The 56,401-nt window shown below is 69.7% G+C and carries 53 protein-coding genes (1 of these 53 cut by a window edge); 35 read left to right on the top strand and 18 right to left on the bottom strand.

Annotated elements, in window-relative coordinates; genetic code table 11:
- Nucleotides 1-640, bottom strand: partial view of an oxidoreductase gene (locus ACSIH6_RS26165; RefSeq protein ID WP_435110979.1) — the 5' portion only. Its footprint begins 191 nt before the window's first position; 640 of the gene's 831 nt are visible here — the first part of the coding sequence; it begins with the start codon at nt 638-640; the stop codon falls past the left edge of the window.
- A gap of 48 nt (nt 641-688) precedes the next feature.
- On the bottom strand, nt 689-2,146 hold the full coding sequence (locus tag ACSIH6_RS26160) for an MFS transporter (RefSeq protein WP_435110978.1): 1,458 nt from the start codon (nt 2,144-2,146) through the stop codon (nt 689-691).
- A 295-nt stretch (nt 2,147-2,441) separates the two neighbouring features.
- On the opposite strand from ACSIH6_RS26160, the gene ACSIH6_RS26155 reads away from it, so the two are divergent.
- A complete protein-coding gene (locus tag ACSIH6_RS26155) occupies nt 2,442-3,479 on the top strand; it encodes a zinc-binding dehydrogenase (RefSeq protein WP_435110977.1) in 1,038 nt (345 codons plus the stop codon).
- A gap of 240 nt (nt 3,480-3,719) precedes the next feature.
- Here the strand turns inward: ACSIH6_RS26155 and ACSIH6_RS26150 are convergent, their stop codons facing one another.
- Both ACSIH6_RS26150 and ACSIH6_RS26145 read right to left on the bottom strand, forming a co-directional pair.
- Nucleotides 3,720-4,049 (bottom strand): carboxymuconolactone decarboxylase family protein, encoded by a 330-nt coding sequence (locus ACSIH6_RS26150; RefSeq protein WP_435110976.1) that lies wholly within the window; start codon nt 4,047-4,049, stop codon nt 3,720-3,722.
- A gap of 272 nt (nt 4,050-4,321) precedes the next feature.
- Nucleotides 4,322-5,350 carry an aldo/keto reductase gene (locus ACSIH6_RS26145; RefSeq protein ID WP_435110975.1) on the bottom strand — a complete coding sequence of 343 codons (1,029 nt, stop codon included), beginning with the start codon at nt 5,348-5,350 and terminating at the stop codon, nt 4,322-4,324.
- 662 nt (nt 5,351-6,012) lie between these two features.
- Here ACSIH6_RS26145 and ACSIH6_RS26140 point away from each other — a divergent pair.
- Nucleotides 6,013-6,420 carry an MmyB family transcriptional regulator gene (locus ACSIH6_RS26140; RefSeq protein WP_435110984.1) on the top strand — a complete coding sequence of 136 codons (408 nt, stop codon included), beginning with the start codon at nt 6,013-6,015 and terminating at the stop codon, nt 6,418-6,420.
- A gap of 142 nt (nt 6,421-6,562) precedes the next feature.
- Here ACSIH6_RS26140 and ACSIH6_RS26135 read toward each other — a convergent pair whose 3' ends face one another.
- Nucleotides 6,563-7,465, bottom strand: coding sequence for a helix-turn-helix domain-containing protein (locus ACSIH6_RS26135; protein WP_435110973.1), 903 nt, complete (start codon nt 7,463-7,465; stop codon nt 6,563-6,565).
- Between the two features lie 149 nt (nt 7,466-7,614).
- Between ACSIH6_RS26135 and ACSIH6_RS26130 the strand changes: the two genes are divergently transcribed.
- From ACSIH6_RS26130 to ACSIH6_RS26075, 12 genes are all read left to right on the top strand, one after another.
- Nucleotides 7,615-8,664 carry an NAD(P)-dependent alcohol dehydrogenase gene (locus ACSIH6_RS26130; protein WP_435110972.1) on the top strand — a complete coding sequence of 350 codons (1,050 nt, stop codon included), beginning with the start codon at nt 7,615-7,617 and terminating at the stop codon, nt 8,662-8,664.
- 44 nt (nt 8,665-8,708) lie between these two features.
- Nucleotides 8,709-9,605, top strand: a complete 897-nt coding sequence (locus ACSIH6_RS26125; protein ID WP_435110970.1) for an aldo/keto reductase — start codon at nt 8,709-8,711, stop codon at nt 9,603-9,605.
- A 105-nt stretch (nt 9,606-9,710) separates the two neighbouring features.
- Nucleotides 9,711-10,769, top strand: a complete 1,059-nt coding sequence (locus ACSIH6_RS26120) for a zinc-binding dehydrogenase (RefSeq protein WP_435110969.1) — start codon at nt 9,711-9,713, stop codon at nt 10,767-10,769.
- A gap of 673 nt (nt 10,770-11,442) precedes the next feature.
- Nucleotides 11,443-11,904 carry a TRAP transporter small permease gene (locus ACSIH6_RS26115; protein ID WP_435110968.1) on the top strand — a complete coding sequence of 154 codons (462 nt, stop codon included), beginning with the start codon at nt 11,443-11,445 and terminating at the stop codon, nt 11,902-11,904.
- On the top strand, nt 11,897-13,186 hold the full coding sequence (locus ACSIH6_RS26110; RefSeq protein ID WP_435110967.1) for a TRAP transporter large permease: 1,290 nt from the start codon (nt 11,897-11,899) through the stop codon (nt 13,184-13,186). The genes ACSIH6_RS26115 and ACSIH6_RS26110 overlap by 8 nt, the downstream gene beginning before the upstream one ends.
- A 70-nt stretch (nt 13,187-13,256) precedes the next feature.
- The gene (dctP, locus tag ACSIH6_RS26105) at nt 13,257-14,321 is read left to right on the top strand and encodes a TRAP transporter substrate-binding protein DctP (protein ID WP_435110966.1); all 1,065 of its coding nucleotides are present in this window, start codon (nt 13,257-13,259) and stop codon (nt 14,319-14,321) included.
- Nucleotides 14,322-14,394: 73 nt separating this feature from the next.
- Nucleotides 14,395-15,531, top strand: a complete 1,137-nt coding sequence (locus tag ACSIH6_RS26100; protein WP_435110965.1) for a zinc-binding dehydrogenase — start codon at nt 14,395-14,397, stop codon at nt 15,529-15,531.
- Nucleotides 15,532-15,610: 79 nt separating this feature from the next.
- Nucleotides 15,611-17,023 (top strand): aldehyde dehydrogenase family protein, encoded by a 1,413-nt coding sequence (locus ACSIH6_RS26095; protein WP_435110964.1) that lies wholly within the window; start codon nt 15,611-15,613, stop codon nt 17,021-17,023.
- A 204-nt stretch (nt 17,024-17,227) separates the two neighbouring features.
- Nucleotides 17,228-17,638 (top strand): cupin domain-containing protein, encoded by a 411-nt coding sequence (locus tag ACSIH6_RS26090; protein WP_435110963.1) that lies wholly within the window; start codon nt 17,228-17,230, stop codon nt 17,636-17,638.
- Nucleotides 17,635-19,212 carry a class I adenylate-forming enzyme family protein gene (locus ACSIH6_RS26085; RefSeq protein ID WP_435110962.1) on the top strand — a complete coding sequence of 526 codons (1,578 nt, stop codon included), beginning with the start codon at nt 17,635-17,637 and terminating at the stop codon, nt 19,210-19,212. Before ACSIH6_RS26090 ends, ACSIH6_RS26085 begins: the two co-directional genes overlap by 4 nt.
- A gap of 197 nt (nt 19,213-19,409) precedes the next feature.
- Nucleotides 19,410-19,805 carry a cupin domain-containing protein gene (locus ACSIH6_RS26080; protein ID WP_435110961.1) on the top strand — a complete coding sequence of 132 codons (396 nt, stop codon included), beginning with the start codon at nt 19,410-19,412 and terminating at the stop codon, nt 19,803-19,805.
- 59 nt (nt 19,806-19,864) lie between these two features.
- On the top strand, nt 19,865-20,794 hold the full coding sequence (locus ACSIH6_RS26075) for an NAD(P)-dependent oxidoreductase (protein WP_435110960.1): 930 nt from the start codon (nt 19,865-19,867) through the stop codon (nt 20,792-20,794).
- Between the two features lie 165 nt (nt 20,795-20,959).
- Here the strand turns inward: ACSIH6_RS26075 and ACSIH6_RS26070 are convergent, their stop codons facing one another.
- A complete protein-coding gene (locus ACSIH6_RS26070) occupies nt 20,960-21,712 on the bottom strand; it encodes a dienelactone hydrolase family protein (protein WP_435110958.1) in 753 nt (250 codons plus the stop codon).
- Between the two features lie 188 nt (nt 21,713-21,900).
- On the opposite strand from ACSIH6_RS26070, the gene ACSIH6_RS26065 reads away from it, so the two are divergent.
- Nucleotides 21,901-23,088 (top strand): CaiB/BaiF CoA transferase family protein, encoded by a 1,188-nt coding sequence (locus ACSIH6_RS26065; protein ID WP_435110957.1) that lies wholly within the window; start codon nt 21,901-21,903, stop codon nt 23,086-23,088.
- Between the two features lie 15 nt (nt 23,089-23,103).
- On the opposite strand, the gene ACSIH6_RS26060 is transcribed toward ACSIH6_RS26065, so the two are convergent.
- Nucleotides 23,104-23,850, bottom strand: a complete 747-nt coding sequence (locus ACSIH6_RS26060; RefSeq protein ID WP_435110955.1) for a nitroreductase — start codon at nt 23,848-23,850, stop codon at nt 23,104-23,106.
- 115 nt (nt 23,851-23,965) lie between these two features.
- On the opposite strand from ACSIH6_RS26060, the gene ACSIH6_RS26055 reads away from it, so the two are divergent.
- On the top strand, nt 23,966-24,643 hold the full coding sequence (locus tag ACSIH6_RS26055) for a GntR family transcriptional regulator (RefSeq protein WP_435110954.1): 678 nt from the start codon (nt 23,966-23,968) through the stop codon (nt 24,641-24,643).
- 68 nt (nt 24,644-24,711) lie between these two features.
- Here ACSIH6_RS26055 and ACSIH6_RS26050 read toward each other — a convergent pair whose 3' ends face one another.
- Nucleotides 24,712-25,107 (bottom strand): cupin domain-containing protein, encoded by a 396-nt coding sequence (locus ACSIH6_RS26050; RefSeq protein WP_435110953.1) that lies wholly within the window; start codon nt 25,105-25,107, stop codon nt 24,712-24,714.
- Nucleotides 25,108-25,223: 116 nt separating this feature from the next.
- On the opposite strand from ACSIH6_RS26050, the gene ACSIH6_RS26045 reads away from it, so the two are divergent.
- From ACSIH6_RS26045 to ACSIH6_RS26005, 9 genes are all read left to right on the top strand, one after another.
- Nucleotides 25,224-25,703, top strand: coding sequence for a MarR family winged helix-turn-helix transcriptional regulator (locus ACSIH6_RS26045; RefSeq protein ID WP_435110952.1), 480 nt, complete (start codon nt 25,224-25,226; stop codon nt 25,701-25,703).
- Nucleotides 25,696-26,991: an MFS transporter gene (locus tag ACSIH6_RS26040; RefSeq protein WP_435110951.1), complete on the top strand. Its 1,296-nt coding sequence runs from the start codon at nt 25,696-25,698 to the stop codon at nt 26,989-26,991. The genes ACSIH6_RS26045 and ACSIH6_RS26040 overlap by 8 nt, the downstream gene beginning before the upstream one ends.
- A gap of 685 nt (nt 26,992-27,676) precedes the next feature.
- Nucleotides 27,677-28,978, top strand: a complete 1,302-nt coding sequence (locus tag ACSIH6_RS26035) for an MFS transporter (protein ID WP_435110950.1) — start codon at nt 27,677-27,679, stop codon at nt 28,976-28,978.
- A gap of 76 nt (nt 28,979-29,054) precedes the next feature.
- Nucleotides 29,055-30,701, top strand: coding sequence for an ABC transporter substrate-binding protein (locus ACSIH6_RS26030; protein ID WP_435110949.1), 1,647 nt, complete (start codon nt 29,055-29,057; stop codon nt 30,699-30,701).
- Between the two features lie 23 nt (nt 30,702-30,724).
- Complete coding sequence (locus ACSIH6_RS26025) at nt 30,725-32,137, top strand: MmgE/PrpD family protein (RefSeq protein ID WP_435110948.1); 1,413 nt, start codon at nt 30,725-30,727, stop codon at nt 32,135-32,137.
- Nucleotides 32,134-33,321: an ABC transporter ATP-binding protein gene (locus ACSIH6_RS26020; protein WP_435110947.1), complete on the top strand. Its 1,188-nt coding sequence runs from the start codon at nt 32,134-32,136 to the stop codon at nt 33,319-33,321. Before ACSIH6_RS26025 ends, ACSIH6_RS26020 begins: the two co-directional genes overlap by 4 nt.
- Nucleotides 33,294-34,220, top strand: coding sequence for an ABC transporter permease (locus ACSIH6_RS26015; protein ID WP_435110946.1), 927 nt, complete (start codon nt 33,294-33,296; stop codon nt 34,218-34,220). The genes ACSIH6_RS26020 and ACSIH6_RS26015 overlap by 28 nt, the downstream gene beginning before the upstream one ends.
- Before the next feature lies 1 nt (nt 34,221).
- Nucleotides 34,222-35,100: an ABC transporter permease gene (locus tag ACSIH6_RS26010; RefSeq protein WP_435110945.1), complete on the top strand. Its 879-nt coding sequence runs from the start codon at nt 34,222-34,224 to the stop codon at nt 35,098-35,100.
- 85 nt (nt 35,101-35,185) lie between these two features.
- Entirely contained in the window at nt 35,186-36,250 is a 1,065-nt protein-coding gene (locus ACSIH6_RS26005) for an ABC transporter ATP-binding protein (protein WP_435110944.1), read from the top strand.
- Nucleotides 36,251-36,596: 346 nt separating this feature from the next.
- Here ACSIH6_RS26005 and ACSIH6_RS26000 read toward each other — a convergent pair whose 3' ends face one another.
- Nucleotides 36,597-36,917, bottom strand: a complete 321-nt coding sequence (locus ACSIH6_RS26000) for a cupin domain-containing protein (protein ID WP_435110943.1) — start codon at nt 36,915-36,917, stop codon at nt 36,597-36,599.
- Between the two features lie 531 nt (nt 36,918-37,448).
- Here ACSIH6_RS26000 and ACSIH6_RS25995 point away from each other — a divergent pair.
- Both ACSIH6_RS25995 and ACSIH6_RS25990 read left to right on the top strand, forming a co-directional pair.
- On the top strand, nt 37,449-37,847 hold the full coding sequence (locus ACSIH6_RS25995; protein WP_435110942.1) for a (R)-mandelonitrile lyase: 399 nt from the start codon (nt 37,449-37,451) through the stop codon (nt 37,845-37,847).
- Entirely contained in the window at nt 37,844-38,221 is a 378-nt protein-coding gene (locus tag ACSIH6_RS25990) for a nuclear transport factor 2 family protein (protein ID WP_435110941.1), read from the top strand. The genes ACSIH6_RS25995 and ACSIH6_RS25990 overlap by 4 nt, the downstream gene beginning before the upstream one ends.
- A gap of 144 nt (nt 38,222-38,365) precedes the next feature.
- On the opposite strand, the gene ACSIH6_RS25985 is transcribed toward ACSIH6_RS25990, so the two are convergent.
- A complete protein-coding gene (locus ACSIH6_RS25985; RefSeq protein WP_435110940.1) occupies nt 38,366-39,355 on the bottom strand; it encodes an aldo/keto reductase in 990 nt (329 codons plus the stop codon).
- Between the two features lie 483 nt (nt 39,356-39,838).
- Here ACSIH6_RS25985 and ACSIH6_RS25980 point away from each other — a divergent pair, with 483 nt between their 5' ends.
- Complete coding sequence (locus tag ACSIH6_RS25980) at nt 39,839-40,723, top strand: helix-turn-helix transcriptional regulator (protein ID WP_435110982.1); 885 nt, start codon at nt 39,839-39,841, stop codon at nt 40,721-40,723.
- 84 nt (nt 40,724-40,807) lie between these two features.
- Here the strand turns inward: ACSIH6_RS25980 and ACSIH6_RS25975 are convergent, their stop codons facing one another.
- The 4 genes from ACSIH6_RS25975 to ACSIH6_RS25960 form a co-directional block, all read right to left on the bottom strand.
- Nucleotides 40,808-41,746, bottom strand: a complete 939-nt coding sequence (locus tag ACSIH6_RS25975; RefSeq protein WP_435110939.1) for an alpha/beta hydrolase — start codon at nt 41,744-41,746, stop codon at nt 40,808-40,810.
- A 130-nt stretch (nt 41,747-41,876) separates the two neighbouring features.
- Entirely contained in the window at nt 41,877-42,842 is a 966-nt protein-coding gene (locus ACSIH6_RS25970) for an alpha/beta hydrolase (RefSeq protein ID WP_435110938.1), read from the bottom strand.
- A 223-nt stretch (nt 42,843-43,065) separates the two neighbouring features.
- Nucleotides 43,066-44,106 carry an NAD(P)-dependent alcohol dehydrogenase gene (locus tag ACSIH6_RS25965; RefSeq protein ID WP_435110937.1) on the bottom strand — a complete coding sequence of 347 codons (1,041 nt, stop codon included), beginning with the start codon at nt 44,104-44,106 and terminating at the stop codon, nt 43,066-43,068.
- Nucleotides 44,107-44,147: 41 nt separating this feature from the next.
- Entirely contained in the window at nt 44,148-44,567 is a 420-nt protein-coding gene (locus ACSIH6_RS25960) for a DUF2255 family protein (RefSeq protein WP_435110936.1), read from the bottom strand.
- Between the two features lie 245 nt (nt 44,568-44,812).
- Between ACSIH6_RS25960 and ACSIH6_RS25955 the strand changes: the two genes are divergently transcribed.
- The gene (locus tag ACSIH6_RS25955; protein ID WP_435110935.1) at nt 44,813-45,724 is read left to right on the top strand and encodes a helix-turn-helix transcriptional regulator; all 912 of its coding nucleotides are present in this window, start codon (nt 44,813-44,815) and stop codon (nt 45,722-45,724) included.
- Nucleotides 45,725-45,843: 119 nt separating this feature from the next.
- On the top strand, nt 45,844-46,608 hold the full coding sequence (locus ACSIH6_RS25950) for an SDR family oxidoreductase (RefSeq protein WP_435110934.1): 765 nt from the start codon (nt 45,844-45,846) through the stop codon (nt 46,606-46,608).
- A 148-nt stretch (nt 46,609-46,756) separates the two neighbouring features.
- Here ACSIH6_RS25950 and ACSIH6_RS25945 read toward each other — a convergent pair whose 3' ends face one another.
- From ACSIH6_RS25945 to ACSIH6_RS25935, 3 genes are all read right to left on the bottom strand, one after another.
- Nucleotides 46,757-47,686, bottom strand: a complete 930-nt coding sequence (locus tag ACSIH6_RS25945; RefSeq protein WP_435110933.1) for an alpha/beta hydrolase — start codon at nt 47,684-47,686, stop codon at nt 46,757-46,759.
- An 82-nt stretch (nt 47,687-47,768) separates the two neighbouring features.
- Complete coding sequence (locus ACSIH6_RS25940; RefSeq protein WP_435110932.1) at nt 47,769-48,992, bottom strand: cytochrome P450; 1,224 nt, start codon at nt 48,990-48,992, stop codon at nt 47,769-47,771.
- Between the two features lie 118 nt (nt 48,993-49,110).
- Complete coding sequence (locus tag ACSIH6_RS25935) at nt 49,111-50,550, bottom strand: MFS transporter (RefSeq protein ID WP_435110930.1); 1,440 nt, start codon at nt 50,548-50,550, stop codon at nt 49,111-49,113.
- 212 nt (nt 50,551-50,762) lie between these two features.
- On the opposite strand from ACSIH6_RS25935, the gene ACSIH6_RS25930 reads away from it, so the two are divergent.
- Together ACSIH6_RS25930 and ACSIH6_RS25925 are read left to right on the top strand one after the other, a co-directional pair.
- Nucleotides 50,763-51,413 carry a TetR/AcrR family transcriptional regulator gene (locus ACSIH6_RS25930; protein WP_435110928.1) on the top strand — a complete coding sequence of 217 codons (651 nt, stop codon included), beginning with the start codon at nt 50,763-50,765 and terminating at the stop codon, nt 51,411-51,413.
- Between the two features lie 88 nt (nt 51,414-51,501).
- Complete coding sequence (locus ACSIH6_RS25925; RefSeq protein ID WP_435110927.1) at nt 51,502-52,704, top strand: cytochrome P450; 1,203 nt, start codon at nt 51,502-51,504, stop codon at nt 52,702-52,704.
- Between the two features lie 81 nt (nt 52,705-52,785).
- Here ACSIH6_RS25925 and ACSIH6_RS25920 read toward each other — a convergent pair whose 3' ends face one another.
- On the bottom strand, nt 52,786-53,403 hold the full coding sequence (locus ACSIH6_RS25920; protein ID WP_435110926.1) for a TetR/AcrR family transcriptional regulator: 618 nt from the start codon (nt 53,401-53,403) through the stop codon (nt 52,786-52,788).
- Nucleotides 53,404-53,618: 215 nt separating this feature from the next.
- Here ACSIH6_RS25920 and ACSIH6_RS25915 point away from each other — a divergent pair, with 215 nt between their 5' ends.
- The 3 genes from ACSIH6_RS25915 (at nt 53,619) to ACSIH6_RS25905 (ending at nt 56,376) form a co-directional block, all read left to right on the top strand.
- Nucleotides 53,619-53,816: a ferredoxin gene (locus ACSIH6_RS25915; protein ID WP_435110925.1), complete on the top strand. Its 198-nt coding sequence runs from the start codon at nt 53,619-53,621 to the stop codon at nt 53,814-53,816.
- Complete coding sequence (locus ACSIH6_RS25910; protein ID WP_435110924.1) at nt 53,813-55,015, top strand: NAD(P)/FAD-dependent oxidoreductase; 1,203 nt, start codon at nt 53,813-53,815, stop codon at nt 55,013-55,015. The genes ACSIH6_RS25915 and ACSIH6_RS25910 overlap by 4 nt, the downstream gene beginning before the upstream one ends.
- Nucleotides 55,016-55,149: 134 nt before the next feature.
- Entirely contained in the window at nt 55,150-56,376 is a 1,227-nt protein-coding gene (locus ACSIH6_RS25905; RefSeq protein WP_435110923.1) for a cytochrome P450, read from the top strand.
- The last annotated feature ends 25 nt before the right edge of the window (nt 56,377-56,401 follow it).

The following is a 56,401-nucleotide window of genomic DNA, read 5'->3' as shown; positions in this document are numbered from 1 at the left end:
GGGTGGTGTCGTTCTCGCGGCGCCGCCTGCCCGCCGTCGCGGCGTAGTCGGGGATCACCCGGGCCGACTGGGCAAGGGAGCGGCCGGCGAAATCGGTGCGGAAGGCGCCTGGCTCCACGATCATCGTCGTGATCCCCAGCGGGGCGACCTCCTCGCGCAGCGCACCCGACAACGCCTCCAGCGCGGCCTTGGTGGCCGCGTAGTACCCGGATCCGGGCGGCGTCATCCGGGCGCCGATGGAGGAGACGTTGACGATCGTCCCCCGACGGCGTTCCCGCATACCGGGCAGCACCGCCCTGATGAGCTCGACGGGGCCGAAGACGTTGGTGGCGAACAGCCGGGCGACGTCGCCCGGATCGCCCTCCTCCACGGCAGCCCTGTAGCCGTAACCGGCGTTGTTGACGAGCACGTCGACGGCGCCGAACCTGCGCTCGGCGGCCGACACCACCTCGGCGACGCGCCCTGCGTCGGTCACGTCGAGGTCGAGGGTGAGGACGGTGTCCGGGTGGGCGGCGATGAGGGGAGCGAGCGTACTCGCGTCCCGGGCCGTCGCGACGACGCTGTCGCCGCGGCCAAGGACGGCTTCGGCGAGGGCGCGGCCCAGGCCGCTGGAACAGCCGGTGATCAGCCAGGTGGTCATGAGTACTCCTTGTGTGGCATCGGACGGTCGGGGTCGGATTGGTTCGGTTCACCGGGCGGGACGCTCCCCGCCCGTGCGGTCCGCTGCGTGCCCGTACTCCCCGTCGTCCCCACCGGCCGCCAGCGGACGATCAGCGCCACTGAAGCGGCCAGGGAGAGGGCCAGGAGCACGGCGCCGGTGGCCAGCCCCCGCGAGGCCTCCACGGCGAGGTCGGCGGATGAGGCGCCGGTCGTGCCCCCGGCGGCGACGGCGACCATGACGCTCACTCCCAGCGCGCCCCCCCAGTTGGTGGGCGACGTTGACCAGCCCTGAGGCCGCACCGGCGTCCCGGGCGCGGACGTCGACGATCCCGGCCGCCGTCAGCGGGGCGAACGCCAGGCCCTGGCCCACGCCCAGCAGGACCATCGGCCCCGCGACCGCGCTCCAGTAGACACTGTCGTCCCCGATCCGGCTCAGCCACGCCATACCGGCCAGGGCGACGGCCAGGCCCGTCAGGACCAGGGCGGTGTTGCCGAACCGGCGCGTCAGCCCGGGCACGGCCAGCGCGAAACCGAAGTGCACCGCGGTCATCGGAAGGAACGCCGCTCCCGCCTGCAAGGGGGTGAAACCGAGGGTTGCCTGCATGTACTGGCTTGCGTAGAAGAAGTAGCCGAACATCGCACCGGCGAACAGCAGCCTCGCGGCGAACGCCCCGCCCCGGACCCGGTGGGCGAAGACCCGCAGCGGCAGGATCGGCTGCTCGGCCCGCCGTTCGACGAGGACGAACACCGCGAGCACCGTCACGCCGACGGCCGTCGCGGCCAGCGAGACCGGGTTCGCCCAACCGTGGTCGGCGGTACGGGTGATCCCGTAGACGAGCGAGGCCATGCCGAGGGTGGAGGTGACGGCGCCCGCGATGTCGAACCGGCCGCGGACGCGGTCTGCCTCCCCGACGAAACGCAGTGTGACGAGGGCCAAGGCGATGCCGATCGGCACGTTGATCAGGAACCCGACGCGCCAGGAGACCAGGTCCGCGACCAGGCCTCCCACCACCAGGCCCAGGCTCGCGCCGACACCGGCGGTGGAACCGTAGGCGGCGACCGCGCGCGTCCTCTCGGGGCCCTCGGGGAAGTTCGCGGTCAGCAGGGCGAGCGAGGCGGGGGCCAGGATCGCCGATCCCGCACCCTGGAGCGCCCGGGCTGCGAGCATCCATTCGGCCGTGGGGGCCAGACCGATCAGCAGGGAGGCGAAGGAGAAGACCGCCAGTCCGACCAGGAACATCCGCCGTCTGCCCAGGACGTCCCCTGCCCTGGCGCCCAGGAGCAGGAGCCCGCCGAAGACCAGCGCGTAGGCGTTCTGCACCCAGGAGAGCCCGGCCGTGGTGAAACCGAGGTCCTCGCGTATACGCGCCAGACCGGTGAAGACGATCGAGTTGTCCAGCACGATCATGAAGTAGCCGACCAGGACGACGGCCAGGATCGCGCCCTTGCGCGTCGGCCCGGTGGCCGCGGTGGTGTGGCGTCTCATGCCCCCAGTCCACACCCCGAACCCTCGGGCAGGGAGTCACCACCTTTCGGGGTACCACCGGTGCCCCCTTGGACCGGTCGGGCGAACGGTGCGGGCGCTGCGTCCGTGGCCCAGCGTGTCGACAGAGCAGACGCCCGCTTCCCGCCGACGGGCCCGTGCGGTGTGAAGGGGGATCTGCCAGTACCTGGAACGACAAGCACTCCCGCTGGGCTCGGTAAACGGGTTGTCTGGAGTGGTGGGGGAGTGCCCGAGTGATGGGTGCTCATCCCGTTCGGACAACAATCGTGGAGAACTGATGAGAGCAACGTTCATGTACGGCGCGGGCGACGTGCGGGTGGAGGACGTGCCTGACCCGACCATCCAGGAGCCCACCGACGCGATCGTGCGCGTGGTGCGCGCCTGCGTCTGCGGCTCGGACCTGCACCCCTACCACGGGATGCCCGCCTCCGGGGAGGGCGCTCCGATGGGCCACGAGTTCCTCGGTGTGGTCGAGGACCCCGGCGCTGACGTGACCAACGTCAGGAAGGGCGACTTCGTCATCGGCACCTTCGCCTTCCAGGACAACACCTGCCAGTTCTGCCGCGAGGGGTTCCAGACCTCCTGCGTCAACGGCGGCTGGTACGGCGCCGGCGGTGTGGGGGGCGCACAGGCCGAGGCCCTCCGCGTGCCCCAGGCCGACGGCAGCCTCGTCAAGGTGCCCGTCTCGGTCGACTCCGACCTGCTGCCGTCGCTGCTGACCCTGTCCGACGTCTACCTCACCGGTTACCACGCGGCCCACATGGCCCGTGTCTCGGCGGGGCAGACGGTCACGGTGGTCGGTGACGGAGCCGTGGGGCTCTCGGCCGTGCTCGCGGCCAGGCAGATGGGCGCGGAGCGGATCATCCTCATGGGCCGCCACAAGGCCCGCACCGACCTGGGCCGCGAGTGGGGGGCCACCGACGTGGTCGCCGAGCGGGGCGAGGAGGGCCTGGCCAGGGTCATGGAGTTGACCGGCGGACAGGGCTCGCACGTGGTCCTGGAGGCGGTCGGCCACATGCCCGCCTACGAGACGGCCTACGGCGTGCTGCGGCCCGGAGGCGTCATCTCCCGTGTGGGAGTCCCACAGTACGAGGAGGCCCCGGTCGGCTTCGGGTCACTGTTCGGCAAGAACGCCACGCTCAACGGCGGTCCGGCACCGGTACGGGCCTACATCGACAGGGTCCTGCCCGACGTGCTGGAGGGGCGCATCGACCCGGGCCGGGTCTTCGACCTGACCGTTGACCTGGACCACGTCGCCGACGGCTACCGGGCCATGGACTCCCGCGAGGCTCTCAAGGTCCTCGTGGCTCCCTGAGCACGGTCCGCGTTCGTACGGTCAGGGTGAGGAGACGGTGCCGCCGCTGAGACGCGGCTGAGGTCCTTGTAGGGAAGGCACCGGTGAAGGCAAGGGCGGGTGCGGGAAGTTTCCACTTCCGGCACCCGCTCCTCGTCTTGACACCGGGCGCCACACTGAGGACGGCGCGGTGGTCTCGGCACGCCACACGCACCATGCCGTGGCGGCTTACCGTCTTCGGCTCGCTGCGTGCCGTGTCGGTCACGTGTCCTGTTCGAGGATCTTCCGGAGCGCGTTCATGGCGGTCATGGCGTTGGGCCAGCCGGCGTAGAAGGCCAGATGGGTGATGGCCTGCTTGAGTTCTTCGGCGCTCAGCCCGTTGTCCATGGCGGTCTTGAGGTGGAAGGGCAGCTCGTTGGACCGGTAGAGCGCGACCAGCGTCGCGACGGTGACGAGGCTGCGGTCGCGCGGGGACAGAGCCGGGTTGGGCCACACCTCGCCGAACAGGATGTCGTCGGTGAAGCGGACCAGGTCGGGGGCGAAGTCACCGAGCATGGCCTGGGCGGCCGTGGGCTGGTCGTTTTCGGGCATGGGCTCTCTCCTCGGATGCAGTGGCGTTCTCCCGTGTCGGGGAACGGCGTCGAGTGCGGCAGGGTTCAGGGCACGGTGAGGGTGAGCCCGCCGCGAGCCAGGTGGAAGCTCAGGCGCTCGGCGGTCTGCCTCGTGTGCGGTGCGCGGACGGCCGGTGTCAGGCGTGGGCCCTCCGTCGCCCGGGGCACGGTGGGCCTCGGCCTGGTCGACCGGCTCCTGTCCCACCAGGCCCACGAGCGAGGATCCGCTGGCCTCCCCGGCCAGAGCGGAGGTCAGCGCCGCCGGGCGGACACCGCCAGTTCGGCGGCACCGTAGCTGTTGTCGGCGGGGTTGATGGTGGTGCCGGGCGCGACGAGCGCGTCGATGCGGTCGAGTACCTCGGTGGTGAGTGTGACGTCGGCGGCGGGCAGCTGGGAGTCGAGCTGTTCCATCGTGCGCGGGCCGATGATCGCCGAGGTGACGGCGGGATGGTTGACGACGAAGGCGATCGCCAACTCGATCAGGCTCATCCCGGCCTCGTCGGCGAGCTGGGCGAGCGACTCCGCCACCGCCAGCTTGCGCTGGTTCTCCGGCAGGGACATGTCGAACCGTTCGGCGAGCCGTCGCCGCGCGGGCGACACCGGCTCCGGGGTGTCACGGTCCTTCCGCCAGCGTCCGGACAGCCAGCCGCCCGCGAGTGGGCTGTAGGTGAGGATGCCCATGCCGTGGCGCAGCGCCGTCGGGAGGACGTCCTCCTCGATACCGCGGACGAGGATGGAGTAGGGCGGCTGCTCGGTGACGAACCGCCGCAGATGACGTTCCCTGGCCACCCACTGCGCCTCGACGATCTGGCTGGCGGAGTAGGACGAGGACCCGACGTAGCGCACCTTGCCCTGGTGCACCAGGTCCGAGAGCGCTCCGAGCGTCTCCTCCACGTCGGTGTCCGGGCTCGGCCGGTGGACCTGGTACAGGTCGATGTGGTCGGTCTTGAGACGGCGGAGCGAGTTCTCCACCTCGCGCATGATCCACCGGCGTGATCCGCCGCGCTCGTTGGGATCCCCACCCATGGGAACGAAGAACTTCGTGGCGAGGACGACGTTGTCGCGTCGGCCTCCGGCGAGTGCCTCACCGACGATCTCCTCGGACTCGCCCTCGGAGTAGACGTCCGCGGTGTCGACGAAGTTGACGCCGGCGTCCAGGGCACGGTGGATGATGCGGATCGACTCCTGTTTGTCCGCGTTCCCCCAAGTGCCGAACATCATCGCCCCGAGGCACAGCGGGCTGACCGACACGCCTGTCCGTCCCAGCAACCGGTAGTCCATCGGTGTTCGATCCCTCTCTCTCGGTCGGACACACGGTTCGTCCGAGCGCCCGATGCTGCGTGATGCGCGCCGCCGAAGCGGCACGGCGGCCGATGCCACCGCCACCTGGTGTGAGAGCCCGGCTGCGAAGAGCCCTGGCAGTTCCCCGTCGCCGGTACCCATTCAGACATGTGGCACCGCGTGTTCGGCGCAGACACGAGGACGACGGAGCAGACGGCTCGGACCGATGCGTCGGCAGCGTCGTAGGTGCGGAAAGCTCACATGGGTTCAGCCAACCTGGAGTGCACCGGCACAGGGAGACCCTGGTGTTCGGGGTACTGGCATTGCCTCCCTCGTTTGATCCCGCCACCCGACCTGAGAACCAGCATGGTCACCAGTACGGCCGCCGGTGTGAGGGCCATGGATGGTCCTTACGAAGATGGTGGGGAGAACAGGGACGGTCGAATCGCCTCCGTGGAAGCGTTTCCGGACCGGGAGGCGACCCGACCGCCGGATACGGCCGGCGGGGTCAGGGCCGGACCAGGACCTGGAGAGCGTCGCGGTCGTAGGCCGCCCCCAGGTACCTCCTCGAAGTCGACGGCGCGGCCGAGGACGTTCTCCAGAGAACCGCATCGGCCTCTGGTGAGGGAGTTCCTGTTGTTCCAGGCACTGGCAGAACCCCCCTGACCCGTGAGGGTGCCGATGACTGGGACAGCGTCGCGGACGCCAGTGTGGCGATCCTCCGCGGCTGTGCCGGGCGCAACCCGCACGACCGCGCCCTCACCGACCTCGTCGAGGAGCTACGGATCCACAGTGCGGCCTTCCGCGCCCGGTGGGAGGCCCACGACGTGTGCTTCCACCGCACGGGTCTGAAGAGGAGCCGCCATCCGGCGGTCGGGGATCTGGAGTTGGCCTACGAGGCGATGGAGCTCCCGGCCGACCCCGGCCTGACGGTGTTCGCTTACAGTGCCGAACCGGGTTCGACGTCTGAGGAGCGTCTGAGGCTGTTAGCCGACTGGGCAGGAGGCCCCGTGTGGGCGGATGCGGACGGAAACGGGCACGGTCGGCCCGCTGCGAGCGGTCGCCCATAGGAACCGGTCGACGCCTCGCATAGCCGGCTGGGCACTGACTACGCGGACCTGCAACCGATCCTCCGTCGCGATTCCGGCAGGCCGGTGAAGGAGGTGACGGTGGTCCGCACGGCGGGGCGGGAGATTCGAGCCGCTCGCCGTGTCAACGCTCCGGAGTCCGGTTCGGAGCCGAATCCGCGGCCGGGTGGCCGGGCCGTGTTGTCACGGCCCAGCTGGCGAGTAGTGCCAGCGTTTCGGCGGACGGGGAGTCGGGTGCCGCGCTGTAGGTCACGAAGGTCAACCCCTCGTCCTGGGTCAGCGCCATCGAGTCGAAGTCCAGCACCAGCTCGCCCACGACCGGGTGCATCAGACGTTTCGCACCGGAGCGGTGCAGGGTGACGTCGTACGTGGCCCACAGTTGGCGGAACTCGTGGCTGCGTGTGGAGAGCTCACCGATCAGGTCGGTCAACGCCCTGTCGTGCGGGTTCTTCCCCGCGTGTGCGCGCAGCGCTGCGACACCGTCGTGCGCGACCCCGTCCCAGTCGGCGTAGAACTCCCGCGCCGTGGGGTCCAGGAACGCGTATCGGGCGGTGTTGGGGAGCCTCCCCGGAGTCGCGGCGGCCTGCGCGAACACGGGCGCCAGAAGCGCCTGCCCCAACGGGTTGGCCGCCACGATGTCGAGCCGGTCGTTGCGCACGAGTGCCGGGGTGCCCGTCAGTGTGTCGAGCAGACGCTGGACCGACGGGCGGATGCGCGGTGCCGGCGCCCGCCGGGGCCGGCGGGGGCCGGAGGCCGCGCGTGCCAGGTTGAACAGGTGCAGCTGTTCCACCTCGTCCAGCCGCAACGCCCGGCTCAGCGCGTCCAGGACGCTGTCGGAGACCCCGGTCAGGTTGCCCCGTTCGAGTTGGGCGTAGTACTCGCTGGAGACACCGGCGAGTATCGCCACCTCCTCACGACGCAGCCCGGGCACGCGTCGGCGCCCGACGTCGGGCAGTCCGACGTCGGGCGGAGTGAGCCGTGCGCGGCGTGACATGAGGAACGCGCGGACCTCATCACGGTTGTCCATGCCTCGACTGTAGGGCAGCTCCGGCCACCGTGACGTGGGCTGTTGGTACACGGATCAGCAGGAACTGGTTCATGCCGAGACCAGCGGTTTGTATGGAGGGGTCGGCCCGGACGGGCCGACGGAGCGTTCACTTCCGTCTGGAGAAGACCTTGTCCACCACCGTCAACGCGTACGGCGCGCCGAAGGCCGGCGCCCCGCTGGAGCCCGTGACGATCGAGCGCCGTGACGTCGGCCCACACGACGTGAAGCTCGACATCCTGTACTGCGGCATCTGCCACTCCGACCTGCACTTCGCCGGCGGCGACTTCGGCCCGCTGCCGGTCGAGCCGCTCGTCCCCGGCCACGAGATCGTCGGTGTGGTCACCGAGGTGGGCGACCAGGTCACCAAACACCGGATCGGCGACAGGGTCGGGATCGGCTGCATGGTCGACTCCTGCCGCGAGTGCGAGAACTGCCTTCGGGGCGACGAGCAGTACTGCCTCAACGGCCACACCCTGGTGTTCGGTGCCGCGGACCGGGACGGCTCGTTCACCCAGGGCGGCTACTCGCAGGCCGTCGTCGCGAACGAGGACTTCGTCCTGCGCGTCCCCGAGTCCCTCACCCCGGCGTCCGCGGCCCCGCTGCTGTGCGCCGGCATCACGGTGTACGCGCCACTGAAGAAGTGGGGTGCCGCCCCCGGCAAGCGTGTGGCTGTCGTCGGTCTCGGCGGACTCGGCCACATGGGGGTCAAGCTGGCCAAGGCCATGGGTGCCGAGGTGACCGTCCTGTCACGTTCGGAGGACAAGCGTGAGGCCGCACTCGCTCTCGGGGCCGATGCCTACCACGCCACGGGTGACGGGCAGGCGTTCGAGAAGCTCGCGAACACCTTCGACATCATCCTCAACACCGTCAGCGCGCCGATCGACCTGAACGCCCACCTGGGCATCCTGCGTATCGACGGCACCCTCGTCAGTGTCGGAGTGTCCACCGAGCCGCTGCCGCTGGACGTGTTCGCCCTGATGACCAACGGTCGCAACATCTCCGGCTCACAGTTCGCCGGGATCCGCGAGACACAGGAGATGCTCGACTTCTGTGCCGAGCACGGCGTGACCGCCGACATCGAACTGGTCCGCGCGGACCAGATCAACGAGGCGTACGAGCGGATGCTCGCCTCCGACGTGCGCTACCGCTTCGTCATCGACAACGCGACCCTGGCCTGACACCGGCATCGCCCGGCAGGCCCCGTACGAGGAGAGGATCCACGATGACCGCACAACCCGTACTGACCCTGAACAACGGCGTCGAGATGCCCGCGCTCGGCCTCGGCGTCTACCAGAGTTCGCCCGAGGACACGGTCAGCGCCGTCGAGACCGCCCTCGCGGACGGCTACCGGCTGATCGACACCGCGGCGGCCTACGGCAACGAGCGCGAGGTCGGCGAGGGCATCCGCCGCTCCGGTGTGGAGCGCTCGGAGGTGTTCGTCACCACCAAGCTGTGGATCAGTGACTACGGCTACGACGCCGCGCTCACCGGCTTCGACGCCAGCCTGCGCCGACTCGGCCTGGACTACGTCGACCTCTACCTGCTGCACTGGCCGATGCCCACAGAGCACGAGGCCACGGTCGCCGCCTACAAGGCCGCCGAAAAGGTGCTCGACGAGGGCCGCGCCCGCGCGATCGGCGTCTGCAACCACAGCCCGGAACACCTCCGCGCGCTCATCGACCGCACCGACGTCGTACCCGGCGTCAACCAGGTCGAGCTGCATCCGTACTTCACGCAGGTGCCGCTGCGGCGAGCGCACTCCGATCTGGGCATCGTCACCCAGGCGTGGTCCCCGATCGGCGGCGTCAACGTCTACCAGAGCGACGACCCGGCGCAGCAGAAGAACGTCCTGCTCGATCCGGTCGTCACCGAGATCGCCGAACGGCACGGTAAGACGGCCGCCCAGGTGGTGCTGCGCTGGCAGCTCCAGCACGGGCACTCGGCCATCCCGAAATCGGTCAAGGCGCACCGCATCGCCGAGAACTTCGACGTGTTCGACTTCTTCCTGTCCGCCGAGGAACTCGCGGCGGTCGACGCGCTCGACACCGGCGCTCGCGGGGGGCCGGACCCCGAGGTCGTCGACACCTCGCTCTTCCCGTTCGCGATCGACAACAGCTGACGGTCGCACGGCACGGCGCGTCCCGCGGTCGTCGGCGCGCCAGGAGGGCCCGGGGCGCGTGCGTCCCGGGCCCTCATCCGCTTTCGATCCAAAGGAGTACCTACCATGCGCGGCTATGTCCTTCACGGTCCCGGGGAAGCCGGGTGGGCCGACGTCCCCGTCCCGATGATCGGCGTCGACGACGCGCTCGTGCGTCCCACCGCCGTCGCCACCTGCACGACCGACGTCCACCTCGTCGCCACGGCCGGCTTCCCCGCGGCGATCGGCAAGCCGATAGGGCACGAGGCCGTCGGCGTCGTCGAGGAGGTGGGGGAGAACGTCACGGACTTCCGTCCCGGCGACCGCGTCATCATCCCCGCCGGCGGCACCGACTGGCGCACCCCGCAGGCCCAGCGCGGCGAGGCGAAGTACTACCAGAACAACAACCCGTACTTCTCCGACGACCCGTCCAAGGGCGGTGTCTTCGCTGAGCGTGTGCGGGCCATCGACGCCGACATGACGATGACGCCGATCCCCGACTCCATCAGTGATGAGCAGGCCCTCATGGTTCCGGACATGGTCGCCACGGGCTTGACCGGTGTGGAGCGCATGGAGTTCGAGCTCGGTGACTCCGTCGCGATCCTGGGGGTGGGTCCGGTCGGCCTCATGGGCGTTGCCGGCGCGGTGTTGCGGGGCGCGAGCCGTATCGTCGCTGTCGGATCACGGCCGAAGACCCTCGAGTTGGCGCGTCGCTACGGTGCGACCGACGTCGTCGACTACAAGAAGGGGCCGGTAGTCGAGCAGGTGCTGGCCGCCACCGGCGGTGCCCCCGTGGACGCCGTGCTGGTCGCCTCCGGGGGGAAGGTCAGCGACCAGTTCACGACGGCGCTGCGGCTGGTCAAGCCCGGAGGGCACGTCGCGAACGTGTCCTTGTTCTTCGAGGAAAACGTCACGATCCCGATGGACGTGTGGGACTTCGGAGGTACCGAACGCTTTCTCACCGGCGTCTTCGTCAAGGAAGGGCGCGAGTTCTATGCACGGATCCTGCGTCTGATCGAATACGGCCGTCTGGACCCGAGTCCGTTGGTGACGCACACCTTTGACGGCTGGAGCCGTCTCGACGACGCCCTCGACCTGATGCGATCGCGCGACGAGAACGTCATCAAGCCGGTCGTCCACGTTTGACTTCCTCCCCCTCCTGAAGGAGGCCGTGTCCCGGATTCCTCCCCGGCTTGAAGGCCGGAGAGGAATCCGGGAGAAACCGGTGAACGGCAGGTCGTCTCGGGGGCCTTCGTCATGCGGTGAGAGCGCTCGGACGATCACCGACAGAACGGAGAGTGATGGATTGATCGCCTTCTGTGTTGGTGTGGACTGAAAGGTCAGTCCACAGATGATGTTCCGTGTGGTTTCGTGCAGGTTAACCAGTGTAAAAATATATTATATACAAGCCACCTGCGATTGACATGTGACTGGCCTCACTCCTACAGTCTGTTCTGTTATAGGAATCATTGATCGCATATACGAACTTTGATCTGGTTCCAGAGTGCTCCACGCCATCGGGTGAGACGCGTGATCTCCCGTGGAAGCGGCGCGTAGGGCCGTGGCGGCGACGTAGGCGTACCGACCGCCGTGCGGGCGGAGCGGCGTCAGCCGCACCCGCTCATGAGATCCAGCAATCGGTCGGATGCCGCGACCGAGTTCGAGAGGTTGCAAGTTCATGGCAGTGAGTCTGGCTCCGTCAGTGCCGAAATCAGGTGAGGGAAACCGCCCGAACTGGCTTCGCGTATTCGATCGCGTCCTTCGCTTCGTCGAATGGACCCTGGGGGGCGTCGCGGTCCTCGCCCTTCTTGTCATGGGCTTGAACACCGTTCTCAACGTGGTGTTGCGCACCGCTTTCGCGATCCAAGTCCCCGGCAGCCTGAATTTCACCATCCTCTACCTGCTGCCCATTCTGGTGTTCCTCGGTCTGGGACTGGTCCAGGCCAAGAACGCGCACATTTCGGCGACCCTGGTCGTCGACCGCTTCGGGGAGTTCGGCCAGCGCGTCTTCAAGATCTTCAACAGCGCGCTGATCCTGGTCTGCGCGACGGTCATGGCTGTGGGCGCCACCAACGAGCTGCTGCTCTCGTGGGGGCAGTCCCTCGGCGGGGTGGGAGCGCTGCCCATCGGACCCTCGTGGATCTTCGTCCCTCTGGGGCTGGCGATGGTGGCGCTCCGGGCGCTCTGGCAGCTCCTGGTGCTCGTCCTGGTGCCGGGCGACCACGGTACGCGGCTGGACCCCGAGGCACCCGGCGCGAAGGAGAGCCTGACCGATGCTTGAGATCCTCCTTCCCACCGCCCTCCTTCTGGTCCTGCTCACGCTCGGGACCCCGGTCGGCTTCGCGATGATCGTCACCGGTCTGCTCGGCATCGCCATGATCTGGGGCCCCGACGCGGGCCTGGCCCTGCTGGCCACCGGGCCCCGTGCGGCCACACAGTCGTTCACGATGACGGCCATTCCCCTGTTCATCCTGATGGCCGAGTTCCTGGGCGCCAGTACCGTGATCCGGCAGATGTTCGGGACCGCCCGTGCCTGGCTCGGCCGCCTCCCCGGAGGCCTGGCGGTCGCCAGTGTCGGGGCCGGAGCCGGGATGGGGGCCCTGTCGGGGTCGAGCATCGCCGCCACCGCGAGCCTCGCGGGCACCACCGTGCCGGAGATGCGCAAGTCCGGCTACTCCGAGAAGCTGGCGCTGGGCGCGGTCGCGAGCGCCGGAACCCTCGCTCCGATGATCCCGCCCAGCCTCGTGCTGATCATCTACGGTGTCACCACCGAGACGTCCATCGCCGACCTCTTCACGGCGGGCATCATCCCCGGCCTCGTCCTCGCGTTCCTGTACTGCCTCGTCATCGCGGGCTGGCAGCTGCTGCGCCCGGAGATCGCCCCCAAGGGGCCGAAGGTGTCGTGGTCCGAGCGCTTCCGCTCACTGACCGGTACGGCGCCGGCCCTGCTCCTGATCGCCCTGGTCCTGGGCGGGATCTACTCGGGCCTGGTGACGGCCACCGAGGCGGGCGCCCTCGGCGCCCTCGGCGCCCTGGTCGTCGGCGCGGCCTTCGGCGGGCTCCGGCGCGAGGGGATCGTCCGCGCCATGCGGCGCACGATCGAGCTCACGGCCACCCTGTTCATCATCATCATCGGCGCGAAGCTCTTCACCCAGTACGTGACGCTGACCGGGATGACCCAGAGCCTCTCCCAGTTCGTCCAGGACGCGGGCTTCCCACCCCTGCTCATCATCCTCATCATCATGCTCGTCTACATCGCGCTCGGTGCCTTCCTGGACTCGGCCGGCATGATGCTGCTGACCCTTCCGGTCTTCTTCCCGCTGGTGGTGGGGCTGGGGTACGACCCCGTGTGGTTCGGGATCCTGGTCGCCCTCACGTGCGAGGTGGGCCTTCTGAGTCCGCCGGTCGGAATGAACGTCTACGTCACGGTCGCCTCAGGGGGCGGACGGCTCGGGGACGGCTTCCGCGGTGTGACGCCGTTCTACGGCGCGTGCCTGGTCATGGCGCTGCTCCTCGTCGCCTTCCCCGACATCGCGACCTTCCTCCCGTCGCTCAGTGAGTGACCCGCCTGGACCTCGTTTCCAGCCGCCCAAGCTGGGAGAACCCGGCTCACATCCTGTGAAGGGAACCACCATGAACCCAGCGCGGCCCTCTGCACGCCGCACACGCGTCGTCTGCGGGTCGGCCCTCGCCGCCTCCCTGCTGCTGACGGCCTGCGGTCCCGGGGAGAGCGACGACGGGACGATCACGTTGCGTCTCGCCCACTACATGCCCACGTCCAACATCAACGTCTCCGAAGGCGTCGAGGTGTGGATGAGGGAGGTGGAGGAACGCACCGGAGGCCGGGTGGAGTTCGAGTACTACCCCTCCAGCCAGCTGGTGTCGGCCGAGCAGATCATCTCCTCGCTGCGCACCGGCACCGTCGACGTCGGGGCGTTCGTGCCCGCGACGGCGGCGCCCGCGGAACTTCCCCTGAGCGAGGTGCCGACGGTCCCGGGATACGACGCCTCCGACCTGCGCGTCGTGCAGAACGCCTATCAGGAGATGCTCGCGGGGCCCCTCGCGGAGGAGTGGGGCGAAGCGGGAATCCGACCCGTGATGGGGATGGTGCCCGGCCGCTACCAGTTTCTTGTGCAGGGCGAACCCCGTCGCACCCTGGACGACTGGCAGGGGACCTCCGTGCGTACGCCTGGCGGTGTCGCCGACTTCCTCATCGAGGGCATGGGCGCGGCACCGATCGCCATCCCCGGCCCCGAACAGTACGAGGCCATGCAACGCGGAACCGCCGACAGTTCGCTGAGTTCCCTCGAAGCCGTCCCCGCGTACGGCTTTCACGAGGTGAGCGACGCGGCGACGACCAACGCCCCGCTCGGTGTGGTCATCACCGTGCTGGGCGTCAGTGCGGAGACCTACGAAGAACTGCCGGAGGACGTCCGGGTCGCGATGAGCGAGGCGAGTGAGGTCACGCTGGACAGTTACCAGGACGCCCGGGAGATCCAGTTGGAGGACGCCGTCGAAGTGACCTCGAACGATCTTGAGTACTACGAGCTCGGCGAGGGCGATCTCGAAGACCTCCAACGGGCGATCACCGAGGCCCAGGAACGCTGGGTCCAGCAGAGGGAGGAACACGGGCAGCCGGGCCAGGAGGTCCTGGACGCCTGGTACGAGGCACTCGACAGGGCGGAGCAGGAGAGATGAGGACGCGCACGGGCGGCGGGTACGCCGACGCGCACTTCAGGACGAGCCGGATCGAGAGAGGAGCGGTGTGACCATGCAGGAGTTCGAGGTGCCGGAGAAGAGCCGGGCCGCGGTCATCACGGAGTTCAACGGAGAGCTGGAAGTGCGCGAGCTTCCCATTCCCTCCCTGGAGCCCGGCGCGCTTCTGGTGCGCGTCGAAGCGGCCACCGTCTGCGGCAGCGACGTCCACGTGTGGGACGGTTCACTGCACGCCGGGGGGATCCGACCGATCGAGCTTCCCGTCGTCCCTGGCCACGAGATGTCCGGCGTCGTGGTCGCCAAGGAGGGAGAGTCACACTTCACCGGCGGAGGTGAGGTGCAGATCGGTGACCGGATCGTGTTCACCCAGGGCAGGTGCGGCACCTGTTACTTCTGCGCGGTGGTGAACCAGCCCAACCTCTGCCCGAACAGGCGGCACTACGGCACGAACTGCGAACGGTACCCGTACCTCGTCGGCGGGTTCTCGGAGTACTGCTACGTGTATCCGCAGTCGCAGAAGATCCGGGTGCCCGACGACGTGAAACCGGAGTGGGCGTCCGCGGGGAGCTGCGCGCTGAGGACCGTGATCAGCGCCTACGAACGCCTCGGGCGGATCCAGCCCTGGCAGACCGTGGTCATCCAGGGGTCCGGCCCCCTGGGGCTCTTCGCCACCGCCCTCGCGAAGAGGTCCGGTGCCGGGCGGATCATCGTGGTCGGAGCACCGGAGGCCCGGCTCCGGCTGGCCGAGGACTGGGGCGCGACGGACCTCGTCTCGGTGGCCGACGTTCCCGAGGCGCAGGCACGCGTCGAGGCCGTCCGCGAACTGACGGGAGGGCACGGGGCCGAGATCGTCATGGAGTGGTCGGGCGCGCGCAGCGCCTTCGCCGAGGGCCTGGACATGGTCAGGAGGGGCGGTCGCTACCTCGTCGGAGGCCAGGTCGGCGCCCACCGGGTGGAGATCACGCCCTCGACGATCATGAAGAACAACCTCCAGGTCATCGGGTCCATGTCGGCCGTCGAATCCCACTACTGGCAGGCGATGGACTTCCTGAGCAGGGGGCAGGGCGAATTCGACTTCGACCGGCTCCTGTCGTCACGGTTCGGCCTGGACCAGGTCACCGAGGCGTTCCGGGGGATGCGGGCGCTGACCGAGATCAAGCCGGTCATCGACTTCGGTGCCACACCCCGCTGAGCCCGTCGACGGCGCTGCCCGGGGGGCGGGCGCGCTGCCGGGATGTCCCACAGACAACGCAGGAAGGAAGGTTTCCGCGATGCGGCACCAGCAGATCTATGTCGACGGAAAATGGGTCGACTCCTCGGCGACCGATGTCATCGAGGTGGTCAACCCCGCTACGGAGGAAGCGATCGCCGAGATCGCACGGGGTACCGAGGAGGACGTCGACACCGCGGCCCGGGCCGCGTCCGCCGCCTTCGGGGACTGGTCGCGGACCGGCGTCGACGAGCGGGCGTCCGTGATCCGTGCGCTGGCGGACGTCATCGAGCGCAACGCCGACGAAGTGACGGCGTCCGTGGTCGCGGAGATCGGGCAGCCCGTCTCCTGGGCGCGCAGGGCGTCGACCGAGATGGCGATCCGCGATCTCCGGAACTTCGCGGACGCCCTTCCCCGGGTCCTGTGGGAGGAGGAGATCGGCCACGCACGTGTCCGCAGCGTTCCCTCGGGGGTCGTCGGGGCCATCACGGCCTGGAACGGCCCCATCCGCTCCGTGTGCCTCAAAGCGGGCGCCGCCATCGCGGCAGGATGCACCGTCGTCCTCAAGCCGAGCGAGGTGGCTCCCCTCACCCCGTTCCTCCTGGCTGGCTACACCGAGGAGGCCGGTCTGCCGCCCGGTGTCCTCAACATCGTCACCGGAACGGGTCCCGAGGTGGGCGAGGCCATCGTGACGCACCCCGCGGTCGACATGGTCTCGTTGACCGGGTCGGTTCGTGCGGGCAGCCGTGTCATGGAACTGGCGTCCCGGTCGATCAAGCGGGTCGCACTCGAACTCGGCGGCAAGTCAGCCAACGTCATCCTGGAGGACGCGGACCTCCCCAGGGCCATCGCGGGCGGCATCGAGGACGCCTTCCGTAACTCCGGCCAGGCGTGCGGTGCCCTCACCAGGATCCTGGTCCCGCGCGACCGGATCGGCGAGGCGGAGCGGTTGGCTGCGCAACGGGCGGAGTCGTTCGTTCTCGGCGACCCCACCGACCCCAGCACCCAGCTCGGACCTCTCGCGAACCGCGACCAGTACGACCGGGTGCGCGGTCACATCGAGCGCGCCATCGACCAGGGGGTCAAGCTGGTCACCGGCGGTCTTGACCGGCCGGAGGGCTGTGACCGGGGCTTCTACGTCCGTCCCACGGTCTTCTCCGGCACCAACGAGGACAGGATCGCGCGGGAGGAGGTCTTCGGACCCGTCGTCGTCCTCATCCCCTTCGATGACGAGGACGACGCGGTGAGGATCGCGAACGACTCCGACTACGGCCTCGCGGGCGGGGTCTGGGCGGCGCAGAACGAGCGCGCGCGTGCCGTCGCCGCCCGCATCCGGGCCGGGCGGATTCGGATCAACGGGACACCCATCGACATGCGCGCCCCTCACGGGGGGTTCAAGCTGTCAGGTATCGGCCGTGAGATGGGTCGCCACGGGATCGAGGACTATCTGGAGCCCCAGGCGATCCACGGGTGAGGGAGGTCCTCGCGCCTCCGTCCGAGGACCTCGGTCACCGCATGGCGAAAAACGATGACAAGGGGTCGGCGCGCTACCCCGGGTCCGCCTCACGCAACACGGGGCGACGGTCCCACAGGACGGACGCGCCGTCCCGTGCCGGGAACCGCGCCCGAACCGGCGAGCGCGCGATGTCCCGCCAACTTCGATGGAAAGGATGAGTGAATGCGTTTCGAGCGGGGCAGGGTCGGCGGACCGACGGGCTCGGGGCCGACGACGATCACGGGCGTCATGGGCATGGACGCACGGCTCCAGGCGGAGGGCATCGGAGTGAACAGCGTCGTCTTCCAGCCGGGGTCCCGTACCTACTGGCACTCGCACACCGGGGGACAGGTCTTCATCGTCGACTTCGGCCGCGGCCTGGTCGGCACCCGGGACGGTGGGTGCCAGGTGATCGAGGCCGGAGACGTGCTCTACACGCCGCCCAACGAGGAGCACTGGCACGGAGCCGCCCCCGACTCGTTCGTCGCCTACACCACGATCTCCCTGGGCAAGACCGTGTGGGCCGACGAACTGCCGGAATCGCTCTACCTCTCCGCCGTCCCCCTGCCGAACCGCGGCGGAGGCGCGGCATGAGCACAACCGTTCCCGTATGGGGTACCGGGATCGAGACCGTCGACATCGACGGCCGTCCCTACCGCATGTACACACAACGGCCCCGGCTCCTCAACGAGTTGCTGGCGCTGGCCGACCGCTGGGGCGACCGGCCGCACGTCATCCAAGGGGACCGTACGCTCGGCTTCGCCGCGTTCCGCGAGGAGGTCGGGTGCCGTGGGCAGGACCTGTTCGCCCGCGGCGTCCGACCCGGCGACCGGGTCGCGATCCTGGGATGGAACAGTCCGGAATGGATCATCAACTTCTGGGCGACCGTCTGCGTCGGCGGGGTCGCCGTTCTCGTGAACGCGTGGTGGAGTCCCACCGAACTCCACGAGGCACTGAACAGTGTGCGCCCTCGCCTGGTGCTGGCCGATGACCGGCTGCGGGACAGGGTCGGCGACGAGTACGAGACCGCTCCTTGGGTGCGGTCCGACAGCCCCGGCACCGGTGCGCAGGTACCGTCAGCCGGTCACGAGAACGACGACGCCGTCATCATCTTCACCTCTGGCACGTCGGGCCGCCCGAAGGCGGCCCTGCTCTCGCACCGCTCCCTGCTGGCCGGACTGCAGATGCTCCTGCACATCACGCGTCGCCTGCCCCACCAGGTCGAGGAGACCACCGGCGAGGCCGCGCTCCACACCGGCCCGATGTTCCACGTGGGGGGAGTACAGACGCTGCTGCGGGCGGTCTGCGTCGGAGACACCCTGGTGATGCCCAGGGGAAGGTTCGACCCCGCCGACGTGCTCCGGCTTATCGAGGAACGGCGCATCCGCAGGTGGAGCGCTGTCCCGACGATGCTCACCCGTGTGATCGAGCACCCGGACGCCCGTGTCCGGGACGTCTCCAGCCTGCGGGCGCTGACCGTCGGCGGTGCGGCCGCCCACCCGGAACTGCTGGAACGCGTTCGCACCGGGTTCCCGGGGGTCGAGCCCCGCATCGCCACGGGTTTCGGACTCACGGAGAACGGGGGACAGGCCGTGGCCGCGTCCGGCAGGGACACGGTCGCCCGCCCCGGAAGCACCGGTCGGACGTTGCCCTGCGTGGAGATGCGCATCGTCGGCGCCACGGAGACCAGCGACGGGGAGATCCAGTTCCGCAGCCCCACGCAGATGACGGCCTACATCGGCGAAGAGGGTGACGGCCCGATCGACTCCGAGGGCTGGCTGAGCACCGGAGACCTCGGGAGGGTCGACGACGACGGCTTCCTCTGGGTCACCGGGCGGTCGAAGGACATGATCGTCCGCGGCGGCGAGAACATCGCTCCCGCCGCGGTCGAACGCGCCCTGCTGAGGCTTCCGTACGTCGACGACGCCGTCGTCTTCGGTGTTGCCGACCCCGATCTCGGCGAGGACGTCGCCGCCATCGTGGTGACCCCCTCCCCGCAGGACCTGGGAAGAGTAAGGGAGGGCCTTCGCGGCGAACTGGCCTCGTTCGCCATTCCCCGCCATTGGGTGTTCCAGTCCGAACCGTTCCAGGAGAACCACGCGGGAAAGGTGGAGCGGGCCAAAGTCATCGAGAAGGCCCGGGCGTGCTTGGCGGTACGTGAGGCATAGTCGCGTCCACGGGAATCGCCTTGCGCGGGCTCAGCGCTTTCCTGGGGAAAGTACACCTGTGTGCACCGGTCATTGATTGATTCGGTGCTCGCTGGTTCCTTGTGTCGGTAAACATGCCGAGAAAACGGCGGTGAGGGACCAGCCGCGTGTTTTCGAGGCCGCCATACATTCTCTGCTCATTGAATGGGGAGTATCGCATGATCACTGTCATCAGATCGGCGGACAGTACGGGGGCGCAGCCCGGACGGGGCACGTTCACCGGCGACGTGTGGAAGGACCTGCTGATCCGGCAGGACGGAATCGGCGTCGCCACCATCCAGTTCACACCGGGGGCCCGTACGAACTGGCACACCCACGAGGGCGGTCAACTGCTCGTCATCGTGGCGGGGGAAGCCCTGGTGGGAGACGAGAGCGGCACGGAACTCCTCGCCGCGGGCGACATCGCGTGGACGCCCGGCGGCACCCCGCACTGGCACGGGGCCACGGACGGCCGGTTCATGGTGCACACGGCCGTCTCGTTCCAGGGAGTCGACTGGCACGGGCCCGTGGACGAACGGACCTACGCCGCCGCCCTCCAATCCGCGCGCTCGTGACGGACGTTTTCGCGACGGGAGGCTCCGAGGACCCCCGAGTGACCAACCAAGGAGGACAAGTGACAAGGCTCGGCTTCGTCGGTCTCGGCCAGATGGGCAAGGGCATGGCCGCCAACCTGCTGGCCGCCGGACATCCGCTCACCGTCAACGACCTCGACGCCGCGGCGGGCGAGGAGCTGGTGGAGGCTGGTGCCGTATGGGCGGACTCCCCGGCGGAGGCGGCCGGTGCGTGCGAGGTCCTCTTCACCTCGCTTCCCACCCCGGCCGTGATCGAGGCCGTCGCGTACGCCGGGGGAGTCGTCGACTCGCTCAGCGCCGGGGCCGCGTGGTTCGACCTCTCGACGAACTCCCTGGACCTGGTGAGGAGACTCCACCGCGACCTGCGTGAGCGTGGGGCCGACTTCCTCGACGCTCCGGTGAGCGGCGGACCGGCGGGGGCCAGGAGCGGTGAGCTGGCCGTGTGGGTCGGCGGTGACGCCGAGGTCTTCGAGCGCCGTGGCCACCTGCTCACCGCGTTCGCCGACCGGAGCAGGCGGGTCGGAGGCGTCAGCGCGGGAACGACGGCCAAGCTGCTGCACAACACCGTGAGCGCCACCGTCCACGCGGCGGTCGCGGAGGTCATGTCCGTCGGCGTCAAGGCCGGGATCGAACCGGCCGACCTCTTCGAGACACTCCGTTCGGGAGCGGCGGGACGGCGCAGGACCTTCGACGCGGTCATCCCCCGGTTTCTGGCCGGCAGGTTCGAGCCGGCGAGCTTCCAGCTCCAGCTCGCCCACAAGGACCTGGGGCTGGCGAGGAGACTCGCCCAGGACGTCGGTGTGCCCACGCGCCTGTGCGACCTGGTCTTCGACGAGCTCTCCGAGGCGATGAACCGCGGCTGGGCCGAACGCGACGCTCAGTCCTTCATGACGTTGCAGCAGGAACGGGCCGGTATCGCGCCCATCGAGATCCCCTCCGAAGTCCTCGACGGCATCCGCGACCGGACCTGACCGGACCGCGGACGGCGCTGGTGCGCTCGGGACGCGGGTTCGCGCGCATCCCGGGGCCTGCGCACTACCGGAGGGCGCCCTGCCCGACCCGAGGAGGGAGCACGGACGACGACAGCGCCGCTTCCACGGGCCGACGCCGTTCCCCGCGTCGTCCTCGGCGGCAGCTCAGACCTTCAGGTGCGAGGCGAGGTGCTCGCGCAGCTCCTCGAAGTGCCGCTCCGCCGCCTCGGCGTCGAACATGGAGGTGTCGGCCATGGAGTACCCGTGCTGCGCGCCGGCGTAGACCTCCTGGTCGAGGTCCACCCCGGCCGCACGGGCGGACGAGGAGAGGACGTCCATCTGCTCGGGTGTCATCGAGGGGTCCTGGTCGGCGTGACGCAGGAGCAGGTGCGCCCTCGCGGATCCGAGCCACAGGTGCGGACTGTCCGCGTCGGAGGTGACGAGCCCTCCTCCGTGGAAGCCGCCGACCGCGGCCACGTCGTCCGGATGGTCTCCGGCCGCGCGCAGGGCCAGACGGACGCCCATGCAGTAGCCGACCACGCCGACGGGCCCCTCGGCCACCTGGTCCGCGGACCTGAGGGCGTCGAGGTAGGCCGTGGTGTCGGCGCGGGAGAGGTCGCTGGTCAGGGCCTCCATCCTGGGAACCGCCTCGGCGAAGAACTCCTCGCGCGCGCCCGGCGCACGCAGGTCGCCCCGGGGGGAGGTCTCCTCCGCCGTCCCGGAGCGGTGGAAGGTGTTGGGTGCGAGAACCACATAACCCCACCCCGCGATGCGGTCAGCCATCTGGCGGATCTGCGGGCGCAGGCCGATGGCGTCCATGAAGAGGAGGACACCGGGAAGAGATCCTCTCGCGCCCTCGGGTCGGGACAGCCATGCCTCGGCTTTACCTGCTCCGGTCTCCACCGTTGTGTTCTTCAATGGAAATCCTTTTCGAGTGATGTGTGAGTCACCTTTGTCGGCTTGTTCGCAAGGGTACGTTCCGGTCAGGTGATCGGCAAATCGGAGGCGCTTGGTTCTGCGATGGTGTTCTCCTTTCCGGTGCTTCCTGGGTTCCTTGACAGGTCGGTGTGGCGGCTCTTTGCCCTTCGTTGCGATTGGACGTGTTCGTGTCGGCTTTCGATGGAATCCGAGTCATATGCCTCGGCCAGTTCTACTTCGCTCCCTACTGCTCGATGATGCTGGCCCGCATGGGCGCCGAGGTCATCAAGGTGGAAGCCCTTCAGGGAGACCCCTACCGTCGCCTGGCCAGCGCGGACGGAAGCGGGACCTCCATGCAGTTCACGATGCTCAACTCCGGCAAACGGGCCATGCGGCTCGACCTGCGGTGTCCGGAGGGACAGGAGGTGCTGCGGCGTCTGGCCGAGACGGCGGACGTACTGGTCCAGAATCTGTCACCGGGCGCGATGGACCGCTTCGGGATCGGATGGGAGACCATGCGCCGGGTCAATCCCCGACTCATCATGGCCTCGGGGACCGGTTTCGGGTCGTTCGGTCCCTACGCGGGCCAGCCCGCCATGGATCTGACCGTCCAAGCCCGCTCCGCGATCATGAGCACCACGGGTTCCATGGACGGGCCTCCCACCCGGACGGGCCCCTCCGTCGTGGACTTCACCGCGGGCGCGCACATGTTCGGAGGCGTGGTCACGGCCCTGTACCAGCGTGAGCGGACCGGTCTGGGACAGCACGTCGAAGTCGCCCTCCAGGACGCGATCATCCCGTCGCTGTGCTCCAACATCGCCGGTCACGTCAACACCGGCGGGCGGATCCCGGAACGCACGGGAAACCGTCACGGTGGCCTCTCGGTCTCCCCCTACAACGCCTACCGGACCTCGGACGGCTGGGTGACCCTCCTGTGCCCGACCGAGGGACACTGGGCGGTGCTCCGCGAGCTCATGGGCGATTTCGAGGCCCTGGACGACAGGTTCGCGAGTATGGAGGGGCGCTGCGCGCACAACGACGAGGTCGACGCCATCGTCGGACGCTGGACCCGCGGGATGACCAAGGCAGGCGTCGCGGAAGCCCTGTCGGCGACGAGTATCCCGAACAGCCCCGTCGTCGGCATCGGTGACCTCCTGGAGGACGAGCACGTGGCCGCGCGGGGTGTGCTCCGCTGGATGGATGATGATGACGGTTCCTGGATGACCATCGGCAGCCCGCTCTTCCTCTCCGGGTCGCCCATGGTCGAGCCGACTCGGCCGCGGAGCGTCGGCCAGGACACCGACTCGATTCTCATGGGGGACCTCGGGATGACGGAGGAGGAGGTGTCGGCGCTGCGTGAGGCGGGAGTGATCTGAGTCCGACCCTGCTGGTCAGCCGTGGTACGTGACGGCCTCGCCGACTCCTGCCCGCGCGGTGCGAAACGCGTTGGCGGGGTGATCGAGGTCTGGGTAACCGAACGAGACCGCGACGACGACCTTCCGGCTGTCGTCGATGGCGAAGTACTCGCGAAGGAAGGGCGACAGCCGGGCGAGGGCGGCCTGGGGGATCGCGCCGATCCCCAGGGACCGCGCCGCCAACAGCAGCGCCCCGAGGTAGATCCCGGAGTCGACGGCGCCGTAGACCCCCTGTTCCTCGTGCGCGGTCACGACGGCCAGGTGCGGCGCGCCGAAGAGCTCGAAGTTCCTGAAGGTCTGCCGCGTGCTCGCCTCCCTGTCGCCTCTGGCGATGCCGACGGCCTCGTAGAGCTGCCAGCCCGCCGCCCGACGCCGCTCCCGGCGAACCCCGGTGTATCCCTCGGGCATCGTGTAGTCGGGTGCGGAGTAGCCGCCCCGCTCCTCCAGGTGGGCGATCAGGCCCTCGCGGAAGTCGTGGGTCGCCGCGCCCGAAGTGACATGCAGTTCCCACGGTTGCGTGTTGCACCACGAGGGAGCGAGCTGGGCCATACCGAACATGCGGTCCATGAGTTCACGCGGTACGGGATCGGGGAGGAAGGCGCGGCAGCTCCAGCGCCCGCGGAGCAGGGCTTCGAGCACCGCGTCCGGTGCGTCGGCGGTCGGCTCGCCCGAGCGGAGTTCTGGTCGCGCGTCGAACGGGTGGTGGTCTGCGTCGATCCTCATCGAACCCCCATGGTGGTATGGTGACAATCAATTACCGGAAAACGCGTCCTGAAAAAAAGGAATGCGGTGGCCGCTGGTGCGGCACCTGGTGTGATCTGGAGAGGAGATCAGGTTCATGGTTTCCTCCGCGAGAAACTCGGGCGGCAAGCCGGAGACGATGGTCGCTTACGCGTCCCGACACATCAGGGCGGCATTGGCGAAAGGGGACATCAAGCCGGGCGGACGCATTTCGCCGAACGCCTTGGCCGAGGAATTCGGCCTTTCCCATATCCCGGTGAGGGAGGCCCTGGCATCCCTGGCCGCCACGGGATACGTCGTCCACCACCGGGGCCGTGGCTACTTCGCCCGTGAACTGTCCCCGGAGGACCTCGATGACATCTGCCAGTGGCGGGAGGTCACCGAACGCGAGGCGTACCGCCTGGCCGTGCCGAGACTGACGGACGGCGACATCGCGCACATGAGGGACCTCGTCGAGCGCATGTCGCGTCTGCTGGCCCCCGAGGACCGGTTCGCCTACGTGGAGCTCGACCGGGAGTTCCACTTCACGTGCTTTCGCCGGGTCGGCTCCCAGAGGCTCCTGACGATGCTCGACTACCTGTGGGACTCCGCGCAGCCGTACGCGACGCTGGAGCCGACCGGCAGCGGGCACAGCCACGCCGAACACGTCGATCTGCTCGCGTTGCTGGTGTCGGGGGAGACCGACGCCGTCATCGACGGTATGAGGCGGCACCGCCGGACCTGTCTCGCGCACGCCGGCTCCTGGGAGCAGGGCCCGGACCAATCCCGGAGGTGACGCCGCTCCGCCTCCGCGCGTGAGCCCCTGCCACCCACGCCGCCTTCCCGGTGAGCATGCCCTTCACGTCACGCCCCCCAGTGGCGCTCGTACTCCTCGGGCTCCACCGGTTCCGCGAAGCTGGTCCTGCCCAGAGAAGCCGACGTGTAGGTGACGAAGCAGTCCGGCGCCGCGCCGTGCCAGTGCTCCTCCCCTGGCGGGGTGAAGACGACGTCACCCGCTTTGACGATGTGGGCCTCCCCGCCGCGGGTCGCGATGACGCCCTTGCCCGAACCCACGATGAACAGCTGGCCCCGTTCGTGGGAGTGCCAGAACGTGTGCTCGCCGGGCTTGAACATGGCCCCGTTCACGGAGATCCCCTCGGCCGTCAGGATGTTGTCGATCAGCACGTCGCCGGTCGTGGCGCACACCTTGGTGCCGGGCTCGGCGGGGGAGTCGTTGCGTCCGCGCTCATAGGTGGTCATGCCGTGCTCCTTCGGAGACGATCGGGTTCTCCGGTGCTCCGGGCCGGGCCTCATCCCGTCCGCTGGGCGGCTCCGGTCTGGGTCGGAAAACTATATGCATGTACTATGCTTATATCATGGACCCACTCATCCGTGCTATTGACGACCACCTTCTCCTCCTGAGGCAGGCCCAGGCCCGGCCCGACTACCGGCGCAGGCTCCTCAAGGGGGTGGAGGGCGTCTCCGGTGTCGGGACGCTCCGCGTGCTCCGGTCGATCGAGCGTGCGGAAGCGCGCGGTCAGGCTCCCGCGATCGGTCAGGTCGCCCGCGACCTGGAGGTCGAGCAGTCGACCGCGAGCCGTGCCATCAACGAGACGACGAAGAGGGGCCTCACCGTCCGCCGACCCTGTGCGGACGACCAGCGGCAGGTCCTGCTGGAGCTCACCGACCTCGGACGCCAGGCGGCCCTGCGAGCCACCGGCAACCGTCAGGAGATGGTGGCCGAGGCCCTCGCGGACTGGTCCGAGGAGGACGTCAGCCGGTTCAGCCGGTTGTTCGGCGCCTTCGTCGAGGTGCTCTCCCAGGTCGAACCCAAGGAGGACGACATCGGTGACTGAACCCGCGACCGCTGAGGCACCGACACCCAGGAGCGCGCTCTCCCTGCTGGTGAGCCGCTCCTTCGGACTGTTCTTCGCCGCACGGCTCCTGACGTCGACAGGTGTGTGGCTGCACGGGGTCGTCGCCGCCATCGCGGCGTTCGACGCCACGGGATCGGCGCTGGCGGTCGGTCTCGTCAGCGTCGTCCAGTTCGCTCCCCAGCTGGTCCTCGCCCCCCTCTGCGGAAAGTGGGCGGACAGGGGTGACGTCAAACGGCAGATGCTCCTCGGCCGCACCCTCAGTGCGCTCGGATCTGCCGGACTGGCCGCCTGGTACCTGTTCCCGGCCGACACGCCCGCGTGGACGGACGCGACCGCCGTCGCCACGTCGTCCCTGGCCGTCGGCCTCGGACTCGTCATCGGCGGTCCGGCCATGCAGTCCGCCACCCCCATGCTCGTCAGCCGCGACGAACTCCCCGCGGCGATGGCGCTCAACACGGCGCCGATGACTATCGGCCGTATCGCCGGACCGGCCTTCGGGGCCCTGGCAACGATCGGCTTCGGCTACGGATGGGCGTTCCTCGCGGCAGGCGTGGCCAACCTGTTGTTCGTCGCGCTGATCGCGTGGATCGTCTTTCCGCCACCCCCGGGACGCGAGGCCGACGAGCGCTACTCCGTCCGCGAGGCCCTGGCCTTCGTGCGCTCCGACCGCCCCGTGCTGCTGACACTCATCGGGGTCACCGCCGTCGGGTTCGGTTCGGAACCCACCGTCACGCTGGCACCGCCCCTGGCCGCCGAACTGGGTGGCGGCACCGTGACCGTGGGCGCCCTCACGACGTCGATGGGGATCGGTGCCGCCGTCGGTGTTCTCGTGACCTCCCTGCTGGCCCGTCGCGTCCGACATGACTGGGCCGCCTTCGTCGGCATGAGCACCATGGCCGTCGCGCTCGCCAGCTGCGCGCTGCCTCTGCCCAGGGAGGCCGTGGTCGCCGCCTTCGCCCTCAGCGGGCTGGGCTTCATCATGGCGATGTCGAGCCTCAGCACCCTCCTGCAGTTGCGCCTACCGCCCCTCATGCGCGGCCGGGTGATGGCCCTGTGGCTCATGGGATTTGTCGGCTCGCGTCCCCTGGGAGCGCTGCTCGTCGGCGCGCTGTCCGACGCGCTCACCGTGTACGTCGCGTTCGGCTGCGTCGCGGTGTCGCTCCTCGTCTGTGCGGTGGTCTGTAGGCCTGCGCGCCTGCGCGGAACCGCGCAGGACCAGAGCCCCGAGGACGCGCCGCAGAGATCTGTGGACGACCGGCAGCAGTGATGAGAAGTACCCGCGACCGGGCGGTCGGCTGACACCACCGAGGCGGCCGTGCGCATCGTCGTCGTGCGGATCGTCGTCCGCGCCCGCTCCCGCGGCGCCAGCCACACCGTCGGCCCGGTTCCGGCGGGGATCCACGACGGCGATCCACGGGCCACTGGGCGGATATCCACCTTCCGCCGCCAGCTCGGGCGCGTGTCCGTCCGGGCCCAGAGGCATGGACGGACACCCGAAGCGGCGCCGTTCCCGTCCGTGCGTGGTCATCACCGACCCGGTCAGCCGACGGTTCCACGCGGTGGTCAGCGGCCCGCCACGCTTCTCGCGGACCGGATCCCCCACGTCCTGATCCGGCGCGACTGACCGGTGGCTGCTCCCCGTCAGGCGATCGTTGGCCCACCGCGTCCACTGGCCGAGACCCCCGACCCACGAGCGCTCCGGGCGTGCTGTGCAGGGGCGCCAGCGGTGTCAGCGTCCGTGACGGCGACCTCTGCCACGAGCCAGTAGGCGGACGATTCTCCGCAGGAGTGGACGAAGTGATCCTTGACACACCTATGCGGCGCTCCTAGGGTGATCACTATCACGATTAATTGTTCGCAAATACGAACCCCGGAGGCGAGATGTTCGGTACGGTACGTGCGGTCCTCCCTCTGTCCCCCTCCGAGACCGGTGTCCTTGCCCTGGCGGCAGTGTGAATCCGCGCAGGGGAATCCTCGCTCTGGCGTTCGATGCGCGGCTGGGCACGATCGTGTGGGGGAAGTTCTTCTCGGCCACAGCCTTCTGGATGACCACGGTCATGGTCGGCATCCTCATCTACGAGTGGACCGGCTCCGCGCTCATGGTCGCGTTGGCGAGTGTCTTCCAACTGGTCCCGCAGTTCTTCCTGGCGCCTTTGAGCGGAGCCTGGGCGGACCAGGGAAGGGTCGTTCGGCAGGTCGTCGTCGGCCGGACCCTCATCGCGACGGGTGCGGCGGGCGTGGCTGCGTGGCTGACCTGGGCGACCGCCTCCCCCGGTATCGACATCGCGGTGCTCCTCGCGGGCTGCATGGTCTCGGGACTGGGTTTCGCTCTCGGGGGACCGCCCCTGCAGTCGATCGTGCCCGAGATCGTCGAAAGGTCTGAGCTGTCGACCGCGATGGCGCTGAACACGGCGCCCTTCACGGTCACCGCCGTCGTTGGACCCGCGCTGGCCGTCATCGTGGCGTCGGAGTTCGGCGTGGCGGCCGTCTTCTGGATCGCGGTCGGCGTTCACCTGGGGTTCGCGGTCGCGATCCTGCTCGCGCGCCTGCCGAGCCCGCCACGGGTGGACGCCGATCTCTCGGTGCGGGCAGGTGTCCGCTACGTCCGATCCAACAGGAAGGTCCTGGTCATCCTCGCTGTGCTCGCCGGTGCCGCCTGTGCGGCAGAGCCCGTCGTGACGCTGGCGCCGGCACTCAGTGACGCGGTGGGCGGCGGCCGGGATGCCGTGGGGTACATCACCGGGAGCTTCGGCGCGGGAGCGACTCTGGGCCTGTTGTCCTTCGGGCTGGTGGCTCGCTGGTTCTCGTCGACGGGCCTCAGCCAACTCGGCGCGCTCTGCCTCGCGCTCGGCCTCTTCGTCGTCGCCCTGGCGGGAGCACTGCCACAGGTCCTCGTCGGATGCGCCGTCGCGGGGCTTGGCTTCACGCTGGCCACCAGCACGATGTCCTCGCTCCTCCAGAGCTGCGTTCCCGCCCACGTGCGCGGCCGTGTCATGGCGATGTGGATGATGGCCGCCTTCGGTGTGCGCCCGGTCGCCGCAGCGGTCGCGGGCTTCCTCGCGGACGCGGCGGGAGTCCCCGTCGCGACCGTGCTGGCCGCGGGGATCGCCTTGATGGTGGCTTTGTTGACCTGGCTTCACTCGGCGGCCCTCGAACAGGTGGAACGGGACTTCGCCGAGGCCGGACCCCCACGGGACGAACGCCCCGGCGGACTCGTTTCCCCACCCGCGCCCGAGACGGACTGCCCGCGATGACCGCCTGACGCCGGGGCGGAAGAAGAAGATGACGTCGCCCGGGATATCTGCGCAATCAAAATATGAGGAATGATCAATGGAACTCACGTTAGAACGGCGCGGCATCGCGCGGACCCTGCCAGCGGCCATCGGCTGCGTACTCGTCCTGTCCGCATGTTCTGGGGCATCGGGAGCTTCGGACGACGGCGTCATCACCTTCGCGGTGGCGGACTTCGAAAACGACGCCCTCGACCCCGCGATGGAAACCAACACCGGTATGCGCACGACCAAGTTCCTGATGTGGGACTCGCTGCTCGAGATCGGTTCCGAGGGGGAACTGGTGCCGGGGCTGGCGGAGGAGTGGGAGATCTCCGAGGACGGCACCTCGTGGAACTTCGTACTCCGTGAGGGGGTCACGTTCCACAACGGCGAGGCGCTGACAGCCGATGACGTGAAGTTCAGTCTCGACCGTATGCGCCATGAGAACGCGGCGACGGGCGACGCCGCGTTCGCCCGTGACGTGATCGAGAGCGTCGAAGTCGTCGGCGACCACGAGGTCGTCGTCAACACCAACGGTGTCCAGACCTCTCTCCCGTACCTGGTGTCGTCGCACCAGTCGACGATCGGAGTCGTCATGCCGCAGGACTATCTCCTCGAGGAGGGCGGCGAGACCTTCGAGGAGCAGCGTGAGCTGCTCGAGCGCGCGCCCGTCGGGAGCGGTCCGTTCAGGTTCGTCGAGCGCTCGCACGGGGACTCGATGGTCTTCGAGTCCCTCGACGAGCACTGGCGCGCCACACCCGAGATCGAGCGTGTGGAGTTCCTGCGCGTGAGCGAGGAGGCCACGCAGATCTCCATGCTGCAGTCGGGCGAGGTGGACATCATCAACGTCTCCCCGGAACAGGCCGGGCTCCTGGAGGAGACGGGATTCGAGCTGCGCAGCGTCCCCCAGGCCAGCGAGATCGGGTTCTTCTTTCCGGGCCTTTGGCGCGACGGCATGGAGGACATGCCCGCGGGCGACGTGCGGGTGAGGCAGGCCCTGTCCCTCGCGATCAACCGGCAGGCCATCATCGACTCGGTCCTGGCGGGATACGGAAACCTGAAGGAGACCCCGTGGAACACCACGGGGGCGACCGCCGACATCGACGCCGCGGACTGGGAGAGCTGGGCGCAACGGGCGAACGAGTACGACCCGCAGCGTGCCAGGGACCTTCTGGCGGAGGCCGGTTACGCGGACGGGTTCGGTATCAGGGTCTTCACCTTCCCGCGTCCAGGCGTGCCCGCTCTCCCGCAGATCTCCGAGATCGTCGCCGCCCAGTGGGCGGAGATCGGCGTCGACGCCGAGATCGTGCCGACGGACTACAACTCGTACCGCCCGCACTGGGTGGGGCAGGCCCCTGACGACACCTACAACCTGGGTGACGCGAACCCCTTCGGTACGGCGCCCAGATTCGATCCGATCGGCGCCTTCGCGGCCTACGTCACGCGAGAGGGAGGCGCGGCACAGCTGACGAGCGAGCCGGAGGTCGACGAACTCGTCGAGCAGGCGGCCAACACCATCGACGACGCCGAGCGCCAGGCTCTCGTCGAGCAGGCCTACAGGCTCTTCGTCGAGGAATGGGCGGTACTCGAGATCGCCATCGTGGACAGCGTTTTCGCCGTCAACGGTGACGAGGTCGGCGAGTGGCGCGTCATCCCCAGCTATCCGTTCCTCGGGCGGACGTTCGAGACCATCAGCCTTCCCTGAGAACAGACGAGGCGGAGAACCACATGACAAGCGGCAACCGACCAAACGCGCTTCGGGGAACCCTGGCGGGAACCCTGACGAACTACGCGGCTGGAACCACCTACCAGGGACTGCCCGACGAGGTCGCCGAGCGGGCCAAGATGATCATCTACGACCAGCTGGCCTGCGGGCTCGTGGGCAGTGCGCTCCCGGCCGGGAAGGCGATCGCGCGGTACGTCGAGCAGCTCGGCGGAGTGAGGGAGTCGGCGGTTCTCGGGCTCGCCGGTCACGGCGCGCCAGCCGCGATGGCGGCGCTCGCCAACGGCACGGCGGGGCACGCCGACGAGTTCGACAGCGTCCACTCGACCGCTGACTTCCTCGGCACCGGGCATCCCGCCGCCGTTGTCGTGCACGCCGCGGCCGCTGTGGCCGAGCGTCAGTCCCTGCCGGGGGCGGAGCTCGTCAACGCCGTGGTCCTCGGGTACGACGTGGGCTCGCGCACGATCTCCTCCACCGGGGGGCTGAAGGCCATGGAGTCCGGGCACGGACTCTACGCCGGGTCGCTGCACTCGATCGGGGCGGCGTTCGCCTCGGCGCGCCTGCTCGGTCTCGACCAGCGACGCATGCTGTACGCGGCCGCTCTGGCGCTCAGCCAGAGCCTAAACAACACGACGTTCTTCGGCGAGAACCGGCACATGAGCAAGGCACTCGCCGAGGGACAGTCGGCATCGGCGGGCGTCAGCGGAGCGCTCCTGGCCGCGCTGGGCTTCGAGGCCAGCGAGAACGTCTTCGAGACGCGCGCGGGCATCCTGGACACCTGGGGCGCGCCCGAGCGAAGGGGTGAACTCGTCAAGGACCTGGGCAGCGAGTTCGCCGTCACCGGGGCGAACTTCAAGTTCTACTCCGCGGGCTACCCCATCCACTCGGCGGTCGAGGCGGCGCTGGAGCTGAAGTCGAGGAACGCCGTCGACCTGGGCGCCATCAAGCGGATCAGGGTGAGGTTGCCGGCCTTCCCGGCGAGCGTGGTCAACGACCGCGCGATGCCGACCATCTCGCTGCAGCACATGGTGGCCGTCGCCCTGGTGGCGGGCGGGCTCGGCTTCGACGAGGCGCACTCCGCGTCGTTGCAGTCCAGCCCCGAGGTGCTCAGGCTCAGGTCGCTCGTGGAACTGACAGGTGACCCGGACTTCGAACCGAGCCAGCCGCGGGGCGCGACGGTCTCCTTCGAGATGTCCGACGGGCAGACCGGGACCGAGTACCACGTCGACCACCCCCGGGGCCACCGCTTCCGCGAGCCCCAGCCGACATGGAGCGATCTGCGCGGCAAGTGGGACGAGCTCCTCGCACGCCGGATCGGCCAACGGCGGTCCGACGAGTACTTCGACGCCTGCGTGTCCCTGGACGCGGTCGACGACGTCACCGAGGTGACGGCGGCCCTGGCAGGTGCGCGGCGATGAGACCCGAGGAAGCGGCCACACCCGCGGGGCGGGATGCGCACGGCGCGGAGTCCGGGGACGGCAGGCACTCGGCCGCGCACCTGATGTCCGCGGACCACGTGCGAAAGCACTACCCCCTCAAGAGCGGACTCCCCTTCATCCGCAGGTCCAAGGCCGTCAGAGCCGTCAGCGACGTGTCGTTCGACCTCGACGAGGGCCAGACGCTCGCCGTCGTCGGCGAGTCGGGATGCGGCAAGAGTACGACGGCGCGGATGCTGCTCCAGCTCGATCGGCCGACGTCCGGTTCGGTGAGGTTCCGTGGGCGTGACATCTGGGCACTGGGCAAGGCCGACCAGCTCGACTACCGTCGGGCGGTCCAGGCGGTGTTCCAGGATCCGTCCAGTGCTTTGAGCCCTCGGCGGAGGGTTCGGGAGATCGTCACCGAACCCCTGATCACGATCGGGGGGACGAAGGCGTCCGAGGCCCGGAAGCACGCCGCTGAGTTGCTCGGACGTGTCGGACTCACGACGGACGTGGCTGACAGGTTCCCCCATCAGCTCAGCGGTGGGATGAAGCAGCGCGTCGCCATCGCCCAGGCGCTGGCGACGAATCCTTCGGTCATCGTCCTCGACGAGCCGGTTTCCGCGCTCGACGTCTCCACCAGCGCCGAGATCCTGAACCTGTTGAAGGCCATCCAGGCCGATCTCGGTGTGTCCTACGTGCTCATCACCCACAACCTCGCGATCGTGCGCTTCCTCGCTGACAAGGTCGCCGCGATGTATCTCGGTGGAGTCGTCGAGTCCGGCTCCAACCACCAGGTCTTCGGGAACGCGGTCCACCCCTACACCCTGGCGCTGATGTCGGCCTCGGTCCCCGACGACGGGTCGATCCCCGAGTCGGAGCGGATCATCGTCGAGGGCGACATCCCGTCGCCTGTGCACCCGCCGTCGGGTTGCCGTTTCAGGACACGCTGCTGGCTGGCGCAGGGCCTCGGAGACCCCGAACGCTGCCGTACCGAGACGCCACAGCCCACCGAGATCACGCCCGGTCACCGGGCGGCCTGTCACTTCCTCGGCGAGGCGGCGTCGTCCAGTCGACGTCGTGTGCTCCTCGCCAGCCTGGGAGAGCACCAAGCACCCCTGGCCGTGGGCGTGACCCGATGCGAGGAGGTGCGACCGTGCTCCGGTTCATCGCACGGCGAGTAGGTCAGGGCCTCGTCACGATCGCCCTCCTGACCGTGGTGGTCTTCCTGCTCTCGCGAGCGACCGGTGATCCGCTCGACAGCCTCGTCCCCGTCGACGCCTCGGAGGAGCAGCGTGAGCACGTCGCCCGGCAGCTCGGTCTGGACAGGCCGCTGTGGGAGCAGTTCCTCGTCTACGTGGGGAACCTCCTCAGAGGTGACCTCGGGATCTCGTTCACCCACCGTGTCCCGGTGACGGAGCTGTTCGCCGAACGCATCTTCAACAGCCTCGCCCTCGTCGTCCCGGCCTTCGCCATCGTGGTCCTCGTCGGACCGGCGCTCGGCGTCATCGGCGCCACGTCCCGCTTCTCCACGGTGCGCCGCGGTGTCCTGATCCTCGCCACGCTCGGCATCGCCATGCCGGTCTTCTGGCTGGGTCTGGTGCTCGTGAGGATCTTCGCCGTCGAACTGGGCTGGCTGCCGGCCTCGCGGATGGGCGGGTGGGAGCACTACGTCCTGCCCGTCACGTCACTGTCGCTGCTGCTCATCGCCGGGATGATGCGCCTCGTTCGATCGAGCATGCTCGAGTCGATGGGCCGCGACTACGTGAAGCTGGCGCGGATCAAGGGGGTCTCCGAGCGATCCATCCGGTGGAAGCACGCCCTGCGCAACTCGCTCTCGTCAGCTGTCGCCTTCCTCAGCGTGTACATGTCCTCGCTCGTCGCGGGGACCACCGTCATCGAGAAGGTGTTCGCCTGGCCGGGCGTCGGACTCCTGCTCTACGACGGTGTCGTCGCCAGGAACTACCCGCTGGTCCAGGGCGTCATCCTCATCTCGGTCGTCCTCGTCGTCGCGGTGAACACCGTCTTCGACGTCCTACAGGCCTACCTGGACCCGAAGGTCCGTCTGAGCGGAGTGAGCTGACATGGCAGGAGTGTTGTCACCGCGACAGGACGTGAGGCGACCACGGACGGGTTCGCGCGCGAGGCCGCGCCGACGGAACCTGCCGTGGGTCGCGATCGTGATCATCGCCGTGTTCCTCGTCGCGGGGATCTTCGCCCCGTGGCTCGCCCCGGGTGACCCGTACGCCCCGAACCTCGCCGGCCGTCTCCAACCGCCGTCGGGGGAACACCTGCTGGGGACGGACTCCCTCGGCCGGGACCTGCTGTCACGTCTGGTCTACGGAGCCCGTACCACCCTGGTCGTGGTGGTGGTCTCGCTCCTGATCTCCGCGGTGATCGGTATCGGCCTGGGTCTGGTCGCCGGTTACTTCCGGGGGAAGGTCGACACCTTCGTCTCGCGCACGGTCGACGCGACCCTCGCGATTCCCTCCATCTTCATCGCGCTGGCACTCGCCGCGTCCCGCGGGCCGGGCGAGAGTTCGGTGATCATCGCCGTCACCCTCATCCTGTGGGCGAGGTTCACCCGCGTCGTGAGGTCGGACGTCCTCTCGTTGAGCGAGCAGGACTTCGTGGCCCAGGCCGCGGTCACGGGGTGTACGCGACGAAGGACCATGATGGTGCACATCCTGCCCAACGTGATGAACAGCATCCTGGTACTGGTCAGCATCAACATGGGCTACGTCATCATGCTGGAGGCGTCCCTGAGCTTCCTCGGGGCAGGTGTCCCCCCGCCGACGCCGTCGTGGGGAAGCATGATCTCTGAGGGGCAGGAGTACATCGGACTCGCCTGGTGGATCTCCATCGTCCCCGGCGTCGCGATCACCCTCATCGTCCTCGCCCTGAACGTCCTCGGCGACTGGCTGAGGGACTACATGGACCCCCGTATGAGGGACGCGCTCTGACGCGTTTCCCGAGTACTCATGGCACACGTGCGAGGTTCCCGCGGCGACACCCGCTGCCGCGCCTCGTGTAGGGAGATCACCACCCATGGCAGTGACCACACCCCCCGTCCCCACGCCCCCGTTGAAGGATGCGGACGGCGCCGTCCTCGCCGTCAAGGACCTGGCCATCGAGATGCGATCCCGTCAGGGTACGGGTCAGGCGGTCTCGGGGGTCACCTTCGAGGTGCGTCATGGCGAGACCCTGGGTCTCGTCGGCGAGTCGGGATCGGGCAAGAGCCTCACGGCTTCGGCGGTGCTTCAGCTCCTGCCTCGTCCCATCGCCTCCGTCACCTCCGGCGAGATCGAGTTCAGGGGCGAGGACCTGCTCGCCAAGTCCGAGGGCGAGATGCGACGGATCAGGGGCCGACAGATCTCGATGGTGCTCCAGGACCCTCTGGGCGCCCTCAACCCGGCCTTCACGATCAAGTCCCAGCTGGAGGAGTCCCTCAGGCTGCACACCGACCTCAGGTCCAAGGGCTTGGCGCAGCGTGCGGTCGAGCTCCTCCGCCAGATGAAGATCCCGCACCCCGAGGAGCGGATCAGGGACTACCCGCACCATTTCAGCGGCGGTATGCGCCAGCGCGTGGTCGGCGCGATCGCGATCTCCGCAGGTCCGGAGCTGCTGATCGCGGACGAGCCGACGACCGCACTCGACGTGACCGTGCAGGCGGCGTACCTGGAGCTGCTCAAGGAGATGAAGGAGCGGACGGGTATGGCGATGCTCTTCATCACCCACGACTTCGGGGTGGTCCGCTCGGTCTGCGACCGGGTGGCCGTCATGTACGCGGGGCGACTCGCGGAGGTGGCACCGACGCGTTCGGTCTTCACGGCGCCCCAGCACCCCTACACCCGAGCGCTGATCGACTCGGTACCGGAGATCCGCAGGCCCACCGAGAAACTGACCACGATCGGTGGGTCGCCTCCGTCGATCTACGACCAGCCCCCGGGCTGTCGGTTCCACGACCGGTGCTGGCTCTACGAGCGGCTGGGCCGCCCCGAGCGCTGTCGCCGGGACGTCCCCCGACTGCGGCCGACCGCTGCCGGGGCGGACAGCTCGGTGGCGTGTCACTTCGCGGAGGAGGTGGCCTCCGGCCTTCCCACGGCGGGTTGACCGAAGAAGTCCACCGGGTGTCGCCCTGACGGAGCGGGACACGACAGTACATCCCGCCCTTCGGGCACCCGGTGGCCAACCCGCTCGGGGTCGCGGAACCACCGCGCCCGGGAACACCGTCCGCGACGGCTCCACCGCTTCACCGGACTCCGTCCGGCCCCTGGCCGGTAGGGCCGTCATCCGCCTGCTCACCACCCACGACGAGGCCCGCGTCGGCGCGGCGGTCGTCACCCGCTCCACCGCGCTCGCAAGCCCTTCACCGCGTGGTCGTTACCCAACAGGGAACGCGGTCGGTGACGGAACCGGTCCCGTCACCGACCGCCGCACTCAGTGCTGGACGACCGTGTCATCCGAACGCGGCGAGGTACGCCTCCTCGGAGACGTCCTTGTCGACCCAGAGCGTGTCACCGAGGGAGAGAACGGTGTAGACGAACATCGAGTCGGGGCTGGCACCGTGCCAGTGCCGTTCACCCGGCGAGGAGTACACGATGTCGCCGGCCTGGGCGGTGAAGACGGTGTCCTCCGAGACGACGACACCGCGGCCGTAGTCGACGATGAAGAGCTGCCCTCCGGTGTGGTAGTGCCATCCGGTTCGGCAACCCGGCTGGAAGACGACGGCGTTGAGGCGCACGTCGCCGGTGTCCAGGAGGTTCTCCATCATCATCATGCTCGCGAGCGGAGAACCCTGCGACTGTCCGACGTCTCGCCGGGTCATCTGTCCGGAGCGTCCCCGTACGTGGTGCATCTGGTGGTTTCCTTCGCTTCCCATCGTGGCGGTCGATGACGCGGGCCGCATCTCTCGATGTGGCGCGCACCACCGAACACTACTCCATGTCTTTAAATATGAACAGGTTTCCTTAAATACGAACTCATGGCTGTCTGGCTTGTTCCGTGTGGCCCCAACCGACCGGCTTTCCGTTCGCGGGGGAGGAGATCCGCGAGAGCTGAGGGGACTCGGAACCCGAGGAGCGGCCGAGGCCGCTGTCGGGGTGGAGGGATGCCTACCCGGGCACGAACGCGGAACGGTCCGGGTGCCGCCGATCTCCGACGGGCGGTTGGGCATAGGAACACCGGCGCGTCCGCCCGCGGGGGACTCGCCAGCGGGGGAACACCAGAACCTCCCTTCACGGAGGACACCTCCGTAACGTGGTGATCGGGGCATCCGAGGTGGACGCCCGGGAGTGGAGAAGGAGACTTCGTGCAGATCGACGAGCGCATTCCGACCGCCAAGAACCCGCCCGAGCAGTTCACCGGCGACGTCTGGCTGGACCCGATCGCCTTCCCACGCGAGGACGGCCAGCGGATGGTCGTGGCGAAGGTGCGCTTCGCGCCGGGCGCCCGCACCGCGTGGCACTCCCACGCTCGAGGCCAGACCCTGCACATCACACAGGGGGTGGCCTGGGTGCAGTCCCGGGGCGGGAAGAAGGTCGAGGCCCACCCCGGCCAGACCCTCTACTGCCCGCCCGGCGAGGAGCACTGGCACGGCGCCTCCGCCGACTCCTTCATGGAGCACCTGGCGATGCTCGACAACGCCGACGACCCGGCCGCGACCACCACCTGGCTCGAGCACGTCTCCGACGAGGACTACCTCGCGTGACACGGCCCGCGCAGACGGAGTCGGTCGTCCGCTCCAACTTCGCCGCCCAGGAGGACGCGATGGTCCGGGGGGACGGCGAGGCCCTCGGCGCGCTGCTGGCCGACGGCTTCACCCTCACCCACATGACCGGCTACCGCCAGACGAAGGCGGAGTGGCTGGACCAGGTCCGGACCGGCGAGATGGCGTACCACAGGGTGGAGAACGTCGACGTCGCGGTCGACCTCTCGGGCGGGGCACCGGTGCTCCTGGCCCGTACCCGGACCGAGGCGACCATCTGGGGCGCGCACGGGACCTGGCGGCTCCGGTTGCGGATCCGCTTCGCTGAGGTCGACGGTGTGTGGCTGGCGGCCGAGTCGGTGGCCTCGATCTGGTGAGGTGGCTCCCGGAGGACACGGGGACAGAGGCCGGGGAGCCGACGTCGCCGACCCGGGACGCGGTGCTTCTGACCGACGACGTCCCGTCCCGCCACTGAGGGCACCAGTAGCCGGTCCCAGGGCGCGTCCGCTCCCACACGCCTGTCAGAGACCAACCATTGCCATTCCCGCGGCGTTGTACCGGTCTCCCTGGACGCCCACCCGCGCGGCGAGCGCGTCCAGGTCGGCGACCTCGTCGGCCGAGAGCGCCACCCGGGTGGCGCCGGCGTTCTCCTCGACCCGGCCGCGGCGGCGCGTGCCGGGAATCGGCACGATCCACGGCTGCTGGGCGAGCAGCCAGGCGAGCGCGACCTGCCCCGGCGTCGCCCCCTTGGACTCGGCGAGGGCGCTGACGTGCCCCACCAGGGCCTCGTTGGCGTCGATGTTGTCGGCGGCGAAGCGCGGGATGGTGGAGCGGATGTCACCGGCGGCGAACTCGGTCGAGGCGCTCACGGTGCCGGTCAGGAAGCCCTTGCCGAGCGGGCTGAAGGGGACGAACCCGATACCGAGCTCGCCGCAGGTCGGCAGTACCTCGGGCTCGGGATCGCGGGTCCACAGCGAGTACTCGCTCTGCACCGCGGTGACGGGGTGGACGGCGTGGGCACGCCGGATCGTCCCGGCGCCCGCCTCGGACAGCCCGAAGTGGCGTACCTTGCCCGCCTTGACGAGCTCACCGACCGCTCCCGCGACGTCCTCGATCGGCACGTCGGGATCGACGCGGTGCTGGTAGAAGAGGTCGATAGCCTCGACACCAAGGCGCCGCAGCGACGCGTCCGCGACCCGCCTGATCTGCTCGGGCCGGGAGTCGGTCCCGGCCATCCTGCCGTCCTGGATGTTCCAGCCGAACTTGGTGGCGACCACGACCTCGTCGCGTAGCGGTGCCAGTGCCTCGCCGACGAGCTCCTCGTTGACGTAGGGCCCGTAGACCTCGGCGGTGTCGAGGAAGGTGACGCCCTCCTCCCGGACGGCGTACCGGATCACGTCGATCATCTCGTCGCGGTCACCGGGGTTGGGGCCGTAGCTCTGTGACATGCCCATGCAGCCCAGACCGACGGCGGAGACCTCCAGGCCCCGGCCGAGTGTACGCGTGTGCATGTGGTGCCTCCTCAGGCTTCGGGATCTTGGTGCCCGACTTCTCGCGGGTGCTGTCGGCGGGTTCGGTGCCGCCGCGCACACCGGTGTCCAGGGCGTCGACAGAGCCTCCTCGACGGCCGAGACGGTCTGTCCCGGCGAAGACACCAGTTCCGAGGACCGGTGTTCCCGCGCCGTTGTTCGGGTGACGCCCGGAACGCTCACGTCCCCCACGCTAGGCAGGGCCCGGCCAGCGGGGGGAGTGTCTGGTGAACCGGGTACCCGCAGTGCCCCCCAGTACCCGCGGTGCCCCCGCACCGGGCGCGGATCCCGGCGGCGGGTCCCGAAAACGTTCGCGGTGCTTGGTTCCCGCACCGGTCGGGGTGCGGCCCTGGCATGGCTCCAGTTCACACCGGATCCGCGGGCTGGGGGAGTCACGCCCGTTCGGGGTAACGGCAGTACCTCCCATTTCGCGCGGAGCGCGCCTACCGTGGAGGCATGGGAACGATGGACCTGCGCAGCGAAATCCGTGAATTCCTGAGTTCGCGGCGGGCGCGCATCACCCCGGACCAGGCAGGCCTTCCGGCGTACGGCGGCAACCGCCGCGTCAAGGGGCTGCGCCGCGAGGAGGTGGCGATGCTCGCGGGCGTCTCGGTGGACTACTACGTGCGCATGGAGCGGGGCAGCCTGGCCGGGGTCTCCGAGAGCGTGCTCGACGCCTTGGCCTCGGCGCTGAAGCTGGACGAGGCCGAGCGCGACCACCTGTTCGCGCTGGCCCGTGAGTCGGGGACGCGCAGCAGCCGCCGCGAGCGCAGCGCCCCGGCGACCGTCCGACCGGTGCTGCAACAGGTCCTCGACGCGATCACCGACGCCCCGGCCTGGATCCGCAACGGCCGCCACGACGTGCTGGCCATGAACCAGCTCGCCCGCGCCCTGTACTCCCCGGTGCTCGCCGACCCGCGACGCCCGGCGAACACCACACGGTTCGTCTACCTCCACACCGAGGCGGCCACGGAGTTCTTCGTCGACTACGACCAGATCGCCAACGACGCGGCCGCGATGCTGCGCCTGGAGGCGGGCCGCAACCCGCACGACAAGGCGCTCATCGCGCTGGTCGGTGAGCTCTCGACCCAAAGCGAGCTGTTCCGGCAGCGGTGGGCCTCCCAGGACGTGCGCTTCCACCGCTCCGGGAACAAGCGGCTGCGCCACCCGGCCGTCGGCCAGCTCGACCTCGACTTCGAGGCGATGGAACTCCCCTCCGAACCCGGGCTCCAGATCAACGTCTACACCGCGCCCGCCGACTCCCCGGCGGCCGACGGCCTCAAGCTGCTGGCCTCGTGGGCCGCGAGCCAGGAGGATCTGCCCACCGAACAGTCCCCGGCCACCCGCTGACCCCGTCCGAGCGCTCGCCCGGCGGGGGCTCGTCTGTGTCCTGCACGGGCCGGACGCCGGTGCGGTACGGCCCGCGCGCCTTCGCTAGCTGCTCGGCGCGGAACCGGGGTCCGTGGCCTGGCGTACCCGCTGTGCGATCAGGGCGTAGACGTCCCGCGCCGTCTCGGCGTCGTTCTGGTCGTAGCCGTGGTCGGCTCCGGGGACGACGTGGTGGTCGACCAGGGAGCCGACCCGGCGGAGCCGCTCGGCGTAACGGTCGCCCTCGGACCGGAGAAGGTCCTTCTCGGCGGTGATGACGAGCGCCGGGGCGATGCCGGTGAGGTCCGCGTTGTCCGAGGGGTGGGCGGGGGAGACCAGGGGGTCGCCGCGCTTGCCGGTGTCCGGTACGTAGGAGGAGTCGAAGACATCCGCCATCCAGGGGCGCAGCATCGGCCTGTCGGTGACCGAGCGCTTGTCCCTGGCGTTGGTCGCCAGGTCCAGTGGAGGGTAGTGCAGGACCTGAAGCGCGATGGAGGGCCTGGACTCCTCCAGGGCCTGACGGGCCACCGCCGCGGCGAGAGCGCCCCCGGCGCTCTGGCCGCCCACCACGAGCCGGCCGCCGTCCCAGCCGTGGTCGGCGCCGTGCTCGGCGACCCACCGCACGACCTCGTACGCCTGCCGAGGCGGTGCGGGGAACCGGTGCTGGGGAGCCACGGCGTAGTCCACGTTCACCACGGCCACACCGGCCTCCGCGGCGAGGCAGCGGCACAGGGGATCGTCCAGTTCGGTCTGTGCCATGACGTAGCCGCCGCCGTGGAAGTTGACGTAGACCGGCGGAGTCGTCTCCCCGGACCCGGGCAGGTAGACGACGGCGCGGGCGGGGGCGACCGAGGCCGGGATGGTGAGTTCGAGCGTCCTGCGGGGGTACTCCGGGTAACGGTTGAGCAGGTTGGCCGCGGCGTAGCGACCCCCTGCCACGGCTGTGGCCGCCTGCATCGCTCGCGCGACCAGGGCGGCCACCGTCGGACGGGCGAGGATGGACATGACAAGCTCCGTTCGTTCGGTTGGAGGTGTCCGCGGCCGGGTCCACGGCCTCCAAGTCCGGGACGCACGCTCGCGAACCGGGCGGTGGGTGTGCTCGATGCCGTTCGCTCAGCCGACGCGGTGCCCGGGTTCAGGCCTGGACGATGCGGCGCAGCCAGGGCAGGCGCGGGGCGTTGGCGTTGCGGCTGAGGGCGGCCTGGGGGGCCAGGATGTCGAAGCCGTGGAAGCCGCCGGGCCACACGTGGAGTTCGGCTGATCCGCCCGCCTGCCAGATGCGGGAGGCGTAGTCGACGACCTCGTCGCGGAAGGTCTCGGCGGAGCCCACGTCCAGGAAGGCGGGGGGTAGGCCGGACAGGTCGGTGGCGCGGGCGGGTGCGGCGTAGGGGGAGACGTCGGGGCCGCCCGCGGCCTGGCCGAGCAGGGCGTTCCAGCCGGTGGCGTTGGAGGTGCGGTCCCACACGCCCACCCCGGCCATCTGGCGGGCCGAGACCGAGTCGTTGCGGTCGTCGAGCATGGGGCACAGGAGCAGTTGTCCCTGGAGGGCGGGGCCGCCGCGGTCGCGGGCGAGCAGGGCGGTGGCGGCGGCCAGCCCGCCGCCCGCGCTCTCACCGCCCAGGACCAGCTTCCCGGTGTCGATGCCCAGTTCCACGGCGTTCTCGGTGATCCAGGTCAGGCCCGCGTAGCAGTCCTCGACGGGGGTGGGATGGGGGTGTTCGGGTGCGAGCCGGTAGCCGACCGAGACCAGGGCCAGGCCGAGCTCGCGTGTGAGCTCCAGCACCTGAAGGAGCCCCGGGCCCCTGTGGCTGCCGAAGATCATGCCGCCGCCGTGCGCCCAGTACAAGGCCCCCACGGGGCCGGCGGCGGCAGTGGGGCGGCACACGATCAGAGGGATGTCGGCTCCCTCATGGCCCGGTGCGTGGTGCTCGACCACGGTGTAGGCACCGTCCAGGGTCAGGTCCGTGTCCGTCTCCGGGGGGCGCTGCGCACGCATGCCCGGAACCATCTCGGGGGTGATCGAGGACGGCACCTGCGCGCTGATCATGGAGAGGAACGCGGCCAGTTCGGGGTCGAAGCGCGGGCGGGCAGGAGTGGACATGTGTGCCTTCTGTCGGTGGGCGTGGTGAGCCGTACGCCTTCAGTGTGCTGGTGCGCGGGCCGCCGAGGACAGCGCCGTGTGGCGGGTGCGTGCCGCCACACGGCGGGATCGCGGGCCTCGATGCTGTGCGGCGGGGCGGTGCGGAGGCCGGGCCCCACACCGTCCTTGTCGCATGGGCTCACGGGCAGGAGTCGAGCCGAACACCGTCGGGGACGGGCCGGGCTCAGGCGAGCGTGGCGGTGTCGATGACGAAGCGGTAGCGCACGTCGGAGGCCAGGACCCGCTCGTAGGCCTCGTTGATCGCGCTGGCGGGGATGATTTCGATCTCCGCGTTGATGCCGTGCTCGGCGCTGAAGTCAAGCATCTCCTGGGTCTCGACCAGACCCCCGATGAGGGAACCGGCGTAGGACCGGCCCTGGGTGAGCAGGGAGAACACGTTGAGCGACAGGGGCTCGGCGGGGGCGCCGACGTTGACCATCGTGCCTTCGGCGGCCAGCAGCCCCAGATAGGCGTCCAGGTCGAGCTTGGCGCTGACCGTGTTGATGATGAGGTCGAAGGAACCGGCGAGTTCGGCGAAGGTGGTCGGGTCGCCGGTGGCGTAGTAGCGGTCCGCGCCCAGACGCAGGCCGTCGTCCTGCTTCCTCAGCGACTGCGACAGGACGGTGACCTCCGCACCCATGGCGTGGGCGAACTTGACGGCCATGTGGCCGAGTCCGCCGAAGCCGACGACCGCCACCCTGGCGCCCGGACCCGCGTTCCAGCGGCGCAGCGGTGAGAAGGTGGTGATCCCGGCGCACAGCAGTGGCGCGGCCGCGGCCAGGTCGATGCCCTCGGGGATGCTCAGGACGAAGTCCTCGGTCACGACGATGTGGGTGGAGTAGCCGCCCTGGGTGGGCTGGCCGTCCCCGTCGACGGAGCCGAAGGTGAGGACCCCTTTGGCGCAGTACTGCTCCTGGCCGCCGCGGCAGTGGTCGCACTCGCGGCAGGAGTCGACCAGGCAGCCGACCCCGGCCCGGTCGCCGACGGAGAACCGGGTGACCTCTGAGCCGACCCGGGTGACGATCCCGGCGATCTCGTGTCCGGGGACCACGGGGTAGGCCTGCGGGCCCCATTCGCTGCGGGCGTGGTGGATGTCGGAGTGGCAGATGCCGGCGTAGGCGATCTCGATGAGGACGTCGTGCGGGCCGACCTCGCGGCGCTCGACGGTGGTCGGGGCGAGCGGCGCGGTCGCGGACGTGGCGGCGTAGGCGTTGACGGTGAACACGGTTCTCCTTGGAAGACGGATGTCGTGGTCGGATGCGGTTCTCAACAGCCCCGGAGGGTCTGTCGGGCCGTGGCGCGGTTGCACGCTGGGCGCGGCACGAGACGAAGGGTCGTCGCGGCGGCTTCGGGACTGGTGATGGCTTTGAGGAGGGGGGTGGCGTAGTGGCCGTACTTGGCGCGGTAGGCGGCGTCGATCCGGTCGTTGAGGCCGGGGTCGGCGTCGACGAAGACCACGTTCCTGGCGACCCGGCCGACCCGGACGCGTCCCTTGGGGCGCACACGGGTGCTGCGGTACCAGTCGGAGAGGCGACCGCTCACCGAGCGGACGTAGAGGTCGTCGCCGTCACGCACGACCCAGACCCGTCCGCGGCTGTCCGGTCTGCCGTCGCCACGTAGGGGTGTGAGCCGCAGTTTCTCGGCCGTGGTGATTCTGGTGAGTTCGTCGTCGGTCCATGTCGTCATAGGAGTGCCTTCCTGTCGTCGCGGGCACGCCGGTCCTGCCAGCGGCGGTCGCGGTGGTCTGTGGAGCGGACGCACGGAGATGGGCACGGAGAGGTCTCCTGGAAAGGCGGTGGGTGCGATATCCAGCTTGCTGTGCTTTCCCGCGATGTGGCAGACCGCGCTGTGCAGGGGCCCGGCGTTCAGGGGTGTGACAGGGCCTCCCACACACCTGTTCCGCAGGTCATCGGGGTGCCAGACTGAAAGACATGGCACGTGAGCAGAGCACCGGAGGCAGCGCGACCGAGCTGGGACGGTTCCTGCGCGCCCGCCGCACCCAGGTCACCCCGGCCGAGGTCGGCCTCACTGTTGGGACGGGCCTGAGGCGCACGCCCGGATTGCGCAGGGAGGAGCTGGCCACCCTGGCGGGGATGAGCATCGACTACTACACACGTCTGGAACGCGGCAGGGAGACCCGGCCCAGCCCTCCTGTCGTCGACGCTCTTGCCAGGGCTCTACTCCTGGACGAGGCAGAGCACGAACACCTGCGCGAGCTGGCCGCGCGAGCCGCCCGCCACGCACCCGAACCGCCCAAGGCGCCCAGCCGGACCGTGCGCCCGGGCACCAAAGTGCTGCTGGAGAGCCTGCGCCCCTTCCCCGCGCACGTGCTCAGCCGCACCACCGACGTGCTCGCCTGCACACCCGGCGGACTGCGCCTGCTCACCGGTCTGGAGGACTGGCCCGCCAAGCAGCGCAACATCGCGCGTTACGTGTTCCTGCATCCGCGGGCCCGCGAGCTCTTCGACGACTGGCACAACCAGGTCCGCGGCTGCGTGGCCCGTCTGCGCACCCTGGCAGGGACCGACCCCGACGCCCCCGACCTGACCCAGCTCGTCGGTGAACTCCTGCTCAAGAGCCCCGACTTCGCACGCCTGTGGGAGCGCTACGAGGTCAGGGGCCACTCCCACGGCAAGAAGGTCTTCCACCACCCCGACGTGGGCGACCTGAGCCTGGACTACCAGTCCATGCAACTGGAGGAGAGTCCCGGCCACCGGTTGGTGACCTACTACGCCGCGCCGGGCACCCCGGAGTACGACGCGATGGTGCTGCTCGACATGGCCGCGCACGAGGGCGCGTCAGCGTCCGCCGCCTTGGAGCGGGAACACCAGCGCCAGCGCTGACCGGTATCCCGCTGCGGTACTCCGGATTCGAGGACCGGGGACCGGGGACCGGGGACCGGGGTGCCCGCCCTTTGAAGAACGACTCCTCGGACCCAGGAAGTGAAAGGACAGGAAGAACCATGAGCGAACATCCCACCCACGTCCTGGTGGTCGGCGCTACGGGCAGCATCGGACGGCACGTGGTCACCACGCTTCAACGGCACGGACTCGGTGTGCGCGCTCTCGTGCGAGACCAGCGCCGGGGTCGGAGCCTTCTGCCGGAGGTCGAGCTTGTGGAGGGTGACCTGGAACGTCCAGACACCCTCGGCTCCGTCGTCGAGGGCGTCGACGGCGTGATCTTCACCCACGGGTCCGACCGGGGCGGGACCGCCGAACGGGTCGACTACGGGGGAGTGCGCAACGTGCTGCGTGCCCTCGGCGGCCGCAGGCCACGGATCGCCCTGATGACCTCGATCTACGTGACCCGCGCCGAGGGAGCCTACGCCGACCTGGTGGGATGGAAGCGCCGCTCGGAACTGCTGGTCCGCGCCAGCGGGGCACCATACACGATCGTCCGTCCCGGATGGTTCGACCACACCTCGCCCGGTGACGACCGGCTCGTGCTCGAACAGGGCGACACCGGAGACGGCGGCATCGGACGGGCGCAGCTCGCCGAAGTGCTCGTGCGCAGTCTGCTCACCGACACCGCGGTGGGCAGGACCTTCGAGCTGTTCGCGGCCGAGGGCGCCGCGCCCTCGGACTGGGACGGTGTGTTCGCCGGTCTCAGCGCGGACACACCCGGGGCGCTCAGCGGAGCGCGGGACACCGGAGTTCCCGATCCCGATCGGGAACCCGAGACGGTGCGCGCCGATATCGCCGAACTGCTTTCACGAGCGGACGGGTAATTCCCGGAGCCCGCCTTACCGGCACCCGCACACGGTGGAAGGGGCATAGCCATCCTTCCCGCCGGTGGAGCCGCGGCCGGGGCGCCGTGCCTCCGGTCGGGGCGACCAGGCCTGGTGGCCCGGCCGTCCCGACCGGCAGCGTGACACCCTAGTCGTCCCCGGAAGCGACGGCTCGCGCGAGCCATTCCCGGCTCCGCCGGACGAAGTCCTCGGCCACGGGCGCGTCGGGCGCCCACGCCTCGAACCCGTGCGGCGCTTCGGGCACGATCTCCAGTTCGCAGGCGACCCCGGCTTCGCACAGGCGGCGCGCGTAGTCGGTGCCCTCCTCGAAGAACAGGTCGATGTCGCCCACCCCGATCCAGGCTGGGGGCAAACCACGCAGGTCCTCACGCCGGGCACCCACCGCATAGGGCTCCGCCTGGCCTCCCGGCTCCCGTCCTAGGTAGGCGTGCCAGCCGAACCGGTTCTGGGTGTTGTTCCAGGCCCAGTGCCGTACCCCGTCGAGTTCCCTGCGGGCCGCGGTCCGGTCGTCGAGCATCGGACAGGCCAGCAGTTGCGCGCAGGGCTGGACCCCGCCCCTGTCGTGGAGCCGGTGGACCAGGCAGGCGGCCAGGCCGCCGCCCGCGCTCTGGCCCCCGACCGCGATCCGCGTCCGGTCCACGCCGAGTTCTGCGGCCGAGCGCTGGAACCAGTCCCAGGCCGCGGTGCAGTCGTTGATCGCGGCCGGGAACGGCTCCTCCGGCGCCAGGCGGTAGTCCACCGAGACCACGACCACGCCCAGATCGCGTGCCGTCTCGGAACAGAAGCGGTCGTCCTGGGAGGGGTTGCCGATGACCAGTCCTCCACCGTGGATCCACAGGAGCCCGGCACCGGACGCGCCGGACTCGGGCCTGTAGACACGCACGGTGGTGCCCTCCGCGGCGAGGTCCTGGAACCGGACTCCGTCAACCACCGCGTCCTTGCCCAGGCGCCGCTGTGCTGTTCTCAGCAGGCGGCGCACCCACGGCCGGTGCAGCGGCAGCACTGGAACACGCCGCACCGCACGCCGCAGTTCGGGATGAACCCTCGTCAGTTCCATCGCGTATTCCTTTCGGACATCGCCAGCGCCGGGGCGCGCCCGACACGGGTCGGTGTGCTCCGTGGGACGGGAGCGGTCATGGTCACCACCGCACCGGGAGTTCGCGCAGCCCGCCCACGACGAGGCCGTCGACGCGGCTCAGTTCCTCCACGGGGACGGCGAGTTCGAGGGTGGGGATCCTACGCAGCAGCACGTCAAGTACGGTCTGTAGCTCCGTGCGGGCCAGCATCTGCCCCAGGCACGAGTGGGATCCGGCGCCGAAGGACACGTGGGGGTTGGGGACGCGGCCCAGGTCCATCTCATCGGCCCGCTCGAACGCGCTCTCGTCGCGGTTGGCCGAGGCCATGCTGCACACCAGGGTGGTGCCGCGCGCGAGCGTGATGCCGGACAACTCGGTCTCCTCGCCGACGTAGCGCGGCACGCCGAAGCCGGAGTTGGCGTCGAAGCGCAGCGACTCCTCGACGGCGGAGCGGACCAGGGACCGGTCCGTCAGCAGCCGCTCCCAGCGGCTCCGGTCGTCCAGCAGCATCGCGACCATCTTGACGATCATGTTCGCCGTGGTCTCGTGCCCGGCGACCAGCAGGGCCTGCCCGGTAGCCACCAGCGTCATGTCCGGCAGCCTCTCGCCCTCGGAGTCGGTGGCCGTGATGAGCTCGCTGAGCAGGTCCTCACCCGGCTCCTCGCGTTTGGCGGCGACGTGGCCGCTCATATACGCGACGAACTCGGCCTGTGAGGCGCTGAGCTCGTCCTGGGTGTACCGGGTGAGGTTGAGCAGGGTGTCTGACCAGTACGCGAAGCGGTCCCGATCAGTCTCGGGCACTCCGAGCATGTCGCAGATCACCCACACCGGCAGTGGGAACCCCAGGCACGCTTTGAGGTCCGCCGGGTGCCCGTCGGCCAGCATGTCATCGATGAGCCGGTCGGCCATCGCCTCCATCCTGGGCCGCAGCACGTTCATGCGCTTGGCGGTGAACCACTTGCTGATCATGCGTCGCCACCGCTGGTGCGGCTCTCCCGAGGGCGGGATCGCCGTCGCGAGCTCGCCGGAGAAGACGCCGCCCGAGTCGCTGTCCGCGATCCGCGCGGCGTCGTCGGCGTCCATCTGCCGGGTGAACCGTGAGTCGGACAGGACCTCCTTGACGTCGGCGTAGCGCGTGACCAGCGACGCCTGGTCCCCGCTGGGCAGCACCACCTTCGTGACCGGGCACTGTCCGCGCAGGCGCGCCCACTCCGTCGGCGGCTCCAGCGCCTCGCTGTGGGAGCTGGGGTACCTCAGCATCTGGTCCGCGTCTTCGGAACTCGACATGGTCTCCTTCTTCCTTCTTCGTGTGTGGGAGCGTGGTCGGTACTGCTGGGGGGTGCTCCGCCGAGCCTGCGGTGTACCGCTGGTGCGGGCGGCCGGGGCGGCCGGGGCGGCCGGGGCGTCAGCGGGTCGCGGACGCGGCGGACGGACGTCGTCCGGGGAGGAACGCGGCCAGGGCCAGGGCGAGGAGCGCGGCCCCGGCTCCGACGGCCAGGACCACGCGGAAGCCCTCCTGTGAGGGAAGCGCGGCGGCGTCGAAGGCGATGGTCATGTGGGCCAGGACGACGCCCGCGACGGCGCTGGAGACCGAGGTGCCGATGGCGCGCATGAGGGTGTTGAGGCTGTTGGCCGCGGCGGTCTCCGAGACCGGTACCGCGTCCATGACCAGGGCTGGCATGGCGCCGTAGGCGAATCCCACACCGGCGCCGATGACGCAGGAGACCAGCACGAGCTGCCAGACGGCGGACATCAGCACGATGCCGAGGCAGTACCCGGCCGCGACCACGACGGCGCCGAGCATCAGCGTCACCTTCGCGCCCCGGGCGCGGGAGATGCGTGCCGACACCGGTGCCACGGCCATCATCACCAGGCCCTGCGGCGCCATGACCAGGCCCACGACCAGCATCGGATGCCCCAGCCCGTAACCGGTGGCCTCCGGGAGCTGGAGCAGCTGGGGGAGCACCAGTGTCATCGCGAACATGGAGAAGCCGAACATTAGGGAGGCGAGGTTGGTGAACAGCACCTGACGGCGCGCCGCGGTGCGCAGGTCCACCAGCGGCTGCCGGGTGCGCAGCTCCCACCAGCCCCACAGCAGCAGCACGGCGACCGTCGCGGCGAGCAGCCCGAGGGTGAGGGGGCTGCTCCACCCCCAGTCGGCGCCCTTGGAGATCGCCAGCAGCAGGCAGGTCAGTGCGACCGACACCCCGAGGGCGCCGACCAGGTCGAAGCGGCCCCCCGTGCGCACCCGGGATTCGGGAACGAAAACCAGCACGAGCACGGACGCGACGGCTCCCAGGACCGCCGCCGTCCAGAACAGCACGTGCCAGTCCGCGTGGTCGGCGATCAGGGCGGCCGTGGGCAGCCCCAGAGCGGCACCGACGCCCAGCGAGGAGCTCATGGTGGCGGTCGCCGAGCCGAGCCGGTCGGAGGGCAGTTCGTCGCGCATGATGCTGATCCCCAGCGGGATGACCCCGGCGGAGAGGCCTTGGAGCGCTCGCCCGACGATCGCCGGGGCCAGGGAGTCGGACAGGCCGACGACGGCCGACCCGGCCACCAGCAGGCCCAGGCTGGCCAGCAGCATCCGCCGCTTGCCGTACATGTCGCCGAGTCGTCCCACCACGGGAGTGGCGATGGCCGCCGTGAGCAGGGTGGCGGTCACCGCCCACGTGGCGTCCGCGGCGGTCGTGTTCAGGAGTTCGGGCAGGGCCGGGACCAAGGGAATCACCAGGGTCTGCATCAGCGAGACCACGATCCCCGCGAAGGCCAGCACAGCTACGAGGGCACTGCTTCGTTTGTCGGGAGAGGCTGCCGTGTCGGTGGACACGGCGAGGGCCTGGGGCATGAAGGGTTCCTCCGTCACGTGGTCGTGGGGGAACGAGCCTAGGCGAACTCAAACACTTGATTTAACGGATTAAAACACATGATTGACTTGAGTGCAGTGATGGGGTTGACTCCTCGTACGGTCACGGTGCGTGCCGGGGAGAACCGAACGTGTGAGAACGAACCGGTTCCGGTCATGGCGTGTCCATGCGCGGAGCGGGAGGGGAGCCGACGATGGCGGACAGGACGACGAGGCCCGAGCGGGGCAGCGCGACACGGGAGGCGATCCTGGACACCGCGGAACGGCTGTTCGCCGAACGCGGGATGTCCGTGGTCTCCAACCGCCAGATCAGTGAGGCCGCGGGGCAGAGCAACAGCGCCGCGGTCAGCTACCACTTCGGCTCCAAGGCCGAACTGGTGCGGGCGATCGCGCGCAGGCACACCGAGCGGATCGAGCAGGTGCGCGTGGAGCTGCTGGCCGGGGCCATCGGCTCCGAGGACGTGCGCGACTGGGTCGCCTGCCTGGTGCGCCCGGTCACCGAGCACCTGGCGGCACTGGACTCCCCGACCTGGTACGCGCGTTTCTCCGCCCAGGTCATGACCGACCCGGCGCTCCACGAGATCACGGTCGAGGAGTCCTTCACGTCTCCTTCGCTCAGGCTGCTCCTGGAGGGCCTGAACCGGTGCCTTCCCGACCTGCCCGCCAACGTGCGCGCCCAGCGCTGGATCATGGCGCGCCACCTGATGGTGCACATGTGCGTCGAGCGCGAACGCGCGCTCGCCAACGGCACGCCCACCCTCGAAGCGAGTTGGGAGGAGACCGGAACCAGCCTGGTCGACGCGGTCGTCGGGCTGTGGCTGGCCCCGGTCACGGGCCAGGCGTAGACACCCCGCCCGCACCCGGCACGGTGCCGGACCGCGACACCGCTCTGACGACCGTGAGAAGTACACGTGAAGGGAGTGACCCAGAACAATGGAGACCACCGAGATCCCGGAGTTCCCGATGGCGAGGTCGGCGGGTTGCCCGTTCGATCCACCCGCCGACATGACCGCCATGCGCAGGCAGGGGCCGCTGGCCAGGGTCCGGCTGTGGGACGGCAGCACCCCGTGGCTGGTGACCCGGTACGCCGACCAGCGGGCGCTGCTGGCCGATCCCAGGGTCAGCGCCGACATCCGCCGTCCCGGCTACCCGGCCCCGGCGCCGCTTCCCCCCGACGACGCGAGCCCCGGCTTCGTCGTCATGGACGATCCCGAGCACGCGCGGCTGCGGCGGATGGTGACCGCGCCGTTCGCGATCAGGCGGATCGAGGCCATGCGCCCGTCCGTGCAGAGGATCGTGGACGGGCTGGTCGACGCCATGCTCGCGGGCCCGAAGCCCGTCGACCTGGTCGAGCGGTTCGCCCTGCCCGTGCCGTCGCTGGTCATCTGCGACCTGCTCGGGGTGCCCTACGCCGACCACGACTTCTTCCAGGACAACAGCAGGCTGCTCGTCAGCCGGGACACCGCGCCCGAGGAGCGGATGGCGGCCATGGGGCGGCTGACCGACTACCTGGACCGCCTGGTCGGCGACAAACTCGACGCCCCTGGCGAGGACCTGCTGTCCGGACTGACCGAACGGATCAGGGCCGGTGAGCTGACCCGGACCGAGGCGGCCCGGACCGGTGTGCTGCTGCTGACCGCGGGGCACGAGACCACGGCGAACATGATCGCCCTGGGCACCCTGGCCCTGCTGGAGCACCCCGACCAGTTCGCCCTGCTGCGCGACACCGAGGACCCGAAGGTCGTCGCCTCGGCGGTGGAGGAGCTGTTGCGCTACCTGAGCATCATCCACGACGGACGGCGCCGCGTGGCGGTCGAGGACATCGTGACCGCCGACTACACCGTCCGGGCCGGCGAGGGCCTGATCATGGCCAACAACACCGGCAACCGCGACCCGGACGTCTTCGGGGACCCGGACCGGCTCGACCTCCGGCGCGACGCGCGCCGCCACGTGGCCTTCGGCTTCGGCGTGCACCAGTGCCTGGGCCAGCCCCTGGCCCGCATGGAACTCCAGGTCGTCTACGAGACCCTCGCCAAGCGCCTGCCCGCCCTCACGCTCGCCACCGACCTGGACCGGGTCCCCTTCAAACACGACGCCGCCGTCTACGGCGTCCACGAGCTCCCCGTCACCTGGTGAACCGGCGACCGTGCGGACCCGCCGACGGCCTTGGCCGCTGACGTGCGCCGGGCCGTCCGGTGTCCGTGGCGGTGCGGCGGGTCAGGTGGCGTCCGAAGACGCTGACTCCAGAGGAGGGAGGGCGGTGGCGCCCGCGGGGGACAGGGAGTCCAGGACGAGCGCGAGGTAACGCTGCCAGTTTCCGCTCCCGGGGCTCATGGTCAGGGGGACGCTGATGAGCATCGTCATGATCCGGGGGAGGTCGTCGGGCACGAGGTCGGCGCGGACGAGCCCCGCCCGCTGCCCCCGGCGGGTGAGCTCGGCCAGCGGGACGAAGAGGAGGGAGCCCGCCTCGATGCTCAGGACGTCGAGGTTGCGGGCCGCGGTCAGGGTGTTGCGCTCCCGGAGTACCAGGGACAGCGTCGCCTCCAGCACGGTGACCAGTCCCCGGACCGGGTCGTCGTCTCCCAGGGCCCGCTCGATGACAGGGGAGACCTTCTCGACGAAGCTCTGTTCCAGGGCGGCGTGGACGAGCTCGCCCTTGTCGGGGAAGCGGCGGTACAGCGTCGCGATGCCCACACCGGCCCGCCGGGCGATTTCCTCCAACGGCGCGTCGGGGCCGCTCTCGGCGTAGACCTCGCGCGCGGACCTCAGGATCTTGGCGGAGTTGCGCGCGGCGTCGGCGCGCAGGCGTTTGGGGGCGGAGGCGTCAGTGTTCACCTCTCCACGATAGCAATTGATAGGCGACTATCACTTGTGCTACCGTCTGCGTGAAGGTTAAGTGATAGTTCCATATCGCTTGCTGGGAGTGTCGTGCGTTCGCGTCCGCACCGAAGTTCCCGCGCGGACCCGTGCGGAGGGTGTCGCACCCACCGCGGCGGCTCCGGCTCGGGGACGCGGGCGCGGTCCGACAGAGAAGAGAGAAGGAGAGACCGATGAAGGTGGAAGTCGACGTTCCCAAGTGCGTCGCCGCGGGGCAGTGCGTGCTGATCGCGCCCGAGGTCTTCGACCAGCGCGACGAGGACGGCATGGTCGTCCTGCTGGACGAGACGCCCGCGCCCGAGCTGCACGAGGCCGTGCGCGAGTCGGCCATGGTCTGCCCGGCCGCCGCGATCCACCTGGCGGAGTCATGAAGGCGGTCGTGATCGTCGGCGCGTCCGCGGGCGGACTGGCCACCGCCGAGGCATTGCGCAGGATGGGGCACGAGGGCGCGGTCGCGCTCGTCGGTGACGAGGCGCACCCGCCCTACGACCGTCCGCCGCTGTCCAAGCAGATCCTGACGGGGGAGTGGGAGCCGGACCGGCTGCCGCTGCGCCCGGAGGAGGACGTCAGGGCGCTGGACCTGGACCTGCGCCTGGGTGTGCGGGCGACCGGGCTGGATGTGGCCGCGCGGACGGTGGAACTGGCCGACGGCACCCGGCTGCCCTACCGGGATCTGGTCGTGGCGACCGGGGTGCGCCCCCGCCGTCTGCCGGGGACCGAGGGCGTGTCCGGGGTGCACACGCTGCGCACCCTGGAGGACGCCCTGGCGCTCAGGGCGCGGCTGGCGCCGGGGAGGCGGCTGGTGATCGTGGGCGCCGGGTTCGTGGGCGCCGAGGTCGCCGCCGTGGCCCGCGGGCTCGGTGTGGACGTGACGGTGCTGGAGGCGGGTCCGGTGCCGCTGGCGCTGGCCGTGGGCGAGCGGGCCGGAGGGTTCCTGACCCGGGCCCACCACGAGCACGGCGTCGATCTGCGCACGGGAGCCGCGGTCGCCGAGGTGCTCAGCGTCCGCGGTGAGGTCACCGGTGTGGCCCTGACCGACGGCAGGACCATCGGGGCGGACGACGTACTGGTGGCGATCGGTTCGGTGCCCAACACGGAGTGGCTGGAGGGCAGCGGACTCACCGTCGACAACGGGCTGGTGTGCGACGAGTTCAGCGTCGCCGCGCCCGGGGTGCACGGGGTCGGGGACGTGGCCCGCTGGCACAACCCGCTCTTCGGTACGGCGATGCGCGTCGAGCACCGCACCCACGCCGCCGAGCAGGGCATGGCCGTGGCCCGCAACCTGCTCAACCCGGACGCACGGCGGCCGTTCGCCCCGGTGCCCTACTTCTGGTCCGACCAGTACCGGATGAAGATCCAGGCCTACGGATCCCTGCGCGACCACGACCAGGCGCTGGTCCTGGACGAGGACGCGGCCCAGGGGCGCCTGCTGGTGGCCTACCGCAGGGAGGACCGCCTGGCCGGGGTGCTGGGCATCGGGACCCCGCCCAAGACCCTGCGTGCCTGGCGGACGCACATCGCCACTGGCACCGCGTGGGAGGCGGCCGTCGCCAGCACGGCCGCCGCCTGACCGCGGCACGGGGTCGCCCGGCCAGGGCGACATCCGGCCTCCGCAGCCGACCCGCCATGACCCACCTCACCTGACCAGCACGAAAGACGCCGCCCCTGCGGGACGCGGTGCCGTCACCGAAACAGGAGACCTCCATGAGCAGTCAGACCACCACCCACGAGCAGACGGCCGACCTGCCGTCCTTCCCCGGCGAGCGCGAGGCGCGCTGCCCCTTCGACCCGCCTCCGGCACACACCGACTGGCGCGAGGGCGAGGGGCTCCAGCGCACGACCTGGCACGGCTCACCGGTGTGGGCGGTGACCCGCTACGAGGACATCCGGCAGGTTCTGAGCGACCAGCGCATCAGCGCGGACTTCCGCACCCCGGGCTTTCCGGGCTGGACCCCGGCCGCCGAGAACGAGCCCCCCATCTTCCCGAGGATGGACGACCCCGAGCACGCCCGGCTGCGCCGCATGCTCACCAAGGACTTCACGGTCAAGCGGGTGGAACAGAAGCGCGAGCAGATCCAGGGGCTCGTGGACGACTACCTGGAGCGGATGATCGCCAAGGGGCAGTCCGCGGACCTGGTCCACGAGTTCGCGCTGCCCGTCCCGTCCCTGGTGATCTCGGTGATGCTCGGGGTGCCCTACTCCGACCACGCCTTCTTCCAGGAGCACAGCGACACCGTCAACAACGCCTCCGCCTCGGAGCGGGAGAAGGCCGCGGCCAAGGGCGCGCTCTTCGGCTACCTGCTCGAACTGGTGGGGCGCAAGGAGAAGGAGCCGGGGGACGACATCATCAGCCGTCTGCTGCACGAGGAGGTCGCCACCGGCGAACTCACCCGCGAGGCGGTGGCCATGAACGGCATCATCCTGCTGATCGCCGGGCACGAGACCACGGCCAACATGATCGCCCTGAGCACCCTGGCCCTGCTCCAGAACCCCGACCAGGCCGCCCGGCTCCGGGAGACCGACGACCCGAAGGTGATCGCGAACACGGTCGAGGAACTGCTGCGCTACCTGACCATCGCCCAGGACATGGTCGTGCGCATGGCCACCGAGGACATCACCATCGGCGGACAGCTCGTCCGCGCCGGAGAGGGCCTGATCGTGGGCCTGCCCTCCGGCAACCGCGACGCGACCGTCTTCGAGCGGGCCGAGGACTTCGACATCGACCGCAGGAACGCCCGCATGCACGTCGGCTTCGGCTACGGCATCCACCAGTGCCTGGGCCAGGCGCTGGCCCGCCTGGAACTCCAGATCGCGCTGCCCACGCTGCTGCGCCGCCTGCCGGACCTGCGTCTGGCGGTCCCGCTGGAGGACGTGAAGTTCCGGCACGGCATGTCCACCTACGGCGTCCACGAACTGCCGGTCGCGTGGTGACCACACGCCACCGCGCACCCACGAA

Source organism: Nocardiopsis synnemataformans (assembly GCF_965343085.1).
Lineage (GTDB): Bacteria > Actinomycetota > Actinomycetes > Streptosporangiales > Streptosporangiaceae > Nocardiopsis > Nocardiopsis alborubida.
Note: the sequence above shows the minus strand (reverse complement) of the source record. Positions and strands in the feature narration are given on the sequence as shown.

Bases quoted from the DNA above. Each gene is read 5' to 3' on its own strand.
- ACSIH6_RS26160 (WP_435110978.1), bottom strand. From the start codon at position 2,146: ATGAGACGCCACACCACCGCGGCCACCGGGCCGACGCGCAAGGGCGCG.
- ACSIH6_RS26155 (WP_435110977.1), top strand. From the start codon at position 2,442: ATGAGAGCAACGTTCATGTACGGCGCGGGCGACGTGCGGGTGGAGGAC.
- ACSIH6_RS26150 (WP_435110976.1), bottom strand. From the start codon at position 4,049: ATGCCCGAAAACGACCAGCCCACGGCCGCCCAGGCCATGCTCGGTGAC.
- ACSIH6_RS26145 (WP_435110975.1), bottom strand. From the start codon at position 5,350: ATGGACTACCGGTTGCTGGGACGGACAGGCGTGTCGGTCAGCCCGCTG.
- ACSIH6_RS26135 (WP_435110973.1), bottom strand. From the start codon at position 7,465: ATGGACAACCGTGATGAGGTCCGCGCGTTCCTCATGTCACGCCGCGCA.
- ACSIH6_RS26125 (WP_435110970.1), top strand. From the start codon at position 8,709: ATGACCGCACAACCCGTACTGACCCTGAACAACGGCGTCGAGATGCCC.
- ACSIH6_RS26120 (WP_435110969.1), top strand. From the start codon at position 9,711: ATGCGCGGCTATGTCCTTCACGGTCCCGGGGAAGCCGGGTGGGCCGAC.
- ACSIH6_RS26110 (WP_435110967.1), top strand. From the start codon at position 11,897: ATGCTTGAGATCCTCCTTCCCACCGCCCTCCTTCTGGTCCTGCTCACG.
- dctP (WP_435110966.1), top strand. From the start codon at position 13,257: ATGAACCCAGCGCGGCCCTCTGCACGCCGCACACGCGTCGTCTGCGGG.
- ACSIH6_RS26100 (WP_435110965.1), top strand. From the start codon at position 14,395: ATGCAGGAGTTCGAGGTGCCGGAGAAGAGCCGGGCCGCGGTCATCACG.
- ACSIH6_RS26095 (WP_435110964.1), top strand. From the start codon at position 15,611: ATGCGGCACCAGCAGATCTATGTCGACGGAAAATGGGTCGACTCCTCG.
- ACSIH6_RS26090 (WP_435110963.1), top strand. From the start codon at position 17,228: ATGCGTTTCGAGCGGGGCAGGGTCGGCGGACCGACGGGCTCGGGGCCG.
- ACSIH6_RS26085 (WP_435110962.1), top strand. From the start codon at position 17,635: ATGAGCACAACCGTTCCCGTATGGGGTACCGGGATCGAGACCGTCGAC.
- ACSIH6_RS26080 (WP_435110961.1), top strand. From the start codon at position 19,410: ATGATCACTGTCATCAGATCGGCGGACAGTACGGGGGCGCAGCCCGGA.
- ACSIH6_RS26060 (WP_435110955.1), bottom strand. From the start codon at position 23,850: ATGAGGATCGACGCAGACCACCACCCGTTCGACGCGCGACCAGAACTC.
- ACSIH6_RS26055 (WP_435110954.1), top strand. From the start codon at position 23,966: ATGGTTTCCTCCGCGAGAAACTCGGGCGGCAAGCCGGAGACGATGGTC.
- ACSIH6_RS26050 (WP_435110953.1), bottom strand. From the start codon at position 25,107: ATGACCACCTATGAGCGCGGACGCAACGACTCCCCCGCCGAGCCCGGC.
- ACSIH6_RS26045 (WP_435110952.1), top strand. From the start codon at position 25,224: ATGGACCCACTCATCCGTGCTATTGACGACCACCTTCTCCTCCTGAGG.
- ACSIH6_RS26030 (WP_435110949.1), top strand. From the start codon at position 29,055: ATGGAACTCACGTTAGAACGGCGCGGCATCGCGCGGACCCTGCCAGCG.
- ACSIH6_RS26025 (WP_435110948.1), top strand. From the start codon at position 30,725: ATGACAAGCGGCAACCGACCAAACGCGCTTCGGGGAACCCTGGCGGGA.
- ACSIH6_RS26020 (WP_435110947.1), top strand. From the start codon at position 32,134: ATGAGACCCGAGGAAGCGGCCACACCCGCGGGGCGGGATGCGCACGGC.
- ACSIH6_RS26010 (WP_435110945.1), top strand. From the start codon at position 34,222: ATGGCAGGAGTGTTGTCACCGCGACAGGACGTGAGGCGACCACGGACG.
- ACSIH6_RS26005 (WP_435110944.1), top strand. From the start codon at position 35,186: ATGGCAGTGACCACACCCCCCGTCCCCACGCCCCCGTTGAAGGATGCG.
- ACSIH6_RS26000 (WP_435110943.1), bottom strand. From the start codon at position 36,917: ATGATGATGATGGAGAACCTCCTGGACACCGGCGACGTGCGCCTCAAC.
- ACSIH6_RS25985 (WP_435110940.1), bottom strand. From the start codon at position 39,355: ATGCACACGCGTACACTCGGCCGGGGCCTGGAGGTCTCCGCCGTCGGT.
- ACSIH6_RS25980 (WP_435110982.1), top strand. From the start codon at position 39,839: ATGGACCTGCGCAGCGAAATCCGTGAATTCCTGAGTTCGCGGCGGGCG.
- ACSIH6_RS25975 (WP_435110939.1), bottom strand. From the start codon at position 41,746: ATGTCCATCCTCGCCCGTCCGACGGTGGCCGCCCTGGTCGCGCGAGCG.
- ACSIH6_RS25970 (WP_435110938.1), bottom strand. From the start codon at position 42,842: ATGTCCACTCCTGCCCGCCCGCGCTTCGACCCCGAACTGGCCGCGTTC.
- ACSIH6_RS25960 (WP_435110936.1), bottom strand. From the start codon at position 44,567: ATGACGACATGGACCGACGACGAACTCACCAGAATCACCACGGCCGAG.
- ACSIH6_RS25955 (WP_435110935.1), top strand. From the start codon at position 44,813: ATGGCACGTGAGCAGAGCACCGGAGGCAGCGCGACCGAGCTGGGACGG.
- ACSIH6_RS25950 (WP_435110934.1), top strand. From the start codon at position 45,844: ATGAGCGAACATCCCACCCACGTCCTGGTGGTCGGCGCTACGGGCAGC.
- ACSIH6_RS25945 (WP_435110933.1), bottom strand. From the start codon at position 47,686: ATGGAACTGACGAGGGTTCATCCCGAACTGCGGCGTGCGGTGCGGCGT.
- ACSIH6_RS25940 (WP_435110932.1), bottom strand. From the start codon at position 48,992: ATGTCGAGTTCCGAAGACGCGGACCAGATGCTGAGGTACCCCAGCTCC.
- ACSIH6_RS25935 (WP_435110930.1), bottom strand. From the start codon at position 50,550: ATGCCCCAGGCCCTCGCCGTGTCCACCGACACGGCAGCCTCTCCCGAC.
- ACSIH6_RS25930 (WP_435110928.1), top strand. From the start codon at position 50,763: ATGGCGGACAGGACGACGAGGCCCGAGCGGGGCAGCGCGACACGGGAG.
- ACSIH6_RS25925 (WP_435110927.1), top strand. From the start codon at position 51,502: ATGGAGACCACCGAGATCCCGGAGTTCCCGATGGCGAGGTCGGCGGGT.
- ACSIH6_RS25915 (WP_435110925.1), top strand. From the start codon at position 53,619: ATGAAGGTGGAAGTCGACGTTCCCAAGTGCGTCGCCGCGGGGCAGTGC.
- ACSIH6_RS25910 (WP_435110924.1), top strand. From the start codon at position 53,813: ATGAAGGCGGTCGTGATCGTCGGCGCGTCCGCGGGCGGACTGGCCACC.
- ACSIH6_RS25905 (WP_435110923.1), top strand. From the start codon at position 55,150: ATGAGCAGTCAGACCACCACCCACGAGCAGACGGCCGACCTGCCGTCC.